This is a genomic window from Mycobacterium asiaticum (genome assembly GCF_001668675.1).
Lineage (GTDB): Bacteria > Actinomycetota > Actinomycetes > Mycobacteriales > Mycobacteriaceae > Mycobacterium > Mycobacterium asiaticum_D.
In genome coordinates this window covers 1-56,952 of record NZ_LZKQ01000324.1, presented here as the reverse complement: position 1 = coordinate 56,952, position 56,952 = coordinate 1, and the positions used below count along the sequence as shown (strand labels likewise).

Sequence of the window (56,952 nt, the reverse complement as noted above, 5' to 3'; positions counted from 1 at the left end):
CCTGGCGGTGCACGGACCACCCGGCACCGGCAAGACGCACACCGCCGCCCGGGTGATCAACCGCCTGGTCACCGCCCATTCCTGGCGCGTCGGTGTGGTCGCACAGTCGCACGCGGTGGTCGAGAACGTTCTGGGCTGCGTGATCGAGGCCGGCCTGGACCCGGCGGTCGTCGCCAAAAAGGGCGGTGATCAGGCCACTGTGCGCTGGCAGCAGATCGACCACACCGCCTATCAGGCCTTCATCGCCGACCATGCTGGCTGCGTAATCGGTGGCACCGCTTGGGATTTCGCCAACGGTGCCCGGGTACCGCCGGGTAGCCTGGACCTGCTGGTGATCGACGAAGCGGGCCAGTTCTGTCTGGCCAACACCATCGCGGTGGCCCCCGCCGCGCGCAACCTGCTGTTGCTGGGTGACCCGCAGCAGTTACCTCAGGTGAGCCAAGGCACCCACCCCGAACCGGTCGACATCTCCGCATTGGCGTGGCTGGTCGACGGTCAACGCACACTGCCCGACGAACGCGGGTACTTCCTGGACCGCTCCTACCGGATGCATCCCGATGTGTGTGCCGCGGTGTCGGCGCTCTCGTATGAGGGCAGGTTGCATTCCCACGCCGCCCAGACCGCGGCCCGCCACCTGGCCGGGTATCAGGCTGGGGTGCAGGTGCTTTCCGTTCGTCACCAGGCGAATTCGATCGAGAGCCCCGAAGAGGCGGTCGCCATCGCGACCGAGATCGAGCGGATTCTCAACCGCCCGTGGACCGACGAGAAGGGCACCCGGCCGCTGAAAACTTCGGACATTATGGTGCTGGCGCCCTACAACGCGCAGGTGAAGCGGATCCGAGACCAACTGTCCTCGGCCAACCTGAACGGCGTCCGCGTCGGCACCGTGGACAAGTTTCAGGGCGGACAGGCGCCAGTGGTGTTCATTTCCATGACGGCTTCGTCAATCGAGGATGTACCGCGCGGAATCTCGTTCCTGCTCAACCGAAACCGGCTCAATGTCGCGATCAGCCGGGCACAGTATGCGGCGGTGATCGTGCGATCGGAGCTGCTGACCCAATACCTGCCCGCTACCCCGGCGGGTCTGGTCGACCTGGGCGCGTTCCTCGCGCTGACCGAGTAAAGGCGAAGTCAGCCCGACCAGTGCCAGCCGTCGGATTCGTCGGGATCCGGCTGCCCGTGGTAGCCCCCGATCCGGCGATACTGCGGCTCGTCATGCAAGGGCGAGCCGTTATGGGCCGGCCTGATCGGATCGGAGAGCGCGGTGCGCCGGGTCGGCACGGCGGCGGCGACGCGCGCGTAGCGGACCCGCGCCACCACCGGGTCGTCGTCCGCGGCTTCGGGCAGCGCAGAACCGGCGGCCGGGTCGCGTTCCAGGATGTATTCGACGTATTCGTCATCGTCGTAGCCGTCATCCGGGTCCGCACCGAGCGCATAACCGGCCAGGTTGTCCGCGGATCCCAGCGCGCCGACCAAGAACAGCGCGGCGACGACCCCGAACAGCGCGATGAACGCCGGCAACAGCATCGACTGCGCCATCGCGGCCGAGAACGGCTCGCGCAGGAACTCCGGCAGTTGCAGGCCCGCGTCCTCACTTGCCGAGGTGGCTGAGGTGGCCGCTCCGGGCGGCATCTCCGCGCTGATGCGCGCCGTCATGAAGGCGGCCATGCCGGCGCTGCCAAGCACCGCGCCCAGCTGCCGGGTGGCGTTGTACACCCCCGACCCCGCGCCGGCCTGCTCCGGTGGCAGGTTGCGGGTCGCGGTGGCGGCCAGCGGCGACCAGACGAAAGCCATGCCCACACCCAGCGTGATGAAGGGCAGGACCAGCCGCCAGACCGGCGTGCCGGGCTCCAATTCGAACGACAGCCAGGTCATCGAGACGGCCAGCGCCGAGAATCCGAAACCCAGCACCGGCACCGGGTGAGTCTTGTCGATGATCAAACCGACCAAGGGCGCGAGCAGACCACTGCTGATCGCCACCGGCGCCAACAGCAGCGCCGAACGGGTGGGCGACAGCCCGCACACCGACTGGGCGTAGAAGGTCAGCGGCAGCATCATCGCCGTCGACGCGAACGAGATGATGCCAACCCCGATGTTGCACAGGCTGAAATCCCGGTCGCGAAACATGTTGAGCGGGACCAGCGGCGCCCGGTGGTTGACCGCCTGCCAGTAGATGAACACCGACATGAAGCCGGCGCCGGCGACGAGCACCGCCCAGATCCACGGCGCCCAGTCGGCCGACTGACCTTCCTGCAGGCCGAACACGAGAAGGAACATGCCCGCCCCCGACAGGGCGACGCCGATCAGATCGAAACGCTGGGCGCGCACCGGCAGTTCCGGGACCAGCCAGATAGCCAAAGCCAACGCGATGACGCCCACCGGCACGTTGACGAAGAAGATCCACTGCCAGCCCAGGCTGTCCACCAGCAAACCACCGGCCAACGGCCCGACCAGGCTGGCGACACCAGCGGTGGCTCCCCACATGCTCATTGCCGACCCGCGGCGTTGCGCCGGGAAGATCCGGGTGATCGTCGACAAAGTCTGCGGGGTAAGGACTCCCGCGCCGATGCCCTGCACGACCCGGGCCGCGATCAGCATGCCTGCGCTGCCCGACAGCCCGCACCACACCGACGCGAGGGTGAAGACCACCAGCCCGATCAGGTACAGGTTCTTCGGACCGAACCGGTCACCCAGCCGCCCTGCGACCAGCAGCACCACGGCATACCCCAGCAAATAGGCGCTGGTCACCCAGACCACGGTGCTGTAATCGATCCGCAGCGCGGTCATGATCGTCGGATTGGCAACGGCGACGATGGTCGAGTCGAGCATGATCATGAAAAAGCCGAGCATCATCGCCCAGAGCGCGGCCCACGGCTTCCCGGCGAGGCCGTCACCGGCCGCCCGACTGCTCATGTACCGCACCGCACGCATTATTCCCGTTTGCTCATCGGCCGCGCTCCTTGGCCGTGAAGAAGCGCCGTCAAGGCCGGGTTGGGTGAAGGCCTTCGGGCTGGCACGAATTTTGCTGGACGCGCGTTAGCCTGAAGAGAAGCCATCCCCAAGAGAGGCACCATGAGCGCTCGACGAAACAAGTCGCTACCCGACTCGCAGGAGGCCGGCGGCAACGGCAAGCCCAAACGGTCGACCCGGGCGTTGGCGCAGGTCATCGAACGCAGTTCGCGCATTCAGGGCCCAGCCGCCGAGGCCTATGTGGCGCGGTTGCGCCGCGCGCACCCCGCGGCCAGCCCGGCCGAGATCGTCGGCAAGCTGGAGAAGCGTTTCCTGCACGTGGTGACCGCCAGCGGCGCCGCGGTCGGCGCCACCGCGACGTTGCCCGGTATCGGCACGGTGGCCGCATTGTCCGCGGCCGCCGGTGAGACCGCGGTGTTCCTGGAAGCCACCGCGCTGTTCGTGCTGGCGCTGGCTTCGGTGTACGGCGTCCCCCTCGATCATCGGGAGCGGCGCCGCGCGCTGATCCTGGCGGTGCTGGTCGGCGACAACAGCAAGACGGCGGTGGCCGAACTGATCGGCGGCGGGCGCACCACTGGCGGCTGGGTGTCGGAAAGCATGGCTTCGCTGCCGCTGCCCGCGGTCTCCAAGCTGAACACCCGGATGTTCAAGTACTTCGTCAAGCGCTTCGCCCTCAAGCGCGGTGCACTGATGTTCGGCAAGCTGATGCCGGCCGGCATCGGAGCGATCATCGGCGCGATCGGAAACCGCATGGTCGGCAAGCGGCTGCTGCGCAACGCCCAATCCGCGTTCGGCCCGGCGCCGGCACGCTGGCCGGTCACCCTCCACCTGCTGCCCAGCGTGCAGGACGCCAGCTAGTTGGTCTTGCTGGCGAACGGCGGTCGAAGCGCTAGCCTTTATGGGTCCGAACTGACGGTGTGAGGCGCGCCCCGGTTTCGGGATTGCAGGACTTGAGACGAACAGAAGAATTGAGGCGAACAGCGGCCGTGGCCAACATAAGTTCACCATTCGGGCAAAACGAGTGGCTGGTCGAGGAGATGTACCGCAAGTTCCGCGACGACCCCTCGTCGGTCGACCCGAGCTGGCACGAGTTCTTGGTCGACTACAACCCCGAACCGGGCGGCGACTCGGGGCAGATCGAATCCAAGCCCGCCCCCAAGGCAGAGCCGGCCCCGAAGCCCGCGGCGGCCGCCGTTGCTGAGAAGCCCGCGCCGCCGGACCCCGTCAAACCGGCCAAGTCGACCGCGGCCGGAAACGGAGCTCCCGAGCCGGCGGCAAAGCCTGCCAAGGCGCCCACTCCCCCGCCCGCCGAGGGCGACGAGGCGCAGGTGTTGCGCGGCGCGGCAGCGGCGGTCGTCAAGAACATGTCGGCCTCGCTGGATGTGCCGACGGCGACCAGTGTGCGAGCCATTCCGGCCAAGCTGCTGATCGACAACCGGATCGTCATCAACAACCAGCTCAAGCGGACTCGTGGCGGCAAGATCTCGTTCACCCACCTGCTTGGCTACGCGCTGGTGCAGGCGGTCAAGAAATTCCCGAACATGAACCGGCACTTCGCCGAGGTGGACGGAAAGCCGAACGCGGTCACCCCGGCGCACACCAATCTGGGCCTGGCGATCGACCTGCAGGGCAAGGACGGCAAGCGCTCGCTGGTGGTGGCCGGCATCAAGCGGTGTGAAGAGCTGCGGTTCGCCGAGTTCGTCTCCGCCTACGAAGACATCGTGCGCCGCGCCCGCGATGGCAAGCTGACCGCTGAAGACTTTGGCGGCGTGACGATTTCGCTGACCAACCCCGGGACCATCGGAACCGTGCACTCGGTGCCGCGGCTGATGGCCGGGCAGGGCGCAATCATCGGTGTCGGCGCCATGGAGTACCCGGCCGAGTTCCAGGGGGCCAGCGAGGAGCGGATCGCCGAACTCGGAATCGGCAAGCTGATCACGCTGACGTCGACCTACGACCACCGGATAATCCAGGGCGCGGAATCGGGTGACTTCCTGCGCACCATCCACGAGATGCTGCTCTCGGACGGGTTCTGGGACGAGATCTTCCGTGAGCTGAGCATCCCGTACCTGCCGGTTCGCTGGAGCACCGACAACCCGGACTCCATCGTCGACAAGAACGCCCGCGTGATGAACCTGATCGCGGCGTACCGCAACCGCGGCCACCTGATGGCCGACACCGACCCGCTGCGCCTGGACAAGACACGCTTCCGCAGCCACCCCGATCTCGAGGTGCTCACCCACGGGCTGACCCTGTGGGATCTGGACCGGGTGTTCAAGGTCAACGGCTTCGCCGGGGCCGAGTACAAAAAGCTGCGCGACGTGCTGGGACTGCTGCGCGACGCCTACTGCCGCCACATCGGTGTGGAGTACACCCACATCCTCGACCCCGAACAGCTGCGCTGGCTGGAGGAGCGGGTCGAGACCAAGCACGTCAAACCGACTGTGGCGCAACAGAAGTACATCCTGAGCCGGCTCAACGCCGCGGAAGCCTTCGAAACCTTTCTGCAGACCAAATACGTTGGGCAGAAGCGGTTCTCGCTGGAAGGCGCGGAGAGCGTCATCCCGATGATGGACGCCGCGATCGACCAGTGCGCCGAGCACGGCCTGGACGAAGTGGTGATCGGCATGCCGCACCGCGGCCGGCTCAACGTGCTGGCCAACATCGTCGGCAAGCCCTACTCACAGATCTTCAGTGAGTTCGAGGGCAACCTGAACCCGTCGCAGGCGCACGGCTCCGGCGACGTGAAGTACCACCTGGGCGCGACCGGCGTGTACCTACAGATGTTCGGCGACAACGACATTCAGGTGTCGCTGACCGCCAACCCGTCGCACCTGGAAGCCGTTGACCCAGTGCTGGAAGGCCTGGTGCGAGCCAAGCAGGACCTGCTCAACCACGGCTCCGACGACACCGACGAGGCGAAGGCCTTCTCGGTCGTGCCGCTGATGCTGCACGGCGACGCCGCGTTCGCCGGCCAGGGTGTGGTCGCCGAGACGCTGAACCTGGCCAACCTGCCCGGCTACCGCGTGGGCGGCACCATCCACATCATCGTCAACAACCAGATCGGCTTCACCACCGCTCCGGAGTACTCCCGGTCCAGCGAGTACTGCACCGACGTGGCCAAGATGATCGGCGCCCCGATCTTCCACGTCAACGGCGACGACCCCGAGGCGTGCGTGTGGGTGGCGAAGCTGGCCGTGGACTTCCGGCAGCGGTTCAAGAAGGACGTCGTCATCGACATGCTGTGCTACCGCCGGCGTGGGCACAACGAGGGCGACGACCCGTCGATGACGAACCCCTACATGTACGACGTCGTCGACAACAAGCGCGGGGTCCGCAAGAGCTACACCGAAGCCCTGATCGGCCGCGGTGACATCTCGCTCAAAGAAGCCGAGGACGCCCTGCGCGACTACCAGGGCCAGCTGGAACAGGTCTTCAACGAGGTCCGGGAGCTGGAGAAGCACGGCGTCGGGCCCAGCACATCGGTGGAAGCCGACCAGATGATCCCCGCGGGCCTGGACACCTCGGTGGACAAGGCGTTGCTGGCCCGGATCGGCGATGCCTTCCAGGCGCTCCCCGAAGGGTTCACCGCGCACTCGCGCGTCCAGCCGGTGCTGGACAAGCGCCGGGAGATGGCCTACGAGGGCAAGATCGACTGGGCGTTCGGCGAGCTGCTGGCACTCGGCTCGCTGGTCGCGGAGGGCAAGCTGGTCCGGTTCTCCGGGCAGGACACCCGCCGCGGCACCTTCTCGCAGCGGCACTCGGTGATCATCGACCGGAACACCGGCGCGGAGTTCACCCCACTGCAGCTGCTGGCGGTCAACAAGGACGGCAGCCCGACCGGCGGCAAGTTCCTGGTCTACGACTCGCCGTTATCGGAATACGCGGCCGTGGGCTTCGAATACGGCTACACGGTGGGCAATCCGGACGCCGTGGTGCTGTGGGAGGCGCAGTTTGGCGACTTCGTCAACGGCGCGCAGTCGATCATCGACGAGTTCATCAGCTCCGGAGAGGCAAAGTGGGGCCAGTTGTCCACCGTCGTGCTGCTGTTGCCGCACGGGCACGAGGGGCAAGGTCCCGACCACACCTCCGGCCGCATCGAGCGGTTTCTGCAGCTGTGGGCCGAGGGCTCAATGACAATCGCGATGCCCTCGACGCCGGCCAACTATTTCCACCTGTTGCGCCGGCATGCCATGGACGGCGTGATGCGGCCGCTGATCGTCTTCACCCCGAAGTCGATGCTGCGCAACAAGGCCGCGGTGAGCGACATCAAGGAGTTCACCGAGATGAAGTTCCGCTCGGTGATCGAGGAGCCCACCTACGACGAGGGCGACGGCGACCGCAGCAAGGTCACCCGGATCCTGTTGACCAGCGGCAAGATCTACTACGAGCTGGCGGCCCGCAAGGCCAAGGAAAAGCGGGACGACATTGCGATCGTGCGCCTGGAACAGCTCGCGCCGCTGCCGCGGCGCCGGCTGGACGAGACGCTGGACCGCTACGACAACGTCAAGCAGTACTTCTGGGTGCAGGAGGAACCGGCCAATCAGGGCGCGTGGCCGACGCTGGGACTCACCCTGCCCGAGGTGCTGCCCGACAAGCTGAGCGGGATCAAGCGGATCTCCCGGCGCGCGATGTCGGCGCCGTCGTCGGGTTCGTCGAAGGTGCACGCGGTCGAGCAGCAGGAGATCCTCGACACCGCTTTCGCTGACCCCGCTTAGCCTCCTAGGGTCCGCGAGCGCGCGTGTCTGCACAGCGACACGCCGCGTTGCGTGGCATTGAGCGCACCCTCGCGAGCTGAAGACGGCCGAGCCCGGCACCGCCGAGGCACCGACTAGCCTCGATCGCGAGACGCGAGACGAGGGAGAGTGCTCATGGAGGGTTTCGCCGGAAAGGTCGCGGTGGTCACCGGCGCCGGATCAGGCATCGGACGGGCGCTGGCCATCGAGCTGGGCCGCTCCGGCGCCAGCCTGGCCATCAGCGACGTCGACACCGAAGGGCTCAAGGAGACCGAGGAGAAGCTCAAGGCAATCGGTGCACCGGTCAAGGCGGACCGGCTCGACGTCACCGAGCGCGAATCCTTCGTCGCCTACGCCGACGCGGTGAACCAGCACTTCGGCAAGGTGAACCAGATCTACAACAACGCCGGCATCGCCCATAGCGGCGACATCGAGCTCTGCCACTTCAAGGACATCGATCGGGTGATGGACGTCGACTGGGGTGGCGTGCTGAACGGGACCAAGGCGTTTCTGCCGTATCTGATCGAGTCCGGCGACGGACACGTCACCAATATCTCGAGCGTCTTCGGCTTGTTCTCGGTGCCGGGACAGGCGGCGTACAACGCCGCCAAGTTCGCCGTACGCGGCTTCACCGAGGCCCTGCGGCAGGAAATGATCGCGGCCGGCCATCCGGTCGGTGTGACCACGGTGCACCCGGGCGGCATCAAAACGGCTATCGCACGCAATGCCACTGCCGTCGAGGGGCTTGATCCGGCGGAGATGGCCAAAGCGTTCGACAAAAAAATGGCCCACACCAGCCCCGAACGGGCGGCCCAAATAATCCTGGGCGCGGTGCGTAAGAACAAGGCCCGGGTGCTGGTCGGAGCCGACGCCAAGGTCTTGGACATCGCGGTTCGGTTGACGGGTTCGGGATACCAACGAGTGCTGGTGCCCGCGCTCGCCCGCTTGCTACCGCCATCCCAGCGCTGAGGCCCCGTAAACGAGACCAGCGGTACCGGTTACCCTCTCTATCGAGCTCTATCGGAGCCAACACGAGGGAGGGTGGTCATGGAGGGGTTCGCCGGCAAGGTAGCCGTCGTCACCGGGGCAGGTTCGGGCATCGGCCAGGCACTCGCGCTTGAGTTGGGCCGCTCCGGCGCCAGCCTGGCGATCTGCGACATCGACCTCGAAGGTCTGGCCGAAACCGAACGGCAGCTCAAGGCGATGGGCGCAGCGGTCAAGGCGGACCGGCTCGATGTGACCGAACGCGAGCGTTTTTTGGCCTACGCCGACGAGGTCGCCGAGCACTTCGGCAAGGTCAACCAGATCTACAACAACGCCGGCATCGGCCACACCGGTGATGTCGAAGTCGAACAGTTCAAAGACATCGAGCGGGTGATGGACGTCGACTTCTGGGGCGTCGTCAACGGCACCAAAGCATTCCTGCCACACCTGATCGCCTCGGGCGACGGGCACGTCATCAACATCTCCAGCATCTTCGGATTGTTCTCTGTCCCAGGCTATTCCGCGTACAACTCGGCCAAGTTCGCGGTGCGCGGTTACACCGAGGCGCTGCGCCAGGAGATGCGGCTGCGCGGCCACCCCGTCGGAGTGACCACGGTGCACCCCGGCGGTATCAAGACCGCGATCGCCCGCAACGCCACGGTGGCCGAAGGCCTGGACCGCGACGAGCTGGCCCAGCTGTTCGACAAGCGGCTGGCCAACACCAGCCCCAAGCGGGCCGCCAAGATCATCCTGCAGGCGGTGCGCAAGAACAACGCCAGAGTGCTGGTAGGCCCGGACGCCAAAGCGCTGGACCTGATGGTTCGGATCGCCGGGTCTGGTTATCAGCGGATCACCGAGCTGTTCATGAGCCAGCTGGTGCGCAAGAACCACTGACCTCAACGCCCCAGCGGGTGCTCCGCCAACCACCCGTCGGCAACCACCTGCGGGTCGGCGCCCTCGCCCACCTTGCGGCGCATGTTCGCCAGCGCGGCGGTGTCGAGCACCCCGGCGACCTCGTTGATCGCCAGCAGCTGACGGGTGCGCAACGCGTTGCGGCGATACAACGGCACCACGTTCTCGGCCTGAATCAGCGCGGACTTGCTGCTGTCGGCCAGCGCGATCAGGTCTGACGGTATGCCCGGGTCAGCGGTGGTGGCCCAGGCCACCGCCACCTCACCGGCCCTCAGTGCCGCGAATAACGTTGCATCATCCGGGAACTCGCGCGGTGCCGGCATCCGGCAGGAACCCACCGCGGCGGGGGGCTGCCAGCCCCGGACGATGCCCACGGTCAATCCGCCGCAATGCCCGGGCAACAGGGTCAGATCGCTGCCGCCCCAAGCCCCCGAGGTCGCCGGCGTCACCACCACCGTCGGTTTGTCCTCGGCGGCGGTGGCATAGTCGCCGGCGGCCACGCCCTCGGGCAGCGCCGCGTTCATCGCCTGGTACACCTCTTTGTCGGACAACGCCGTCGCACCGGGCTGCAAGCTGCGCAGCGTCCGGCCGGTGTAACTCGGGACGACCATGAAAGCGCCCGCGTCCAATTTCACCATCGGGTTCTCGGCGGTGTCGGCCCGCGTCGGAAACCCGTACGAACGCAGCGCCGAAACATACACGGCCGCAAGCAGTCTCGCATCGGCATCCGGGGTGGATCCGACCACCAACTCGGCTTGCCGGTCCGCCGACGAGCAACCGGCCAACACCAGCACCGCGGCGAGCACCGCGGCGACCAGCCTGCCGATGCTCACTCCCAGTCGGAGGATTCCGCGGCCAGCGCCACCGCCCGGGCGACCGCGACGCCGACGCGCCGGTCCAGTGGGCTCGGGACGATCCGGTCGATCGCCAGATCATCACTGGCCACCGAGTAGATCGCCTCGGCGGCGGCCACCATCATCTTCTCGGTGATCCGGCGCGCCCCGACGTCCAGCGCCCCCCGGAAAATCCCCGGGAACGCCAGCACATTGTTGATCTGGTTGGGGAAGTCGCTGCGACCGGTGGCCACCACCGCCGCGTGCCTGGCCGCGACCTCGGGATGGATCTCCGGGTCCGGGTTGGACAGCGCGAACACGATGCCGCCGGGCGCCATGGTGGCGATCAACTCTTCGGGGACCACGCCGCCGGACACACCGAGAAACACCTCAGCACCGTCGAGCGCCTCGACCAGGCCGCCGGTGCGACCATCGGGGTTGGTGCGGCGCGCCAGATCCATCTTGACGCTGTTCATGTCGTCCCGGCCGGTGTGCACGATGCCGCGGGAGTCAAGCACCGTGATGTCCGAAACACCCATCGCCAGAAGCAGTTTGGCGCAGGCGACGCCGGCCGCGCCGGCGCCGGACACCACCACTCGCAGCGAGGACATGTCCCGGCCGATCACCTTGGTGGCGCCCATCAGCGCAGCCAGCGCGACCACGGCCGTACCGTGCTGGTCGTCGTGCATGACCGGGCAGTCCAGCGCCTCGATGACCCGCCGCTCGATCTCGAAGCAGCGCGGCGCGGAGATGTCCTCGAGGTTGACGGCGCCGAACGTCGGACGCAGCCGCACCAGGGTTTCGACGATCTCGTCGGGGTCCTTGGTGTCCAGCACGATCGGAATCGCGTTCAAGCCGCCGTATTCCTTGAACAGCGCGCACTTGCCCTCCATCACCGGCAGCGACGCCGCCGGCCCGATGTCCCCGAGGCCGAGTACGGCGCTGCCGTCGCTGACCACCGCGACCAACTGGTTCGCCCAGGTGTAGCGGGCGGCCAGGGTGCGGTCGGCGGCGATCGCGCGGCTGACCTGCGCGACGCCCGGTGTGTAGGCGATGGACAACGAGTGCTGGGTGTCCAGCGGTGCCGTCGGGCCTACCGACAGCTTGCCGCCTACGTGCGCCTCGAAGATCTCCTCGTCGGTGATCACGACCTGCGCATTCGACTCAGGGTCGCGCTCCGTTGCTTGAAGCATTTGTGACACGGCCCCCAGGGTACTGGCCGGTCCGAACTGCCCCTAATCCGCTAGATCAGGCCCAGTTCGGTGACGGCGTTGCGTTCGTCGACCAATTCGGCGGTGGTGGCATCGATGCGGCCGCGGGAGAACTCGTCGATCTCGAGTCCCTGCACGATCGACCACTTGCCGTCCTTGGTGGTCACCGGGAACGAGGAGACGATGCCCTCGGGCACGCCGTACGAGCCATCGGAGAAGACGGCCATCGACACCCAGTCGCCGTCCGGGCTGCCCAGCAACCAGGAGCGGGCGGCGTCCACGGTGGCCGACGCGGCCGAGGCCGCCGAGGAGGCCCCGCGCGCGTCGATGATGGCGGCGCCGCGCTTGGCGACCGTCGGGATGAAGTCGTTCTCGATCCAGTCCTGGTCGTTGACCACCTCGGCGGCGTTCTTGCCACCGATCTCGGCGTGGAAGATGTCGGGGTACTGGGTGGCCGAGTGGTTGCCCCAGATGGTCACCTTCTTGATGTCGGTGACGGCCGCGCCGGTCTTCTTGGCCAGCTGCGAGATGGCCCGGTTGTGGTCGAGGCGGGTCAGCGCCGAGAACCGCTCCTTGGGGATGTCGGGGGCGTTACTCAGGGCAATCAGCGCGTTGGTGTTCGCGGGGTTGCCGGTGACACCGATCCGGACGTCGTCCGCGGCTACCTCGTTGAGCGCCTTGCCCTGGGCGGTGAAGATGGCTCCGTTGGCTTCCAGCAGGTCAGCGCGCTCCATGCCCTTACTGCGCGGACGGGCGCCGACCAGCAGAGCCAGGTTCACGCCGTCGAAGATCTTGTTGGCGTCCGCGCCGATCTCGACGTTCGACAGCAACGGGAACGCGCAGTCGTCGAGTTCCATCACGACGCCCTCGAGCGCCTTGAGGGCGGGCTCGATTTCGAGCAGACGCAGTTCGATCGGACGGTCCGGGCCCAGCAGTGAGCCGCTGGCCAGGCGGAACAACAGGCTGTAGCCGATCTGGCCGGCCGCACCGGTGACGGCGACCTTGAGAGGACTTGCGCTCACGTCGGTTCTGCTCCTTAAAGATCTTTTGGGTTTCGGGACGAAACTAGCGCACCGCCGACGTTGCGAAATCTTCGGTCCGTTCCCCAGCTGCGAATTACCTGCTGACCGCCGCATTGAGCCCCTCGATGTGCTGGCAGGGCGCGTACCATTGCCACGGCCTGCAGACTTGCGCTGCGATCGGAGGTGGATGTGTTCCCTGGCTTTGACGCACTACCTGAAGCACTCAGACCGGTCGCCCGGCCCCGCCAACAGCACGTGCACCCCGTTGCCAACCCGCCGGCCCAGACGCTGGTCGATTGCGGTGTCTACGTCGACGGCCGGCGGCTGCCCGGGACATACACCCCCGCCGAGGGGCTGGCCGAAGTCCGCGCCAGGGCTCCCGAGGCACCCGAGGCGTTTGTCTGGGTCGGGCTGCACGAGCCCGACGAGGCGCAGATGCAGCAGGTCGCCGACGTCTACGGCCTGCACCCGCTGGCGGTCGAGGACGCCGTGCACGCCCACCAGCGGCCGAAGCTGGAGCGTTACGACGACTCGCTGTTCCTGGTGCTCAAGACGGTCAAATACGTGCCGCACGATTCGGTGACGCTGGCGCGCGAGATCGTCGAGACCGGCGAGATCATGATCTTCGTCGGCCACGACTTCGTCGTCACCGTGCGCCACGGCGAACACGGCGGGCTGCACGAGGTGCGCAAGCGCATGGACTGCAACCCCGACCACCTGCGGCTGGGCCCGTATGCGGTGATGCACGCGATCGCCGACTACGTGGTGGACCACTACCTGGATGTCACCGCGTTGATGGAGGACGACGTCGACACCATCGAGGTGGTCGCTTTCGCCCCCGGCAAGTACATCGACGTCGAACCGATCTACCTGCTCAAGCGCGAAGTCGTCGAACTGCGCCGCTGCGTGGCTCCGCTGTCGGGTGCGTTCCAGCGCATGCAGATCGAGAACAAGGACCTGATCTCCAAGGAAGTGCGCCGGTATCTGCGCGACGTCGCCGACCACCAGACGCAGGCCGCCGAGCAGATCGCCAGCTACGACGACATGCTGAACTCGCTGGTTCAGGCCGCGCTCGCCCGGGTCGGCATGCAGCAGAACATGGACATGCGCAAGATCTCGGCCTGGGCCGGCATAATCGCGGTGCCCACCATGGTCGCCGGGATCTACGGGATGAATTTTCACTTCATGCCGGAATTGGATTCGCGCTGGGGCTACCCCTCGGTGATCACCGTGATGGTGGTGATCTGCGTGGCGCTGTACTTCAGCTTCCGCAAACGCGGTTGGCTTTAGCGGGTCAACGGGGTTGAGCCGCGGGCCGGGTGGGGTCCAGCACGTCGACTCCGTCGGTCTGCCAGGCCTGGCGCATCGCCTCGGCGCCCTTCAACCGCACCCAGGCCGCCTCGGTCGCCGTGATCGGTGTGGCGCGCAGGAATTGCACCGGGTCGCGGGGCGGGTCCAGCGGCAGGTCGGCGATCTCGCTGCGGCCCAGTAACACCGCGGTGAACGGCACCCGGACCGACGGACTCGTCCACAGCGGCGAGCCGAGGTCGATCAGGGCATCGGGGACCAGCACGACACCGTCGACCGCAGGCGTCGCGGCCAGGATCGCGATGCTGCGCGCCAAACCAGTGGCCGGCTCGGGATTGCGCAGCGAGACAACGACTTCGGCTCGCGGACCCCGATCCGGGTCGGCCACCATCTCGGTGGGATCCGTCATCGGGTAGCGCGAGCAGCCCAGCGAGACGTAATGCACCAACCCGTCGGCGGAGAACCTCAGCACCTCGATCGGTTCGGCACCCAGGAATGTCACACTCGCCGAAGCGGGTTCGGTGTCGAAGTGGCCGCGCAGGTGGGCGCGCACCCGGTCCAGAATCTGCCTCACGTCGCGGGCGGCACGGTGAGGTTGACCCCGGAGTCGGCGTCGAAGACCGCGAGCTTGCGGGTGTCGAAAGCCAGCTCGACCGGTTCGCCGATGGCGGCCTTGGACTCGGTGGGAACCCTTGCCACGAACTGGTTTTCATTCACCTCCGACTCCGCGGCGACCTCGTCCAACCGCGCCGAGTGCACCTCGGGACCGCCGGTGGTGAAATACACGTATTTGTCCGAACCCAGTGATTCGACCAGATCGACGTTGACCTGGAAAACCAGCGAACTGATGCGCTGGTACCCGTCGATCAAAGCCGCGTCGTGGATGTGCTCGGGCCGCACGCCCACGATGATGTTGTCCGGCTTGGGGTGCTCGGCGATCACCTGCTGCAACTCCGGCGCCAACGTCAGCTCCCCGAACGGCAGTTCCAGGCCCATCGACGTCAACGTCGCGGGGAAGAAGTTCATCGCGGGCGATCCGATGAAGCCGGCCACGAACAGATTGGCGGGCCGCTCGTAGAGCTCGGTGGGCGTACCGATCTGCTGGGCGATCCCGGCGTGCATGACCACCACCCGGTCACCCAGCGTCATCGCCTCGGTCTGGTCGTGTGTGACGTACACGGTGGTGGTGCCCAACCGCTTCTGCAACCGGGCGATCTCGCCGCGCATCTGCACCCGCAGCTTGGCGTCCAGGTTGGACAGCGGCTCGTCCATCAGAAAGGCCTTGGGGTGACGCACGATTGCCCGCCCCATCGCCACCCGCTGCCGCTGACCGCCCGACAACTGCGCGGGCCGACGATCCAACAGCTCGGTCAGATCGAGGATTCGGGCGGTCTCTTCCACCTTCTGGGCGATGTCGGTTTTCGACATCTTGGCCAGCGTCAGCGGAAACGCGATGTTCTGCCGCACCGTCATGTGCGGGTACAGGGCATAGGATTGGAACACCATCGCGATGTCGCGGTCCTTGGGCGCCTTCTCGTTGACCCGCTCACCGCCGATGCGCAGCTCGCCCGACGAGATGTCCTCCAGTCCGGCAATCATATTCAGCGTCGTCGTCTTGCCGCACCCGGACGGGCCGACCAGAATGACGAACTCGCCGTCGGCGATGGTGACGCTGAGGTCTTGTACCGCCGGGTGACCGTCGGGGTAACTCTTGTTGACGTGTTCGAGCACAATCTCGGCCATCGCGCTATCCCTTCACAGCGCCAGAGGTCAACCCGGCGACGATCCGTCGTTGAAAGACCAGAACAAAGACAATGATCGGGATGGTGATCACCACCGCGCCGGCGGCGATCGATCCGGTCGGTTCCTCGAATTGCGAACTGCCGGTGAAGTTTGCGATCGCCACCGGGGCGGTGATGGCCGCCTTGGTGGCGGTCAGTGACAATGCCAGCAACAGGTCGTTCCAGGCGAAGATGAAGACCAGGATGGCCGCCGTCACCATTCCCGGGGCGGCCAACGGCACGATCACCATCCGGAACGCCTGAGCCGCCGTCGCGCCGTCCATCTTCGCCGCCTTCTCCAGGTCCCACGGGATCTCGCGGAAGAACGCCGAGAGCGTGTAGATGGCCAGCGGCAGCGCGAAGGTGATGTACGGCAGGATCAATCCCGGCCAGGTGTCGAAAAGCCCTAACGCGCGTTCGATGTTGAACAGCGGTGTCACCAGCGAGATCGCGGGGAACATGGTGATCAGCAGCGTCATGCCGACCAGTGCCCGCTTGCCCGGAAAGTTCAGCCGCGCAATCGCATACGCCGCCATCGCGCCGAGTGCCACCGCGACGGCAGTGGTGGTCAGCCCGATCCCGATGGAGTTGATCAGTGCCGAGCTGAAGAATTCGCCGCGGAAGATGCCCCGATAGTTGTCCAGTGTCACCGACGACGGAATCAGCCTGCCGTCCTTGACCTTTGACGTCGGCTTGAGCGAAAGGCTCAGAATCCACAGCACCGGCAGCAGCGCGTACAGGACCACCACGGTATCCACGACGACCCAGAATGTGGCGCGTCGCGTGCCCAGCGATTCACCTGTCACCGGCGTCACCTCCCGGAGCCGCGGCGCCGAACAGCTTGATGAAGACGATCGCGATCAGCCCCACGCACAGGAAGATCAGCACGCTGATCGCCGAACCCAGGCCCACGTTGAAGCCCTTGAACAGGTTGTCATAGCCCAGGATTGACACCGAACCGGTGTTGTTGTCCCCGGCGGTGAGCACGTAGATGTTGTCGAAGATCCGGAACGCGTCCAGCGTTCGGAACAGCAGAGCAACCACGACGGCCGGCTTGATGATCGGCAGGATGATCCTGGTCAGCCGCTGCCACGGGTCCGCGCCGTCGACCTGCGCGGCCTTCAACAGATCCTCGGGCACCAGCGCCAGCCCGGCCAGCAGCAGCAGTGCCATGAACGGCGTCGTCTTCCACACCTCGGCCAGCACCACCACCCCGAGCGACGGAATCTGTTGTGTCAGCGGGGCGCTCCCGTCGGGCAGCAGATTTGCCAGGTAGCCGGTGCCGGGCGTCCAGGCGTAATACCAGCTGTAGGACGCCACCACCGTGACGATGCCGTACGGGATCAGCACCGCGGTGCGCACCAGCCCCTTGCCGAGCATCGTCCGGTGCATCACCAGCGCCAGTGACAATCCCAGCACGAACTCGAGCGCCACCGAGACCACGGTGATCCCCAGCGTCACACCCAGCGCGGTCCACCAGTACCGGTCGGTCAGGATCGTCTGGTAGTTGCCCAGGCCGATGAACGCGGTGTCGTCGGGGGTGGCCAAGTTGTTGCGCTGCAGGCTCAACCACACCGCGTAGCAGATCGGGTAGGCCGTTACCGCCAGCATCAGGGTCACCGCGGGTGCGACCAGCAGGTAGGCCAGGCGCCGCTCGGGGGTCAGCTGCAGACTCACGGCAGCAGCCCCTTGCCGTCGATGGCCTTTCGCACCTCGGCGGCCAGCGCGTCGGCGGTGCGCTCGGGGTCGATCGCGGTGATCGGGCTCAGCGCCGATGCCAGCCGGATCGACACCGCCTGGTAGGCGGGCGTCGCGGGCCGCACCGCGGCGTCGGTGAGTTGCTGACGGATAGTGCCGTACATCGGGTACTTCGCCTGGAACTGCGGGTCGGAATACAGCGAGGTCCGCACCGGCGGCAGCCCGCCCTCGATCGCGACGTACTTCTGGTTCTGCAGGCTGCGCAGGCAGCGGACGGCGTCGAACGCCTCCGCGCGGTGACGGGTGGTGCCGGCCACCGCCAGATTCAGCCCGCCGATGGTCACCTTGGCACGCTGCCCGGGCAGCACCCCGGGGTAGCGGGCGAACCCGAACACCTGCTGGCTCGCGGCGTAGGCGAGCTGGAACTGCTCGTCGCTGGGCGCGAAGGAGCCGAACCGGTTGATGCTGCCGGCCAATTCGGGCAGGCGGTCGAGCGGCAGGAACGGCACCCCGCCCTTCACCGCGTTCTCCAGCATCGACGCCAGCACATACGGCCAATTGACCTCCAGCGCGGCCTTGCCCTGTTCGACCGCCAGGCGTGCGCTGCCCTCGTCGCTGCGGGTGATGGACGGGTCGGCCCCGGGCGCGGTGGCTACCGATTTCATGATCCGCAGCGCCGTCACGGTGGCCGCCCGGTGTGCGGGGGTGTCGGTCAGGGTGACGCTCTTGCCGTCCTCGGACAGCACCTGTCCGCCGGCGCTGGCCAACAGCGTGTTGAACCACACCACCAGGCCCTCGGCCTCGTTGGCCTGCACGGCGATCCAGCTCGGCTGCCCGGCTGCCTGCAGGCGCGTCGCCTCGGCGGCCATGCCGGCCCAGTCACGCGGCGGCATCCGCACCAAATCCGTTCGGTACCAAAGCAGTTGGGTGTTGGTGGTGACCGGCGCCGCGTACAGCCGGTGCTTCCAGGTGGCCGTCGTGAGCGGACCCGACAAGGTATCGACGCTCGCGTCGCTCTCGGCCCGGCCGGCGGGGTCCGCAGCGAGCGGCAGTGCCCACCCGGCCTCGGCGAACTCCGCGGTCCACACCACGTCGATGCCCATCACGTCCAGGGTGCGGTCGTGCCCGGCCAGCCGTCGGGCCAGCTGGAGCCGCTGTTCGTCGGGCGATCTGGCCAGGCTCACGTGCTGGATGCGGTAGCGGCCGTCGGCCTGGTCGGTGCAACGCTGTGCCACCGCGCGGAATGTCGCGCCATCGGTGGCCGGGGTGTAGAGGCTGATGACCACGCCGCGAGGGCCCGAACCGCAGGCGGGGATCGACGCGGCGATCAGCGCCGCCAAGACGGCCGTGCCCCACCGCCGCAACCGCCGGCGAGAACTCACGAGTCAGATCGCCAGACGTGCCAGCAGATCTCGCGCCTTCTCCGCGTTCTGCGGGTCGCAGAGCACGTCGTAGCGGCCAGCCACCAGTTGCATGGTCGAACTGAAGTCCCGGGTGCCGCGCGCCATGGCGTACGGCACCGCTGAGGTGATCAACCCGAAGAAAACCCCTGCGATCAGACCCGTGATCAGCGCGCCCCACGGATTGGGGCTGAAGAAGCCGAGCACCAGCCCGATGAACAGCCCCAGCCACGCCCCGCTGAGCACTCCCCCGCCGAGCACCTTGCCCCAGCTCAAGCGGCCGGTGACGCGTTCCACCTGCATCAGGTCAACCCCGACGATGGTCACCTGCTGGACGGGAAATTGCTGGTCGGAGAGATAATCGACGGCGCGTTGCGCCTCGGCGTAGGTCGGATACGAACCGACGGGCCAGCCTTTGGGCGGCGTCGGCAAGGCCGGCACGTTTCGCCGGCCCCCAGCCCCGCCGGCTGGCGGTTGTCCCGATTGAAATGGGCTAGTCATCGATCCTCATCTTTCTCCTGCCTCGGCCATCGTTTCATCTCGGCAACCGAAATGCACTCTCCGGGCTGCGCATTTGACCTGGGCGGGGGCCCCTGACCGTAGGCTACGTTGATCACTATGACATCGCCCGGCGGCTCCTCCGGCGAGCACGAACACCCCGCTGAGCAGTCGATCTACGACTCGCCGTGGGCAGTGCCGGGAGCCGCGCCAGCGGGCCCGGCGCCGCTGGATTACCCGCCGGACGGCGCGGCCGGGTACCCGCCCCCGTATCCACCTCCCATGCCGCCCCCGTACGGTGGCCATCCGGGCGGCTATTACCCCGGGTGGGAGTACGCCGCCGGGTACGGCACTCCGCGTTCGGGGACGAACAAAATGGCGATCACCGCACTGGTCGCGAGCATCCTCGGCGTCTTCTGCTGCGTCGGTTCGATAGTCGGGGTGGTGTGCGGCAACGTTGCCCTCAGCCAGATCAAGCGGACCCGCGAAGACGGCCACGGCCTGGCCGTCGGCGGCATCGTGATCAGCGTCGTGACCCTGCTGTTCTACTTCTTCGTCGTGGGACTGGGCGTGATCGGCGCCTGACCCCAGCCGCCCGAACCTGCCGACTCGCACCGGGCTGCCTACGCTTTCCTCATGGGTTCGGTCAACAGGGTGTACGTGGCGCGGCTGCCACGAATGATGGTGTTGGGTCCACTCGGCGAATCCTTCGGGCGGGTGCGCGACGTGGTGATCAGCATCAGCATCGTGCGCCAGCAACCCCGTGTCCTGGGGCTGGTCGTCGACCTGGCGACCCGCCGCAGCATCTTCATCCCGATCCTTCGGGTGGCCGCGATCGAGCCCAACGCTGTGACGTTGAGCACCGGAAGCGTTTCGCTGCGTCATTTCGAGCAGCGGCCGGGTGAAGTACTGGCCATGGGTCAGGTGCTGGACACCCAGGTTCGGGTCAACGATCCAGACCTGCCGGAGCTGGCCGGCGTGGACGTGGTGGTCACCGATCTGGGTATCGAGCAGACCCGTACCCGGGATTGGGTGGTGACCAGGGTCGCCGTCCGCACCAACCGAAGGCTGCGGCGACGCGGGCCGGTGCACGTCGTGGAATGGCAGAACGTACACGGCCTGACGCCCTCCGCCCTCGCCATGCCCGGGCAGGGAGTGGCGGAGCTGCTCGAGCAGTTCGAGGGGCGTCGCGCCGTCGACGTCGCCGACGCGATCCGCGGACTGCCCACCAAGCGCCGGTACGAGGTGTTCAAGGCGCTGGGTGACGACCGGCTGGCCGACATCTTGCAGGAACTGCCCGAACTCGATCAGGCCGAGGTGCTTGCCCAGCTGGGTACCGAACGCGCCGCGGATGTGCTGGAAGAGATGGATCCCGACGACGCCGCGGACCTGCTGGGCACGCTGAACCCCACCGACGCCGAAGTGCTGCTGACCCGAATGGATCCCGACGATTCCGACCCGGTGCGGCGCTTGTTGAAGCACTCCCCGGACACCGCCGGTGGTTTGATGACGTCGAACCCGGTCGTGCTCACCCCGGACACCTCGGTAGCCGAGGCGCTGGCCCGGCTCCGCGACCCCGACCTGACCCCGGCGCTGGCTTCCATGGTTTTCGTCGCCCGTCCCCCAACGGCCACCCCGACCGGGCAATACCTGGGGTGCGTGCACCTGCAGCGGCTGTTGCGGGACCCACCGGCCGAACTGGTCGGTGGAATCGTCGACAATGATCTGCTGACCCTGGCCCCTGAGACGCCGCTGGGCGCCGTGACGAGGTATTTCGCGGCCTACAACCTGGTGTGCGGACCGGTGGTCGACGACCAGAACCACCTGCTGGGCGCGGTCACCGTCGACGACCTGCTGGATCACCTCCTCCCGCACGACTGGCGGGTAGACGTGCCGCAGCTGGATCCCGCGGGCCGGCCGCCCCGGGGCGGAGGAGCGCTGTGAGCAACTCAGCTGCGCCGCGACGGCTGTACACCCCGCGGACGTCGCGCCGCTTCACGCCGCGGTTGGATCCCGAGGCCGTCGGGCAGATCACCGAGTCGATTGCCCGCTTCTTCGGCACCGGCCGCTATCTGCTGCTGCAGACGGTGTTTGTGGTGATCTGGATCCTGCTCAACCTGTGGGCCGTGCACTGGCGCTGGGACCCCTACCCGTTCATCCTGCTCAATCTGGCCTTCTCCACCCAGGCGGCGTATGCGGCGCCGCTGATCCTGCTCGCCCAGAACCGGCAGGAGAACCGTGACCGGGTCGCGCTGGAGGAGGACCGCCGTCGCGCGGCCCAGACCAAGGCCGACACCGAATATCTGGCCCGCGAGCTGGCCGCCCTGCGGCTGTCCATCGGCGAAGTGGCGACGCGCGACTACCTGCGCCACGAGCTGGAGAGTCTGCGGACCCTGCTCACCGAGCTGCAGGACGGCGCCGATCGACGGGCTAAGAAATCCAGCTGAGAACCAACTGGACCATTGCGCAACTCCCGTTACGAGAGTTATGTATGGTGATCTAGTTCACGAAGCTAACAAGAGGTCAGTTTCCCGGCGGCTCACTTGAATTGAGGACGGTCGACGTGCGAATAGGGGGACGCTGGGGTGCTAACCCAGTTGTCGCGAAGGTGCGGCAACAGGCACTCGGCGTGACACTGAAGCCGGTCTTCGGACTTGCGGTGATTTCCCCGTTGATCCTGGCGAGTGCGGTCGGCGCTACGGCTCCAACCTTTCACGGCAAGAACCAGCCGCTGCGCACGGCCATCACCCCAGTGGCAGCCGTCGGCCCGGCCCCCAAGGTCGACCTGTCCCGGCCGACCGTCATCTCCGCCCAGCGGGTACCGACCAGCTTCCACGTCGCGGCGGCCACGTCGTCCGCCCCGCCACCCCCGACCATTGTCAATTCACCTGGCGCGCTTGGCATTCCGATAATGGCGCTGTCCGCCTACCGCAACGCCGAACAGAAGATGGGCGCCGCGGCACCCGGCTGTGGCGTGAGCTGGAACCTGCTCGCCGGAATCGGGCGCATCGAGTCGATGCACGCCAACGGCGGCGCCACCGACGCGCGCGGCACCGCGACCAACCCGATCTACGGTCCCGCGCTGGACGGCACATTGCCCGGCAACGAGGTGATCGTCCAGAGCAACCAGGGCAACCGGGTGACCTACGCCCGCGCCATGGGCCCGATGCAGTTCCTGCCGGGCACCTGGGCGCGGTACGCCGTGGACGGCGACGGCGACGGCGTGCCCGACCCGCAGAACCTGTTCGACGCGACCTTGGCCGCGGCGCGCTACCTGTGCAGCGGCGGTCTGAACCTGCGGGATCCGATGCAGGTGATGGCCGCGATCCTGCGCTACAACAACTCGATGTCGTATGCCCAGAACGTGCTGGGCTGGGCGGCGGCGTACGCCACGGGCGTGGTCCCGGTCGACCTGCCACCGATCACCGGGCCGCCCCCGCCGATCGGCGATGCGCACCTCGAACATCCGGAAGGCCTGGGCCCGAACCTGCCGCTGAACGTCAACGGCCTGGGCGGCAACGACCCGATGCTGCAGCACATCCCGCTGATCGACTTCGGGCAGCCGCAGGTCATCTCGCAGTACCCGCAGTTGCCCCAGCAGTCGCCGATGTGGCCGTGGCTGCCGCCCGCGCAGCTGCAGCCGCCCCAGCCGGTGGTGACGCCGGGATGCACCCTGATCTGCCTGAGCTCGCAATCCCCCGAGTCGGCGCCACCGGGGATGGCACCGCCGATACCGAATGGGCCACCGATACCCAACGGCGGCATCGTCCTGGCACCGGCCGCTCCACCGGCGGCACCGCCCTTCCCGGACCCGTTCGCGCCGCCGCCACCGTTGGCACCGCCACCACCGCCGGCTCCGTTCGGTCAGCCGCCGGCCGCACCGGCCCCGGCCGCGCCACCGCCCGCAGCGCCGGCCCCTCCGGGCGCACCGGCACCCGCGGCTCCGGCGGGCCAGCAGCCGCCCAACGGATCACCGGCACCCAAGCCGGCGGGCCCGCAGCAGCCCAGCGCGCCGGCGCCGGGCGAACCGGTGCTCGCCCCGGTCAGCTGAGACCGACCGGCCTGAGCTGGCGCCGGTCCGCGCCGCCTACACTCGGCGGTGATGTCTGAAACCCACCACGACGACCTGACTGCGGCCATCCGCGCCGCCCTGGGCAAAGTCGTCGACCCCGAACTGCGACGCCCCATCACCGAACTGGGGATGGTCAAGAGCATCGACGTCGAACCGGACGGCGGCGTGCACGTCGCGATCTACCTGACCACCGCGGCCTGCCCGAAGAAGTCCGAGATCAGCGAGCGCGTCACCCAGGCGGTCGCCGATGTCCCCGGCACCGGTGCGGTGCGCGTCAGCCTGGATGTGATGAGCGACGAACAGCGCACCGAGTTGCGCAAGCAATTGCGCGGTGACGCAGCCGAACCCGTCATCCCGTTCGCCCAGCCCAGCTCGCTGACCCGCGTCTATGCGGTGGCCTCGGGCAAGGGCGGCGTCGGTAAGTCCACCGTCACGGTCAACCTGGCCGCCGCGATGGCCGCCCGCGGGCTGTCGGTCGGCGTGCTCGACGCCGACATCCACGGCCACTCCATCCCCCGCATGATGGGCACCACGGACCGGCCCACGCAGGTCGAGTCGATGATTCTGCCGCCGATCGCGCACGACGTGAAGGTCATCTCGATCGCTCAGTTCACCCAGGACAACTCCCCGGTGGTGTGGCGTGGGCCGATGCTGCACCGCGCGCTGCAGCAGTTCCTGGCGGACGTCTACTGGGGCGACCTGGACGTGCTGCTGCTCGACCTGCCGCCGGGCACCGGCGACGTCGCGATCTCGCTGGCTCAACTGCTTCCCAACGCCGAGATCCTGGTGGTGACGACGCCGCAGGCGGCCGCTGCCGAGGTCGCCGAACGGGCCGGCAGCATCGCCATCCAGACCCGCCAGCGCGTCGTCGGCGTGGTGGAGAACATGTCCGGCCTCACGCTGCCGGACGGCACCACGCTCCACGTGTTCGGCGAGGGCGGTGGCCAGCAGGTGGCCGAGCGGCTGTCCCGGGCAGTCGGCGCCGACGTGCCGCTGCTGGGTCAGATTCCGCTGGATCCCGCGCTGGTGGCTGCCGGCGACGCCGGCGTACCCGTGGTGCTCAGCACCCCCGACTCGGCGGTCGGCAAGGAACTGGCCCGCATCGCCGACAGCCTGTCGTCGCGGCGGAGGGGCCTGGCGGGCATGTCACTCGGCCTGGACCCGACCCGCCGCTAGGTTGCGCGACGCGGCACCTTTGGCCCAATCGCCGAGCGTGCGCTTTATGCACCGAAAACCCGCGGCAGGGGTACATAAGCCGCACGCTCGGCGCGCCGGCCGCGGAGCTCAGGTGGCGTCGGTATCGAACGGCGTGCGTTCGGGGGCCGGCGGCGGGGCGTTCTCGGCAGCGGGTCATCACTCTGCGATCTGATGTTCGCCAACATCGGCTGGGGAGAAATGCTCGTCCTCGTGGTGGTCGGGCTGGTGGTGCTTGGTCAGTGCGGCGCGTGGCGTCATCCCCCGCAATTTCTGCAGCTCACCGAGCTGGCCACGCAAATCGTCGAATTCCGGGCCCATGTCCTCACGCAGCTGATTGGACACGCCACTGAGGTAGTCGCGCGCCTGCCGCAGCGCACCCGCCGTCCACCGAATGGCCCCGGGCAGCCGCTCTGGCCCAAGCACCACCAGCCCGACCACCACGAGGACGAGCATTTCTCCCCAGCCGATGTTGGCGAACATCAGATCGCAGAGTGATGACCCGCTGCGCCCGGCCGCGCCGCGCTTGCTCTCATCACGGGCTCGTATCGGGGTCGGGTTTGACCGTCAGCGTCACATGCCGACCGTCGCGGACCACCTCGATCGGAGCGTCCTGGCCGATCGTCAGCTGCCGCGTCGCCACGACCGCCTCGTCGGAGTCGGCGACGTTGCGGTTGCCGATCTTGACGATGACGTCGTTCTCCAGGATCCCGCCCTTCTGGGCGGGCCCGCCCGCCTTGACGTTGGCCACCTGCGCACCGGAAGCGATCGCGTTGCTCACCGAACGGGTGGAGATGCCCAGCGTGGGATGCAGGATCTTGCCGTCCTTGATCAGCGTCTGCGCCACCAGCTTCATCTCGTTGACCGGGATCGCGAAGCCCAGCCCGCTGGCGCTGTCGGACAGCGACTTGCCGGCGGTGTTGATGCCGATCACCTGCGAGTCCATGTCGATCAGCGGACCGCCCGAGTTGCCGTGGTTGATCGACGCGTCGGTCTGCAGGGCGTCGATGACGGTGTCGGTGTCCGAGCCTTCACCCGACAACGGGACGGGGCGGTGCAGCGCGCTGATGATGCCGTGCGTGACGGTGCTGCGCAGGCCCAGCGGAGCGCCCGCAGCCAGCACTTCGTCGCCCACCCGCACCTTGTCCGAGTCACCGAGCCGGGCCACGCTCAGGTTGTTCACGTTGTCGACCTTGAGCACCGCCAAGTCGGTCTTCGGGTCGCGACCGACCAGGCTGGCCGGCACTTCCTTGCCGTCGTTGAACACCACCGTGGTCTTGAACTGGCTGGGGTTGTTGGCTGCTTCGGAGATCACGTGATTGTTGGTGACGATGTAGCCGCGGCCGTCGATAATGACGCCCGATCCCTGCATGCCTTCCTGGTCGCTCTTGGACTCGATGGTCACCACCGAGTCGGCGACGGCGGCTGCGACCCGAGTGAACCGGCCGGCCGGCTCCTCGGCGTTGCCCGCGGTCGACAGCGTCACCTTCGAGGTGGTGAACGCTTCCACGACTTCCGCGGTCTTGCGGCCGATCACCCCACCGATCACACCGATGACCAGCGCGATCAGCAGCAGCACCGCCAGGGCCAGGTAAGAGACCTTGCCGCCGAACAGCACGTCGCGCACACCGAGTTTGCCGCTGTGCTTCAGCTCCCCGTGACTGACCTGCGCGGGTAGCGCCGGGGTGCCCAGCGCGGCGGCGGCGCCGGGGTCGCGCCACGGGTCATCGGGTTCGTCGTGCTGGTCGCCGTTCTTCTCGGCCGCCAGCGCGCTGGCGTCGATGGGGTGACGTTGCAGCGTCTCGGTGCCGCCGAACGGGCGGCCGAAGGCCTCTTCCAGCACCGGGTCGGCCGGTTTGTCGTGCGGCCGGAATTCGGACTGTTCCTGAAACTTCTGTGGCCGCACCCGCTCGGCCACGAAGGAGCCTTGCTGGCCGGCCGGACGCCCGAACGCTTGCCGCGAGGCGGGGTCGACCGGCGGACGATAGATGGGCCGCGGCGCCAGCCGTTCGGTGTCCTGGCCGCTGTTCTTGCCTTCGTCGGAGGTCACGGTTCCTCTTCTAGATCCATTTCGAGCCCGATAACGGGCCATGTGCGCAGCGACACACCGGCACGAGGTTGTTCGTCCACCCTAGTATCCACGGATCCTGGACGGTCGACATGAACGCGCGCGCAGGCCGCCGGGGGTCGCAAAAGTCAAGCTAGCGGCGCTTCCGCTGTTCACGAGCGTCGGGCTCGGCAAAGGCATCCGACAGCGAGGGCGCATCTTCGTGCGGGTGATGCGGAATCTCGGACAGCAGCCCGAGCAGCGAGCTGGGGATCCGGATCGGGTGGGAGTCGCGCAGGGCGGCGCGGGCGCGGCTGTGGTCCTCCACCTCGGCAGCGCACTGGGGGCACAAGGACAGGTGGTGCGCGGCGCGCAGGTGCGCATTCATCCGCAGCTCGCCGTCTACAAACGCGGCGATGGCCTCTATTGACAGATGCTCGGTCGACCCGAAGCGGCGCGGCGCACCTATCGGCGCATCACTTTGGGAAGCGAACTGGGCCGGAAGCCAGGAGAACGCGCGGCGAAACACCTGCCCCCGGTCGGCCATCACCAGCTCCCTTCGCGCCTTTTCGAGCCATGGATATCTCGAATGTAGCGCGACGTTGTGCCTGATAACCATGTTCTACCTTCAAACCCGGGTATTTGGGACCAGTTGGCAACCATGCAGTGGCCATTCGATGATTCGGCCACGCAGGTTGCTCAGCTGGCTGACCTCAGCACGCGGTCCTCGGGACGCAGCCCGTGTTCGGGGTGGGCGGCCAGGTAATCCCGCAGAGCCTGACGCCCGCGGTGGATCCGGCTGCGCACGGTGCCGAGCTTGACGCCCAGCGTGGCACCGATCTCCTCGTAGGACAGGCCCTCGATGTCACACAACACGACCGCGGCGCGAAACTCCGGCGGCAGCGAGTCCAGCGCGGCCTGCAGGTCCGGCCCCAGCCGGGAGTCGTGGTAGATCTGCTCAGGGTTCGGCTCGTCGGCCGGCACCCGGTCGTAGTCGTCGGGCAGCGCCTCCATCCGGATACGTGCCCGGCGACGGACCATGTCGAGGAACAGGTTGGTGGTGATGCGGTGTAGCCAGCCTTCGAACGTGCCCGGCTGGTAGTTCTGGACGGACCGGAAAACCCGGATGAACGTCTCCTGTGTCAGGTCCTCCGCGTCGTGCTGGTTGCCGGAGAGCCGGTAGGCCAGCCGGTAGACGCGGTCGGCGTGCTGGCGCACCAATTCGTCCCAGGACGGCATAGCCGCCTTGTCCCCGGTCGCATCGAAAATCGCTGTGCCGAGCAGCTTGTCAGCCGGCTCAGCCCAGTCGTCGTCGCGCACCTGTTGGGGGTGAGACATGGTCGTGGTGCTCACGGTGGTGATGTTCACTTCCTTCTGCTTGTTCCTGACACCCAGGATCGGCATTTCCTCACTTTTCGAAACACGGAGATGCCATTCCGCATTCCCGTCGTCTTCACCCCACAGTGCGCCGCGTTCCATAGGACTCACCGTTGCCTACCCGTGTGTGGGCGAGGTAGGAGCAGTCTGAGCTTTGGCTGAGAAACCATACTGTTACCTGCGTTTTCCAGCGCATATTGGGTGTGCAATCAGGTCGGTTGCGGTGCGCCGGCCGGGCGTGTCGCCCTTGGCTCCACCGGGCGCGCCTGAAGGACGACCACACCCGTTCGGCATACTCTGCGGACATGGACGGCACCCCGACTTCCGGTTCCAACACCCCCGGTGAGGCGACCCGAAGCCGGGCCGAATCACTGGTGTCGCACGCCGAAGACTCGATCTCCGAGGACGAGATCCTCACCGGCGCCCGCGAACGGGCCGTCGACAGTGGCGCGGGCGCCGTCACACCCGCGGTCGGCGCGTTGCTGAGCATGCTCGCCAAACTCAGCGGCGGCAAGGCAGTCGCGGAGGTCGGCACCGGCGTGGGCGTCAGCGGATTGTGGCTGCTATCCGGCATGAGCGACGACGGCGTCCTGACCACCATCGACATCGAACCCGAATTCGTCCGGCAGGCCCGGCAGGTGTTCGCCGAGGCCCACATCGGGCCGTCGCGTACCAGGCTGATCAGCGGCCGGGCCCAGGAAGTGCTGACCCGGCTCGCCGACGAGTCCTACGACCTGGTGTTCATCGACGCCGATCCGATCGACCAGCCCGAGTACGTGGTGCAGGGCGTGCGACTGCTGCGCTCCGGTGGGGTCATCGTGGTACACCGGGCGGCCCTGGGCGGCCGCGCGGGTGACCCCGGCGCCCGCGACGCCGAGGTGGCCGCGGTGCGCGAAGCCGCCCGGCTGATCGCGGAGGACGAGCACCTGACGCCCGCCCTGATCCCGCTGGGTGACGGGCTGCTGGCCGCGGTTCGCGACTGAGGCGCTATCCGCGGTTGAAGAAGCCGGATTGGCCGACGCCCGCGTTGAAGCCGCCGGAATCGGCGGCGGGGCCGGTGTTGCCGACACCCGAACTGTGCTGACCGGAGTTCAAAAAGCCGGTGTTGTAATAGCCCACGTTTCCGAAACCGATGTCGTGATTACCGGCGTTGAAGAAGCCCACCTGCAAGCCGCCGGCTCCGCCGTTGAAGAATCCGGTGTTGGTGCCGCCGTCGCTGGCGTTGAAGAAGCCCACGTTGTCTTCGCCGCCGCCGGCATTGCTCCAACCCGAGCTGTACCCGCCGCTAGCCGAGTTGGACAGGCCCGAGTTGTAGTCGCCGACGTTGAAGAACCCGGAGTTGCCGGTCCCTGAGTTACCGAATCCCGAGTTGCCGCTGTAACTTCCGATCCCGCCGAAGCCGGTGTTGACGTTGCCGGCATTCCACAGACCGGTGTTGGTGTTGCCCGAATTGAACAACCCGGTGTTGGTGAAGCCGGTGTTGAAGAACCCGGTGTTGCCGGCCTCGCCGATGTTGCCCTGTCCGAACACGGGATCACTGCCGTTGCCGCCGGCGTTGAAGCCGCCGGTGTTGCTGATGCCGGTGTTCGACCAGCCCACATTGCCGAACCCGGCGTTGAACGACCCCACATTGTGATTGCCGGCGTTGAAGAACCCGACATTGTGGCCGAACAGCGAGGTGCCACCGGAGTTGAAGGCGCCCAGGTTGCCATTGCCGGCGTTCGCCAGGCCCATGTTGGTGCTGCCCGCGTTGAACGACCCGGTGTTGAAGCCGCCCGCGTTGAACAGACCGGTGTTGGTGGAGCCGCTGTTGCCGATACCGGTATCGGCCACACCCGAATTCAGCAAACCCAGGTTCTGGCTGCCGGTGTTGCCCAGCCCCCAGTTCGCGGTGCCCGAGTTGAACAGTCCGACATTGCCGCTGCCCGAGTTGAACAGTCCGACATTGCCGCTGCCGGAGTTGAAGCCGCCGAACCCGATCTGATGGTCCCCGGTGAGGCCGATCCCGATGTTGCCGTTGCCGGTGTTCGCGAAGCCGAAATTGCCGTCGCCCGTATTGGCCAGCCCGAAGTTGAAACTGCCGTTGTTGCCCAGCCCGACGTTCCAGCCGACGTTGTTGGCGTTGAAACCGCCAATGCCGATCTGATTGTTGCCGTTGAGCCCGATACCGATGTTGTTGTTGCCGACGTTGCCGAGGCCGATGTTGTTCAGGCCGACGTTCCCTACGCCGAAGTTGTTGCTGCCGAGGTTGCTGAGGCCGACGTTGAACGCCCCTGGGATACCGGCGACGGCGGTGGCCAGGTTTCCGTTGCCGAACCCGATGTTTCCGGTGCCGACGTTGCCGACGCCGACATTGAACGAACCGATATTGCCCAGGCCGAAGTTGTAGGACGCCGCGCCCGGATAGGGTTTGCCAACCGCCCCCAGGACGGCGTTCCCGTTGCCGGCGCCGATGTTGAACGAGCCGTAGTTACCCAGGCCGAAATTGCTTCCGCCGCTGTTGCCGCCACCGATGTTGAAGCTGCCGGTGTTGCCGCTGCCGAGGTTGAAGCTGCCGATGTTCCCGATGCCCAGGTTCAGCTGCCCCAGCACCTGCTGAAACGGCACCAGTTGCTCGGCCGCCGCCACGACGCCGCTGTAGTAGCTGGACATGGCCGTCACGTCCTGGGCCCACATCTGCTCGTAAACCGCCTCGACGGCGGCGATCGCCGGGGCATTGAACCCGAACAGGTTCGACCGCACCAACGCCACGAGCTGACTTCGGTTGGCGGAAACAAACTCTGGATGCACAATCGCCGTTCGAGCCGCTTCGAACACCGAAGCCACCGCCTTGGCCTGCCCGGCCGCGAGCTCGGCGTGGGCGGCGGTCGCGCTCAGCCACAGCGAGTACGGCGTCGCCGCCGCCATCATCGCCGACGCCGCGGCACCCTGCCACGATGCCGCGGTCAGCCCCGACGTCACTGCCCCGAAGGACGACGCGGCCGAACCCAACTCGGCCGCCAGCCCGTCCCAGGCCGCAGCGGCCGCGAGCATCGGCCCCGTCCCCGCGCCGGCGAAGAGCTGTGCCGAGGTGATCTCCGGCGGCAGCACGGCAAAGTTCATTACCCCCCCAATTGTCTGTGCGGCTTCCCTTGGCCCGGCACAACTTATCGAAAAGCACGCTGGCGCGGGTGCTTTGCGCCAATCCAGTTAGGCGCGTTGCGTCTGACGGACTTTTCCGGCGCAAAGCGCTTGACGTCGACTGAACATACGTTTAGTGTACTGAACATGCGTTCAGCCGACTTGACTGCGGTCGCCCGGATCCGTGATGCGGCGATCGAGCAGTTCGGCGAGCACGGCTTCGGCGTCGGGCTGCGCACCATCGCGGAGGCGGCCGGGGTGAGCGCCGCACTGGTCATCCACCACTTCGGCTCCAAGGACGGCTTGCGCAAGGCCTGCGACGAATACATCGCCGAAGAAATCCGCAGCGAGAAGTCCGAAACCATTCAGTCGAATGACCCCGCCACCTGGCTGGGCGCCATGGCGGAGATCGAGTCCTACGCACCGCTGATGGCGTATCTGGTCCGCAGTCTGCAATCCGGCGGCGAGCTGGCAAAGATGCTGTGGCACCGGATGATTCAAAACACCGAGGACTACATGGCGGAGGGTGTTGCGGCCGGCACCCTCAAGCCGAGTCGCGATCCGCAGGCCAGGTCCAGGTACCTGGCGATTACCGGCGGCGGCGGTTTCCTGCTCTATCTGCAGATGCACGAAACCCCGACGGATGTGCGCGCGGTCCTGCGCGACTACGCGCGTGACATGGTGCTGCCCGCCCTCGAGATCTATTCCGAGGGCCTGCTGACCGATCACACCATGTACGAGGCGTTTCTCGCTAGAGAAAACCAAGGAGAGGCAGATGTCAGTTAACCGCTCGGCGCCCATCGAGATTCGGGGGCTTACCAAGAACTTCGGATCCGTGCGAGCGCTTGACGGCCTCGACTTGACCGTGGGCGAAGGCGAGGTGCATGGCTTTCTCGGACCCAACGGCGCCGGCAAGTCGACCACTATCCGCATCCTGCTGGGCGTGGTGAAAGGCGACGCCGGTACCGCGCGCCTGCTGGGCGGCGACCCATGGACCGACGCGGTTCGATTACACCGCGAAATCGCCTACGTGCCCGGTGATGTCACGTTATGGCCAGCGCTGACCGGCGGCGAGACCATCGACCTGTTGGCCCGGATGCGCGGCGGTATCGACCCAAAGCTGCGCGCGGAATTGATCGAGCGTTTCGAATTCGATCCGCACAAGAAGGTGCGGACCTACTCCAAGGGCAACCGGCAGAAGGTCTCGCTGATCTCGGCGTTTTCCTCGCGGGCCCGCCTCCTGCTGCTCGACGAGCCGACCAGCGGGCTGGACCCGTTGATGGAGAACGTTTTCCAGCAATGTGTCAGCGAAGCGCGTGACCGCGGTGTGACGGTGCTGCTGTCCAGCCACATCCTCGCCGAGACCGAAGCGCTCTGTGAGCGGGTGACCATCATCGCTGGCGGCCGGACCGTCGAGAGCGGGTCACTGGAGTCCATGCGACACCTCAGCAGGACGTCGATCAAGGCCGAGATGATCGGCGACCCGGGCGATCTCACCCGGATCAGGGGAGTCGAAGACGTCAGCGTCGAGGGCAACACGGTGCGCGCTCAGGTCGACAGCGAAAGCCTGGGCGAATTGATCCGGGTGCTTGGCGACGCCGGCCTGCGCAGCCTCGTCAGCCAACCACCCTCCCTCGAGGAGCTGTTCTTGCGGCACTACAGCACCAACGGGTCGCGCGAGCAGGTGGCGGCGCGATGAGTACCGCCGTCCTGGATCGCCCCACCCAACACCGCGGGCCGCAGCGCAGTTCCAACTTCGCCGGTACGCTCGGTCTGCTCCGGCTCTATCTGCGCCGCGACCGGATTTCATTGCCGCTGTGGGTGTTACTGCTATCGCTCCCGCTGGGCAGCGTCTACATCGGCAGCATCGAGAAGGTTTACCCCACCCAGGCCGACCGGGCCGGATTCGCCACCTCGATCATGGCCAGCCCGGCGCAGCGCGCGCTCTACGGCCAGATCTACAACGACAGCCTTGGCGCCGTGGGCATTTGGAAAGCCGGGATGTTCCACGTGCTCATCGCGGTCGCGGTCATTCTCACCGTCATCCGGCACACCCGTGCCGACGAGGAGAGTGGCCGGGCCGAACTGATCGACTCGACCGCGGTCGGCCGCTATGCCAGCCTCACCGCGACGCTGCTGTTGTCCTTCGGAGCGTCCCTGCTGACCGGCCTCATCGGCACCACCGGGTTGCTCGCCACCTCTGTCCCGGTGAGCGGCTCCGTGGCCTTTTGCGCGGCCCTGGCCGCGTCCGGCTTGGTGTTCACGGCGGTGGCCGCGGTGGCCGCGCAGCTGTCCCCGAGCGCCCGAGTCGCGCGCGGCGTGGCGTTCGCCGTCCTGGGCACCGCATTCACCGTGCGCGCCGTGGGCGACGCGAGTTCTGGTGGACTGTCCTGGTTCTCACCCCTGGGGTGGTCACTGCAGGTTCGCCCGTATGCGGGTGATCACTGGTGGGTGCTGCTGCTGCACGTTCTGACGACGGTGGCGCTGACCGGTGCCGCGTACCGGCTGCTCGCCGGCCGCGATGTCGGGGCCGGCCTGATCGCCGAACGCGCCGGCCGTGGCACCGCCCCCGCCTGGCTCGGCAACGTTTTTGCGCTGGCGTGGCGGCTCGACCGCGGAGCGGTGTTGGTGTGGACGGTCGGCTTGGGCCTGTACGGCTTGTTGATCGGCAGCGTGACGCACGGCATCGGTGACGAGCTGGGCGGCGCGTCGGCGCGGGAGATCGTCGCGCGCCTCGGCGGCACGGGTGCGGTGGAGCAGGGTTTCATCGCGGTGGGGTTCGCCATGCTGGGCATGATCGCCGCCGCGTTCGCGATCTCCCTGTCCCTGCGGTTGCACCAGGAAGAAGCCGAGCACCGTGCCGAAACCCTGCTCGCGGGAACGGTTTCCCGCACCCGGCTGTTGGCAAGTCACTTGGTTATGGCGCTGGGCGGGTCGACGTTCGCGATCCTGCTGTCGGGCCTGGCCGCCGGGCTCGCCTACGGCGCCGCGGCCGGGGACATCGCCGGCAAACTGCCCACCGTCCTCGGCACCGCAGCCGTGCAACTGCCCGCGGTCTGGTTGCTGGCGGCGGTGACCGTCGCACTGTTCGGCCTGATGCCGCGCCTCACCCCCGCGGCGTGGGGTGTGCTGGTCGGCTTCGTCGCGGTATACCTGCTCGGTTCGCTGTCGGGCTCCCCGCAATGGTTGCTCGACCTGGAGCCGTTCGCCCACACCCCGCGGGTGGGGGCGGGCGCGTTCAGCGCCGTACCACTGGTTTGGCTGCTCGCGCTGGATGCGGCACTGATCGCGTTGGGCGCCATAGCTTTCCGCGGCAGGGACATGCGGTCATGAACATTCTTCTGAGAGCAATCGCGTCGGGACTGGTGGGCATTGCCCTTTTCGGTCTGGTCGTGTTCTATCCGGCAGGCACGCTCAACTATTGGCAGGGCTGGGTTTTCGTCGCGATATTCGCTGTCGCCACGATCGTGCCAAGTGCCTACCTGGCTCGGACCAACCCGGCCGCATTGCGGCGGCGCATGCACGCGGGTCCCAAGGCGGAGACCAGGACCGTGCAGAAGTTCATCATCGTCGCCGCTTTCGTGGCGTTCTTCGCCATGATGGCGCTCAGCGGGCTCGATCACCGATTCGACTGGTCCTCGGTGCCAACCGCGGTGACGGTGCTCGGCGACGTGCTGGTCGCGGTCGGCTTGTCCATCGCCATGCTGACGATCGTCCAGAACAGCTACGCGGCAGCGACCGTGACGGTGGAGGCCGACCAGCGGGTGGTCTCGACCGGGTTGTACGGCCGCGTGCGCCACCCGATGTATGTCGGCAACGTGATCCTGATGTTGGGGATTCCGTTGGCGCTCGGGTCCTACTGGGGGCTGGTGCTGTTCATCCCAGCAGTGCTCGTGCTCGTCTTCCGCATTCTTGACGAAGAGCGGGCTCTGGTTGACGGGCTCGACGGCTACCGCGACTACACCCATCGGGTGCGCTATCGGTTGGTGCCGCACGTGTGGTGATCGACACCACGTTCTAAGGTAACGGCGTGGCGCAACACCCGTCACCTGCCCTGGACCGGCCGTGGCGTCGACCCGGCGCCCTACGCTATGCGCGGGAGCGGATCCGCGGCATCGCCAAACCACCCGTCACCGTCACGGATCCACCGGCCGACCTGACCGTCGAGCGGGACGTTGAGGTGCCGACGCGCGACGGAACGGTGTTGCGCGTCAACGTGTTCCGGCCGCACGACCACACCGCGCTGCCGGTGATCCTCAGTATCCATCCCTACGGCAAAGACGAGCTGCCGAAGCGGCACCGCAGGAAATGGGCGTTCTCCCCGCAGTACCGGGCGCTGCGTCAGCCCGCGCCAGTGCGCTTTTCGGCGCTCACCAGCTGGGAGGCGCCCGATCCGGCCTGGTGGACGGCTCGCGGCTTCGTCGTAGTCAACGCCGACTCCCGCGGCTGTGGCCGCTCCGACGGAACCGGGAACCTGCTGTCCCGTCAGGAGGCCGAGGACACCTACGACCTGGTGCAGTGGTTGGCCGAACAGCCGTGGAGCGACGGCCGGGTCGTCATGCTCGGGGTCTCCTATCTGGCCATCAGCCAGTACGCCGTGGCGGCGTTGCAGCCGCCGGCGCTGCGGGCGATCTGCCCGTGGGAAGGCTTCACCGACGCCTACCGGGACCTGACGTTTCCTGGCGGCGTGCGCGAATCCGGGTTCACCAGGATGTGGTCGCGCGGCGTGCGGCGACGCACCCGTCAGCAATACGACCTCGAGCAGATGCAGACCGAACACCCGCTGCGCGACGACTTCTGGCGTTCCATTGCGCCAGATCTGTCGGCGATCGAGGTGCCGATGCTGGTCTGTGGCAGCTTCTCGGACAACAACCTGCACAGCCGCGGCTCGATCCGGGCGTTCACCCACAGCGGCGCGAGCCATGCCCGGCTCTACACCCACCGGGGCGGCAAGTGGGCCACGTTCTACTCGGACGAAGCGCGCGACGAACAGCTGCGCTTCTTCCGCGCCGTGCTGGACGGGGCGCCCGCCGGCCGCAGCGTCCGGCTGGAAGTGCGTGAAGACCGCGACACCGTCGTCGCGGTGCGCGAGGAGAGCGAGTGGCCCCTTGCCCGCACCCAGTGGCGGGCCCTGCACCTGGCCGGGGCCGGCCGGCTCGCCACCGATCCGCCGGCGGCCGCGGGCAGCATCACCTTCGAAACTCATTCTCGCGCTGCGGCATTCAAGTGGACGGTGCCCGAGGATATCGAGCTGACCGGTCCGATGGCGGCGCGACTGTGGGTGCAGCTGGATGGTTGTGAGGACGCGAATCTGTTCGTCGGCGTGGAGAAGTGGCGCAACGGGCGGCACGTCGAGTTCGAAGGGTCCTACGGTTATGGCCGCGACCGGGTGGCCACCGGGTGGCAGCGAGTCCTGCTGCGCGAGTTGGATGCCGAGCAATCCAAGCCCTGGGATCCGGTGCCGGCGCTGAACCGCATCCAGCCCGTCAAGCCGGGTGAGGTGGTCGCGATCGACGTGGCGCTGGGCCCGTCGGCGACGCTGTTTCGCGCCGGCGAACAACTGCGCCTGGTGGTTGCCGGCCGCTGGCTCTGGCCGCGCAACCCGTTGATCGGCCAATACCCCGCGGCCTACCCCGACCCGCCGCGCGGCCTGGTCACCCTGCGCTGGGGCCGGCGCTACAACTCCCACCTGCTGATCCCCCAGATATAGCGCGGGGAACGCAACCTCGCGCGGAGTGCTAGATCCAGACGCCCTTGCCCACGGCGACGACGCCGCCGCTGCTGATCGCGAAGCGCTCCCGGTCCCGCTCCAGGTCGACGCCGACCATCTCCCCCGGGCCGACGACGACGTTCTTGTCCAGGATCGCGTGCCGCACCACAGCGCCGCGGCCGACCCGCGCGCCAGGCATGATCACGCTGCCCTCCACGATCGCGCCGTCATCGACCACCACGTTGGACGACAGCACCGAGTTGCGCACCGAGGCCGCCGAAATGATGCTGCCGGCGCCCACCACGGACTCCTGGGCCGAACCGCCGTTGACGAACTTCGCCGGCGCCAGGTTCTCGGACTCCCCGCGGATCGGCCAGCGCTTGTTGTACAGGTTGAACACCGGGTGCACCGAGACCAGGTCCATGTGGGCGTCGTAGAACGCGTCGAGGGTCCCGACGTCGCGCCAGTAGGCCCGGTCGCGGTCGGTGGCGCCTGGCACCTCGTTGTCGCTGAAGTCGTAGACCGCGGCCATCCCATCGGCGACCAGCCGGGGAATGATGTCCCCGCCCATGTCGTGGTCCGAGTGGTCGTCGTCAGCGTCGGCACGAATCGCGTCGATCAGAACCTTGGTGGTGAAGATGTAGTTGCCCATCGACACGAAGGTGGCGGCCGGGTCATCGGGGGTCCCGGGCGGGTCGAGCGGCTTCTCGACGAAATTGCGGATCCGGCCCGATTCGTCGGCGTCGATGCAGCCGAACGCGGTCGCGTCGGCCCGCGGCACCCGGATTCCGGCTACCGTTGCGCCGGCGCCACTGTCGATGTGGAACCGCACCATCTGCTCGGGGTCCATCCGATACACGTGGTCGGCACCGAAAACGACTATGTAGTCGGGGTCTTCGTCGTAGATCAGGTTCAGTGACTGGTAGATGGCGTCCGCGGAACCGGTGTACCAGCGCGGGCCGAGCCGTTGTTGGGCGGGCACCGGGGTGATGTACTCACCGGCCAGACCCGACAACCGCCAGTTCTGGGAGATGTGGCGGTCCAGCGAGTGCGACTTGTACTGGGTGAGAACACAAATCCGCAGATAGCGGGCGTTGACGAGGTTGGACAGCACGAAGTCGATCAACCGGTAGGCGCCACCGAAGGGAACCGCGGGCTTGGCCCGGTCGGCCGTCAACGGATAGAGCCGCTTGCCCTCACCACCGGCCAGGACAATGCCCAGCACGTGTGGCGCTTCCCTCATGAGGTCAAACCTATCGGCAGCCGCAAACAGCTGCCACCCGCAGCCCCTCATCACCCGCGATGCCGGCTCTACTGCCTGCAAACTAACGTGCGGGTATGCGGGTGGCGATGATGACTCGGGAATACCCTCCGGAGGTCTACGGCGGGGCCGGTGTACACGTCACCGAACTGGTAGCCCAACTACGCAAGCTGTGTGCGGTCGACGTGCATTGCATGGGCGCCGACCGCCCCGGTGCCGTCGCGCATCAGCCCGACCCGCGGCTGCGCAACGCCAATGCTGCGCTGTCGACGCTGTCGGCGGATCTGGTGATGGCCAACGCCGCGAGCGCGGCGACCGTCGTGCATTCCCACACCTGGTACACCGGCCTGGCCGGGCATCTGGCCAAACTGCTCTTCGACATCCCGCATGTGCTGACCGCACACTCGCTGGAGCCGATGCGGCCGTGGAAGGCGGAGCAGCTCGGTGGCGGCTACCAGGTGTCCTCCTGGGTGGAGAACACCGCGGTGCTGGCCGCCGACGCGGTCATCGCCGTCAGCTCCGGCATGCGCGACGACATTCTGCGCGTCTATCCGACGCTGGATCCCAATGTGGTGCACGTGATCCGCAATGGCATCGACACCGACGTCTGGCATCCCGCCGGCCCGGTTCGCACCGGATCGGTGCTGGCCGAGCTCGGCGTCGACCCGCGCCGGCCGGTGGTGGCCTTCGTCGGGCGGATCACCCGGCAGAAGGGCGTCTCCCACCTGGTGGCGGCCGCGCACCACTTCAGCCCGGACATCCAGCTGGTGTTGTGCGCGGGTGCGCCCGACACCCCCGAAATCGCCGAAGAGGTGCGCTCCGCGGTGGCGGGACTGGCCGGCTCCCGCACCGGCGTGTTTTGGGTGCGCGACATGTTGCCGATCGGCAAGCTGCGCGAAATACTCTCGGCCGCAACGGTATTCGTATGCCCATCGGTGTACGAGCCGTTGGGCATCGTCAACCTGGAGGCGATGGCCTGCGCGACGGCGGTGGTGGCCTCCGACGTCGGCGGCATCCCCGAGGTGGTCGCCGACGGCGTCACCGGCTCACTGGTGCACTACGACGCGGACTTCCCCGACGCCTACGAGGCCAGGCTGGCCGAGGCGGTCAACGCCTTGGTGGCCGATCCCGCACGGGCACAGCAATACGGCCACGCCGGACGTCAGCGTTGTATCGAGGAGTTCTCCTGGACGCACATCGCCGAGCAGACGCTGGACATCTACCGGAAGGTGTGCGCGTAGCGCCGTCCGATGGCCGGGTGGGCTAGCTGGTGACGCCTTTGAGCTCGTCGCCCAGCGCGGCGGCTTCGTCGGGCGTCAGCTCGACGACGAGGCGGCCACCACCTTCGAGTGGTACCCGCATTACGATGCCGCGCCCCTCCTTGGTTGCTTCTAGTGGACCGTCGCCAGTCCGGGGCTTCATCGCCGCCATCGAGTGCTCCCTCCAGATTCGAGCTGGCCCGCGCCTGCGGACCTGGTCGGCGCCGAGCATGCCCCGCCAGCGGATTCCCAGCCATACCCGACATTGAACTGCCAAATCACGCCTCTATTGTTCCCTATCCGGGTTAGCAGGTGCACAAAGACCCGCTTCTGGGGCGATTTGGGCCACTCAACGAACGGCCTGCTGCACCCAGCAGCCGCTGATGTGGTCGTCGACCATGCCGGTGGCCTGCATCAACGCGTAGGCGGTGGTCGGCCCCACGAACCGGAATCCGCGCCGTTTGAGCTCACGTGCCATGGCTTTCGATTCGGCACTTGTCGAGGGGATTTCGGACAGGTCAGCGAACCTGGGCCGAGGCGACGGCGCAAAAGACCACAACAGGTCGGACAGGTCTTGCGGCGACCCGAGCTCCGCGGCCGCGCGGGCGTTGGCGATCGTCGCCTCGATCTTGGCCCGGTTGCGCACGATGCCGGGATCGGCCAGCAGTCGTTGCACGTCGGCGTCGGTGAAGCCGGCGACCGTCTCGATGTCGAACTGGTGGAAAGCCTGCCGGAAGTTCTCTCGTTTGCGCAGGATGATCAGCCACGACAGGCCGCTCTGGAACGCCTCCAGACTCATCCGCTCGAACAGCGCGGTTCCATCGCGGAGCGGTTGGCCCCATTCGGTGTCGTGATAGGTGCGGTACAGGTCCGCATCGGGACCCGGCCGGACCACCGCCCAGCCGCAGCGCACCAGGCCGTCGTCACTCATGTGGGGCCGGACCGCTCTTGCACGACGCTCTCCTCGTCGGGCACCGGCGTGCTGTCGCTCTCCAGGTCAGGCCCGTTTTGGTGCGTCGCCGCCAGCTCCTCGCGCAACCGCTCCAGCTCGGCGCCGAGGCGGGCCAGCACCCAGTCCACCTCAGTGGTGTTGTAACCCCGGAAGACTTGGGTGAACTTGACGGCCTCGACGTCGGCGCCGGTGATGCCGGACGCGGGCAGCACCGTCGCCGTCGTGGCCCGCGGCAGGGGCGGCAGCTGCTCGCCGCGACCGAACAGCAAACTCGCCGCGCCGAACAGCACGATCGCGACCAGGATCAGAACCACCAGGTAAAGCAACACCAACGCCACGGGGACGATCTTGCCCTACGGCACTGACACGGGTTCTCAAGCAGGCCGGAGCACGCTCATCGGCGGCCGGTCGGCCAACGACACCGGCAAGGTGTGCTGGGTGTAGCCATCCGGGACCGGGAAGAACTGGGTGAGTCCGACGCCGGAGTCGGGAATGCCGCACCGCGACAGCAGGGTGGCGATCACCTGCCGGCTCATGGCGCCCAATTCTTCCAGCGGACGGTTGCGGTGCGCTCGGACGCCCAGGTTGACCTGGGCGATCGCGTCCAGGCCCAATCGGTCGAAGGTGTCGACGAGCAGGCCGATCTCGACGCCGTAGCCTGGCGCGAACGGCAGCGACGTGAGCAGCTCGCGGGTTGCGGCGTACTCCCCGCCCAGTGGCTGCAGTACGCAGCCCAGCTCGGGCCGAAGCGCCGCGAGCAGGGGCCGTGCGACCAGCTCGGTCACCCGGCCACCCCCGGTCGCGCCGGCGCTGCCGCTGGCGTCGGCGACGTTCAGCGGGCGGCGGTAGAAGCCCTTCACCAGGTGAATGCCCTCGCCGGTGAGCAGCGGACCAACCAGGTACGGCACGAACATCGGGTGCGGGTTGATCAGGTCGGAGTCGATGAACACCACGATGTCACCGCTGGTGGCGGCCAGCGAGCGCCACAGCGCCTCGCCCTTGCCCGGCCGGGTCGGGACTTCGGGAACGGCCTGCTCCCGGCTGACGACGCGTGCGCCGGCGGCGATCGCGCGGATCTCGGTGTCGTCGGTGGAGCCCGAGTCGAGCACGATCAACTCGTCAACCAGCCCGTCCACCAGCGGTGAGACGCTGTCGATGACGGACGCGACGGTCTCTTCCTCGTTGAGCGCGGGCAACACCACCGAGATCGTGCGGCCGGCCTTGGCCGCGACCAGTTCGCTGATCGTCCAGCGCGGCCGATTCCAGCTGCGTTCGGCCAGCCAGGTGTCATTGATCAGATCACCGGTGAACAGTTCCGATGCCGTCATGCGAGCCCCCTCACCGTGCGCTTCGGCGGACGCATCCCCTGGATCGAGGCCACCATCTCCAGCACCCGGCGGGTCGCCGCCACCTGATGCACCCGGAACATGCGCGCGCCGGCGGCCGCCGCCAGCGCGGTCGCTGCCAGCGTTCCCTCGAGCCGTTCGGTCACGTCCACGCCAAGAGTCTCCCCGACGAAGTCCTTGTTGCTCAAAGCCATGAGCAAAGGCCACCCGGTCTTAACAAGATCGTCCACGTGCCGCAACAGCAGCAGCCCGTGGAAGCTGTTCTTTCCGAAATCGTGGGCCGGATCGATCAACACCCGGTCGCGGGCCACTCCGACCGCGACGGCCCGCTCGGCGGCGGCTGTGACCTGGCGAATCACGTCGTCCACCACCCCGCGGGTAGTCGTACCGTAACTCACCCGGAACGGCCGCGTACGCGGTAAGGCTCCCCCGGTGTGCGCGCACACCAGGCCCGCGCCGAACTCGGCGGCCACTTCCTGCAGTCGGGGGTCGACCCCGCCCCAGGTGTCGTTGATGATGTCGGCGCCCGCCGCGCAGGCCAGTTCGGCCACCTCGGAGCGCCAGGTGTCGACGCTGATCAGTTGCTGGGGGTAGGTGTCGCGCAGCCATTCGACGAACGGCACCAGGCGGGCGACCTCGGTATCGGTGTCGACGTGCTCGCCGGGGCCGGCCTTGACGCCACCGATGTCGATCACGTCGGCGCCGTCGGCGACGGCTTGGTGGACCGCCTCGCGGGCGGCGCCGTCGGCGAACGTCGCACCCCGGTCGAAGAACGAGTCCGGGGTGCGGTTGACGATCGCCATGATCAGCGCGCGATCGCTCGCGACTGGGCGACCGCACAGGGTTGACTGCACGCCTCCATAGTGCCTGGATGTGCGCGGGCCCTCGAAACCGCGGTGCCCGCGGTTATTCAGCCCTGCGGGCGCTTGCCGGAGGAAACTTCCTCGGGGTACTCGTCGTAGAACGGCACGTAGCCTTCTTTCCGTCCGGCCAGCACGTACAGCGGGTCTTTGACGTCCGAGCCGTACGCCTGCTTGCGCAGCTCCACCTTGCGGCTCTTGAACGTCGTCGTGTGTTCGAGCGACTCCACCAGCCGCACGAACAGCGGCAGCGCGTAGGAGGGCAGCTGGTCATAGACCGCCCGCGCCAGGGACTGGCCGTCGAACTCCTTGCCTTCGCGCAGCTTGATCGCGGCCATACCGGCGCGCCCGCCGGTATCTGGCACCTCGACCCCGAACACCGTGCACTCCTCGACATTGGGATCCGTGGCCACCGCGGCCTCCACCTGCGTGGTGGCCACGTTCTCGCCCTTCCAGCGGAAGGTGTCGCCGAGCCGGTCGACGAACGCGGCGTGGAACATGCCCTGCGGGCTCATCACGTCACCGGTGTTGAACCAGGTGTCGCCCTCCTTGAAAGCGTTGCGCACCAGCTTCTTCTCGGTCGCCGATTTGTCGGTGTAACCGTCGAACGGCTGCAGTCGATTGACCGGGCTGAGCAACAAGCCCGGCTCGCCGGCGGGCACCCGCCGGACCCGCCCGTCCTCGTCGCGGACCGGCTCGCCGGTGTCCGGGTCGTACTCGACGTAGGCCAGCGGCATCGGTGAAATCCCGGTGCTGCGAGGCACGTTGAAGATGTTGATGAATGCCGTGGTGCCCTCGCTGGCGGCGTAGAACTCACAAACCCGGGCGATGCCGAACCGTTTGGTGAATTCCTCCCAGATGTCCGGCCGCAGCCCGTTGCCGGCGATGACGCGGACCTTGTGTTTGCGGTCGGTCGGCTTGGGCGGCTGGTTGAGCAGATACCGGCAGACCTCGCCGATGTAGATGAACGCCGTCGCGTCGGCGGCGATCACCTCGTCCCAGAACCGCGACGCCGAGAACGACTTGCCCAGCGCCAGGGTCGCGCCGGAGTTGATCACCGACGACACGGCGACCGTCAGCGCATTGTTGTGGTAGAGCGGCAGGCAGCTGTACAGCGTGTCAGAGGATTTCAGCCGCAGTCCCATCCCGCCGAACGCCCCGAGGGCCTTGAGCCACCGGTAGTGCGTCATCACGCTGGCCTTGGGATATCCGGTGGTGCCCGAGGTGAAGATGTAGAAGGCGGTGTCCTTGGCGCGCACCGCCGAAGCCGACGACGGGTTGGTGGCCGGCGCGGTGGTGGCGAATCGCTCCAGGTCTTCGACGGTCAGCACCTCGCCCGCCGACCCGCCGGACTCGCTTACCGCGCTGACCAAGTCGGATTCGGCGATCAGCACCTTGGCGTCCAGCAGTCCCAGGCTGTGCTTGAGGACGTCGCCGCGCTGGTGGTAGTTGAGCATCCCGGCGATCGCGCCGCACTTGACCACGGCCAGCATGGTCAGCACCGCATTGGGTGAGTTGCGCAGCATCACGCCGACGACATCGCCCGGGCCGACGCCGCGCGCGGCCAGCACGGCGGCGTATCGGTTGGCGGTTGCGTTGGCGTCGCGGTAGGTGAGCTGCTGGTCGCCGAACTTCAGAAAGATCCGGTCGGCGTAGCGCGCGGCCCGGTCCTGGAACACCGACGCGATCGACACCTTGGACCCCGGCCGGGCCAGCAAGCCGGTCACGCCCCGCAGGATCGACGGCGCGTCGGCGATGAGGCCGGGCACCTGCGCGGCGATGTGGGTGAGCTTGACTTGGGTCCGCGCGCCGCCCTCGTGATCAGACACCTGATTCCTCGATTCTCTGCAGACTTGTCAGCCCGGGCGCGCACGCCTGCAGCGCCTCGCCGACCTTATCCACCACAACTAGCCGATCGACCGCCGCCTGGGAGATGTAGCCGCTGTCGGTCAATCCGTATACCCAGGCCAGAAACCCGTCGTAATGCCCCCAGGGATCCAGCAGCACGATCGGCTTGTCGTGCACGTCCAGATAGCCCTGGGTCCAGGCACTCAACAACTCGTCGAGGGTGCCGACACCGCCGGGCAACGCGATGAACGCGTCCGCGCGCTCCTCCATCACCCGTTTACGCTCGCTCATCGTGTCGGTGACGATCAGCTCGTCGGCATCCCGGTCGGCAAGTTCGCGGTTCTGCAACATCGTGGGTATCACCCCAACGGTCCAGCCCCCGGCCGCCCGCGCCGCCGGGGCCACCGCGCCCATCGCCGAGACGTGTCCGCCGCCCCACACCAGCTTCCAGCCACGCGAGGCGATGCTCGCCCCGAGCGACGCGGCGAGCTCGAGTAATTCCGGGTGCGTTGGCGAGGCGGCGCAGTACACCGCCACCGTCCACTGACCGTTGGTCTCTGCGGGCATACACCGAAACGTAGACCAACCGCCCAAGCCCTGCGCACAGCCGGGGTGAAGGTCACCATAAACTCACAACGGTGCCGATTCGTTGGAACGTCCCGCAGCACGCGGCCGCGCTGGAACGGCTGGACGCCGCGCTGGGGGACGCGGGCGGCGGCGTCGTCCTGGGGCCCGACGGCGTCGGCAAATCCACCCTCGCCCGGTTGGCCGCCGAACGATTCTGCGAACGCAATCCCGGCACGCTGACCCGTTGGGTCATCGGCACTCCCGCCGAGCGCGTGGTGCCGTTCGGCGCCTTCGGCCATCTCGTCGACATTGCCGAGATCGGTAAGCCGGCGGCGTTATTGCGGGCCGCGCGTACCTCACTGATGAGGGCCGCCGAGCAAGGCGATCTGCTGCTCGTCGTCGACGAGGCGAACGACCTCGACATCCTGTCGGCCACGCTGGTGTACCAGCTGGCCCTGACCCGCACCGCCCGGATGGTCGTCACCGCCCGCGCGGACGCCGCCCCGGCCGCGATCGCGGCGTTGTGGACCGACGGACTGTTGGAGCGGATCGACGTCGAGCCGCCGGACACGGCGCGCACCGCTGCCGACGTCGACGAATTCCTGGCCCATTTGCCGCCACCGGCCCGGGCGGTGTTGGACTACCTGGCCATCCTGGAACCCCTGACGCTGGCCGATCTGACCGTGCTGGCCGGGGAGGGCGCCGTCGGCCAGGCCGAGGACCTCGGCGCCGCCGAGACCCGGGTACGGGGCGGCAGCGCCACCGACCCGGTGGTCTACACCGCGCACCCGCTGTTCGGCGAACGCGCGAGGACGGCCCTGGGTAAGGACGGCGCGCGGCAACGTCGCACCGATCTGGTCAACCTGCTCTCCCAGCACCCGTGCGAGCGATTGAGCGACCGGTTGCGGCTGGCCTCGCTGGCGTTGGAATGCGATGTGCCCCAACCGATCACGGAAGTCACCGAGGCAGCCCAGCAGGCGCTGCGACTGGGTGACTTGCGGCTGGCCGAACGGCTGGCGCGGGCGGCGGTGGATCGGTCGGGCGGCCTTGTGGCCCGGTTGGTCCTCGGTCAGGCGCTGGCCTGGCAGGGACGCGGCCGCGAGGCGGGCGCGGTGCTGTCGGCGGTGGATCCGGCCGGCCTGTCGGAACCCGAGCTGATGTCGTGGGCGGTACCGACTGCCGCCAACCAGTTCTGGATGCTCGGTGAGCCCGAACGGGCCACCGCCTTCCTGCAAACCACCCGCAATCGGGTCACCCAGCCCGCGGCCCGCGCGGTGCTGGACGGGCTGACCGCCACGTTCGCGATGAACTCCGGGAACGTGGCGCGCGCCATCACATTGGCGACCTCAGTGCTGGACGGTCCGGCCGACAGTGACATGGCGGTGGCGTGGGCGGCCAGTGCCGCAGCGTTGTCGTCGGCGCGGATGGGCCGGCTGGGCGATGTGCAGCGGTTCGCCGAAACTGCCGCGGCGGCAGAGCATCCGGGGCTGTTGCGGTTCACCGTCGGCCTGAGCCAGATCATCGCGCTGCTGATGGCCGGTGAAGTCGGACAAGCCCACACGCTGGCTCAACAGTTCACCGACTTCGCCGAGCTGCAGCAGCCGGGACGCTCCATCGGCGAGTCGCTGCTGGCCTACGTGCTGCTGGTCAAGGGCGAATTCGCCGCCGCCGCAGCGTTGTTGGAGCCGGCCGCGGCAGAACTCGAACGCAGCGGCTACTCCTGGGGACCGTTCTCCCTGATGTTGCTGACGACGGCCGTCGCACGGCAGGGCGACATCCCCGGCTCGGCAAAAGCCCTGCGCCGAGCCGAAAACCGGCACGGGACGAAATCGGCGTTGTTCGCACCCGAGCTCGGCATGGCCCGTGCCTGGACCAGGGCGACGGCCCGGGACAACACCGGCGCGATCAGCGCCGCACGCGAGGCCGCCAGAACCGCCGAACGCGCCAAGCAGTCCACCCTGGCGCTACTGGCCTACTACGACGCCGTCCGGCTCGGTGATCTGCGCGCTGTCGACCCGCTGGCCCGGCTGGCCGACGAAATCGATTGCCAGGTCGGCCATCTGGTGGTTCGTCATGCCCGCGCCCTGGCCGGCCGTGATGCGGCCGCCCTGACCGCCGTTGCCGAGGAGTTGGCCGCGATCGGGATGGGCGCGGCCGCAGCCGACGCGGCCGCGCAGGCCTCGCGCTTCTAGCGGCTCAAGTAGGCGCGCAACATCTCCACCGCGGCGGTGATGTTGGCCACCGGCACTCGCTCGTCGCGCTTGTGCGCCAGGTTCGGGTCACCGGGGCCATAGTTGAGCGCCGGAATCCCCAGCGCGGCAAAGCGAGACACATCCGTCCAGCCGTACTTCGCCCGCACCTGTCCGTCCGCGGCCTCGACCAGCGCCTTCGCGGGCGGCGCCGTGAGCCCGGGCAGCGCACCGGCGGCCGAGTCGGTCAACTCGATCCGCACGTCGAGTCCGTCGAGCACCTCGTGGACATGCTGCAGCGCGGCCTCCGGCGACCGGTCCGGGGCGAAGCGGAAGTTGATGGTCACCGAGGCGGCGTCGGGAATGACGTTTCCCGCGACCCCACCGTCCACGCGGACGGCCGACAAGCCCTCGCGATAAACGCAGCCGTCGATGTCCACGCTGCGCGCGGTGTACGAGGACAGCCGGTCCAGCACGGCGCCGAGTTTGTGAATGGCGTTGTCGCCCAACCAGGATCGAGCCGAATGCGCGCGAGTCCCGGTGGCGCTGACGACGACGCGCAGCGTGCCCTGGCAGCCCGCCTCGATGAACCCGGCGGTGGGCTCGCCCAGGATCGCCACGTCGGCGGCCAGCCACTCCGGAAGTTCACGCTCCAGGCGTCCCAAACCATTTGCGGCCGAATCGATTTCCTCGCAGTCGTAGAACACCAGCGTCAGGTCGTGCACCGGTTCGCCCACCGTGGCGGCCAGGTGCAGAAAGACCGCGTCACCGGATTTCATGTCCGCGGTGCCGCAGCCGTACAGCTGATCGCCCTCGATCCGGCTGGGCAGATTGTCGGCCACCGGGACGGTGTCCAGGTGCCCGGCGAGCAGCACCCGCGACGGCAGGCCCAGCGCCGTACGCGCCAGCACGGCGTTGCCGTTGCGGACGATTTCGAAGCCGGACGTCTGTGCCCGCAGCGCCGCCTCCACCTCGTCGGCGATGCGCCCTTCGTCGCGTGACTCGCTGGGGATGTCCACCAACGCCGCGGTCAGCGCAACGGGATCTCCGGATAGGTCCAGCACGAGGTTAAGCCTAACCACCGCGAGCAGACGCAGAATCGCACTGCCGCGGGCAGTGGGATGCGATTCTGCGTCTGCTCGGCGGCCAAAGTAACCTGACCGCCGTGACTGGAGCTGCAGGTATTGGCCTGGCGACCCTCGCCTCCGACGGGTCTGTCCTCGACACATGGTTTCCCGAGCCCGAACTGACCGACTCGGGGACCACCGCCACCACTCGGCTGGCGCTGTCCGATCTCCCCGCGGAACTGGCCGCGCTGGTCGGCCGTGACGACGACCGCAGCACCGAGACCATCGCGGTGCGCACGGTCATCGGCGACCTGGCCGATCAGGCCACCGACGCCCACGACGCCTACCTGCGACTGCACCTGCTCTCCCACCGGCTGGTGGCGCCGCACGGGCTCAACGCCGGCGGCTTCTTCGGGGTGCTGACCAACGTGGTCTGGACAAACCGCGGCCCGTGCGCCATCGAGGGCTTCGAGGCGGTGCGGGCGCGGATGCGCCGACACGGCCCGGTGACGGTGTACGGCATCGACAAATTCCCGCGGATGGTCGACTATGTGCTGCCCTCAGGTGTGCGCATCGCCGACGCGGACCGGGTACGTCTGGGCGCGCATCTGGCGCCGGGCACCACCGTGATGCATGAGGGCTTCGTCAACTACAACGCCGGCACTCTCGGCGCTTCCATGGTGGAGGGCCGCATCTCGGCGGGCGTAGTAGTCGGCGACGGATCCGACGTCGGCGGCGGCGCGTCCATCATGGGCACGCTGTCCGGCGGCGGCGAGGAGGTCATTTCGATCGGCAAGCGCTGTCTGCTGGGCGCCAACGCCGGGCTGGGCATCTCCCTCGGCGACGACTGCGTCGTGGAGGCCGGTCTGTACGTCACGGCCGGCACCAAGGTCGCGCTGCCCGACGGCACCTCGGTCAAGGCGCGCGAGCTGTCCAACAGCAACAACCTGCTGTTTCGGCGCAACTCACTGTCGGGGGCGGTCGAGGTGGTCTCCCGCGACGGTCAGGGCATCGCGCTCAACGAGGAACTGCACGCCAACTAGAGAGCGCCGATCGCGGCCGCCCCGGTCTCGGGCAGCAGATAGGTGCACACCAGGCTGGTTCCGACCAGCCCGGCCAGCAGCAGCCCCACCGACCAGCTGCCGTAGGCGGCCAGCAGCGTCCCGGCGATCAGCGGCGGGACCGCGCCCCCGGCGATGCCTCCGAAGTTCACCGCCAGCGCCGAGGCGGTGTAGCGGTAGCGGGTGGCGAACAACTCCGGAATGAAGGACGCGGTGGGCCCCGAGCTGATCCCGACGATGGCGTAGACGCCGATTATCGCCACCGCATAGCCGGTCGGGCTGCCGGTCCCGATCAGCGGCATCACCACCAGCGACCACGGCAGGCACGCCCCGAACCCGATCAGCATGATGCGGCGCCGGCCATAGCGGTCGGACAGGATGGCCGAGACCGCGACGGAAGCCATGCTGGCGAACCCGCCCAGCACGCCGATGGACAGGATCAGGCAGCGCGAATAGCCGAGGTGGTGCAGGGCGTAGCTGGGCAGGAAAGTGCTGGCCATGTACACCATCCCGAACGCCGTCAGGACGGTGCCTGCGGCCAGGGCGACCTGGTGGCGCTGCAGCCGCAGCACCTCCGACACCGGTGCGTCGGGGACCAGGTTGCGGGCTTTCTCCGCCGCGAACACCGGGGTCTCTTCGATGTTGAGCCGCACATACAGCGCGATGACGATCATCGCCGCGCTGATCAGGAAAGGAACCCGCCAGCCCCATTGCACGAACGCCGGGCTGTTCTCGCCGATGGTGTAGTTCACCGCGAGGAAGGTGAGACTGGCCAGCACGGTCGCGCTGCCGCCGCCGATCAGGGTGAACATGCCGTAACGGCCCCGCTTGTCCGGCGGCGCGTACTCGGCGCTGAGCAACGCCGATCCCGCCCACTCGCCGCCGACGGCGAACCCCTGCAACAGCCGCAGGGTGGTCAGGATCAACGGCGCGGCGACGCCGATCGCGGCCGTGCTGGGCACCAGACCCACCGCCACCGTCGAGCAGGCCATGATCAGCAGGGTGGCGATCAGGGTCTTCTTACGGCCCAGCCGGTCCCCGTAGTAGCCGAACACCGCCGCGCCCAGCGGCCGGGACAGAAAGGCCGCGGCGAACGTCCCCATCGAGGCGATGGTGCCCACCGTCGCGCTCAGATGCGGGAAGAACACGACCGGGAAGACCAGCGCCGCGGCGGTTCCGTAGATCAGGAAGTCGTAGTACTCGATCGCCGATCCGACATAACAGGCCACCGCGACCCGTCTCATCGATGTGCCACTGGGAGCGGCCGCGACCGTCACCACGGTGACTCCCAGACAGCGTTCCCCCGTCGATCCACCCTGACGACGTTAAGTGACGCAGCGCCATCTGGCCCGCTGGAGAACCTGCTAACATCCTGCGAGTCCGGTAACGAATGTGCTACGCCCGGTTCGGGTCTCAGCCTTCGGCCAGTAGTTGCTTCTTGAGCACCTTGCCCAACGCGTTGCGCGGCAGCGAGTCCACGATCCGCACCTCGCGTGGACGTTTGTGCACCGAAAGTTGTTCGGCGACATACTGGATGAGGTCCTCGGGCCTGATCCCGGGCGAGCCGACGACATACGCGACGATCCGCTGGCCGAGATCGTCGTCGGGCACCCCGACCACCGCCGCCTCGGTGACGTCCGGATGACCGAGCAACACGGTCTCGATTTCGCCTGCGCCGATGCGGTAGCCGCCCGATTTGATCAGATCGACGGACTCGCGTCCCACGATGCGGTGCATGCCGCCGCTGTCGATGACGGCGACGTCTCCGGTGCGGTACCAGCCGTCCGGGGTGAATGCCTCCGCGGTGGCCTCGGGCCGGTTCAGATAGCCGTCGAACAATGTCGGTCCCCGAACATGAAGGCGCCCAACGGTTTCCCCATCATGGGCAGCCAGTTCCCCGTGGTCGTCGACCAGTCGGGTCTGCACGCCCGCCAACGGCAGGCCGACCCAGCCCGGACGGCGTTCACCGTCGGCGCGGGTGGACACGGTGATCAGCGACTCCGAGGCACCGTAGCGCTCGATGGGCCGGTGCCCGGTCAGTTGCTCCAGCCCCTCGAACACCGGCACCGGCAGCGCCGCACTGCCCGAAACCAACAGTCGCGCCGGTTTGAGCGCCTCGGCGGCGGCCCGGTCGGCCACCACCCGCGACCACACCGTCGGCACGCCGAAATACAGGGTGCCCTTCGCGGCCGCGTATCCGGCCGGCGTCGGTTTCCCGGTGTGCACGAAGCGATTTCCCACTCGCAGCGACCCCAGTAGACCGAGCACCAGCCCATGGATGTGGTACAGCGGCAGGCCGTGCACCAGCACGTCGTCGGGTGTCCATTGCCAGGCATCCGCCAACGCATCGAGGTCTGCGGCGATGGCCCGCCGGCTGACCTGCACACCCTTGGGCAATCCCGTTGTGCCCGAGGTGTATACGACCATGGCCGGGGAGTCCGGCGCCGGCTCGGGATAACGGTGCCAGGACCGGGCGTGCAGCCGCACCGGGATGTGCGGCAGGCCTTCCGGGTCGTCGGGCTGCGGCCCGAGCCAGGCCTGGGCACCCGAGTCGGTGAGCATGTGGCGGCGCTCGGCCACGCCGACGTCGGCGGGAACCGGTACGACGGGGACGCCGGCGATCAGGCATCCGGTGATCGCCAGCACGGTCGATGCGGTGGGCGTCGCCAGCACCGCGACCCGCTGTGCGCCGGCCACCCGCTCTGCCACCGAGGTGGCCGCGCCCACCAGATCGCTGCGGCTCAACGTGAAGCCGTCGATCCTGACCGCGTCGGGAATGTCGGTCTGGGTGACGACCGCGGGGTTGAGCGAGGTCAGCAGCACGTCAGCGAGGGTATTACGCCAAGCGGACCGGACTGGCGACGGGCCTGGGAAACAGCGGCCGCAGCGCCGCCGGCGGCCGGAACGGCGTCCAGGTACCCGCCGGCTGGGCCAGCCGGTCCGCGATGGCCCAGATGGTCGCCGGGTGGTGGCCGTAGCCGATGTGACTGCTCAACACCGCGATGTTCTCCGCGCGCTCGGACGACGCGTCGATGCAGGTCTGCCAGGCCACCATGCCGTCGTAGCGCGAGTAGATCGAGGTCGACGGCACGGGTAGGGGTTCGTTCTCGCTTGCCAGCGGCAGCTCGTGCCGCTCGGCGTGCAGCCGCGCGAACAGGTTGAAGCTTGCGGTGGCGCGCGACTGGCCGGCGTGCTGCATCCGGTACGGGCTGCCCAAGGTGATCACCTGGCGGACCGCCGCCGGATTACGGCGGGCCAACCGGCGCGCGAAGATGCCACCCAGGCTCCAGCCGATCAGGCTGACGGGCGCGTCGTATCGGGTGTGCAGCTCGTCGAGCAGGTCGTAGATGCGCGCCACCACCTTGGGAGTCGGGCCGATATTGACGCCCAGGCCCCACCCGTGGGCCCGATATCCGAGCCGGGTCAACACCCGGCGCAGCGTGCACGTCGTGCCGTCGCCGGCGAGCAGACCCGGCAGCACCAGCACGGGGTGCCGATCGCCGACCGGCAGCTTGTGCTGCAGCGGCAGCACGCTGAGCAGCTGGCCGTACTCGACCACCGCACGCGGAATGTCGGTGAGGTAGAGCCCCAGCGGGGGTGCGGAATCGGTTGTCCCGGCTGTCACCATCGTCACGCCTCCTCGTCCCAGATCTTCATCAGGGTGGCCAGGATCTCCTCACCACGGCCGAGCCCGGCGAGGTGGCTTTCCTCGGGCAGATGGAACAACTCGGCGTTGGGCAGCCGCGACACCGCATGCTCCCCGTGCGCGAACGGGATGATGTGGTCGTGGTCGCCGTGCCACCAGCGCACCGGCACTTTCACCTCTTCGAGCCGGAAGCCCCAGTCCCGGGCGAACAGGATGACGTCGTTGAACGGCGCGGCCAGCTGTTTGCGGCTGCCGTTGAGCAGGTCGTCAAGGAACATCGCCTTGAACTCGGGCCGGTTCAGCAGGTGCCGGTCGGCCTGCGGGGACAGCAGGGCGTAGACATCGAGCGCCGGGGAGGCGATCGGCCGCACCGCTTGGATCAGCAGGCTTGCGCCGACGCGCAGCGGGCTGCCGCCGAATTTCAGCAACGGCGCGACGCGCAGACCCAGGTCCATGGCTCCGCCCCTGATCGCGTCGGGCCCCTGCGTCGGCGCGACACCGCCGAGCACGCCGACGGCCACGACGCGCTCAGGCAGTCCGGCGGCACAGGCCAGCGTGTAGGGCCCGCCACCGGACAGGCCGACCACCGCCATCTTGTCGATGCCCAGCGTGTCCGCGATGACGCGCAGGTCGTCGGCGAATGCCGAGAGGGTCTCGTAGCGATACGGGGTCGACGAGCCGATGCCCGGGCGATCGACGCCGATCAGGCGGACGTTGTGGTGCTCGGCGTAGACCCGCGCCTCGGTCGGGATCTGCCGGCGGGCACCCGGGGTGCCGTGCAGCCAGAAGACCGCGCGCCCCTGCGGCGCACCGAACTCCGCGAAACCAATTTGCCGGCCTTCGCCTACGGCGATGTTTCCTTCGAGCTTGGGTCGGTCGATCGCGACGGCCATGCCAAGCAACCTTTCGTCATCGGATACATCGTTGCATCCGAATCATAACAGTGCCGGGCCGACGTTCAGGAGCTAATCCGCGACCGCGTATTTGGGATCGAGCTGCGCCTCTCAGAGCGGCACCCCAATCGCCATCGGCTCCATGTACTGATGCAGCCCGCCGATGCCGCCACCCTCGCGGCCCAGTCCGCTCAGCTTGAACCCGCCGAACGGCGCGGCGCCGGGGCCGACGCCGTTGACCGCGATCTGGCCGGTACGGATGCGGCGGGCGACACCGACGGCCCGGTCCACGTCCCCGCCGTACACCGAGCCGGACAGGCCATAGCGTGAGTTGTTCGCGATGGCGACCGCGTCGTCGTCGTCGCGGTACCGGATGACGCTCAGCACCGGACCGAACACTTCTTCCTGTGCGATCACGGAATCGGGCTGCACCGCGTCCAGGATTGTCGGCTCGACGTAGTAGCCGACGTCCAGGCCCGCCGGCCGGCCGCCGCCGGTGACCAGCCGAGCGCCGTCGTCGAGCGCCCCGGCGATGTGCGCCTCGACCCGCCCGCGCTGCGCGTCGCTGATCAGCGGGCCCATTTGCACGTCGGGATCGGTCGGATCCCCGACCTTGACCGCCCGGGCCAGCGCGGCGAGCCGGTCGACCACGTCGTCGTGCAACGAATCCGGCAGCAGCAGCCGGCTGTGCAGAATGCAGGCCTGCCCGGCGTGCAGCGAACAACAGTCGAACAGCATCTGTTGCAGCATCTCGTCGGTGACCTGCGCGTCGTCCAGGATGATGCACGCCGACTTGCCGCCCAACTCCAGCAAGAGGCGCTTGAGCGTGTCGCCCGCGGCCGACATGACCTGACGTCCGACCACCGTGCTGCCGGTGAAGCTGACCATGTCGACGCGGGGATCGGTGGTCAGCAGCCTGGCCGCGTCGACTCCCGACGGGGTGACGACGTTGACCACACCCGGCGGGAAATCGGTGTGCTCGTCGATGATCCGGGCCAGCGCCAGGCCGGCGAGCGGGGTGAGCGGCGACGGCTTGAGTACGACGGTATTCCCGGCCGCCAGCGCGTGATTGAGCTTCATGACGTTCAGGCAGTGCGGGAAATTCCACGGCGTCAGCACCGACACGACACCGAGCGGTGCGTGGCGCAGCAATGTGGTGCCGGCGCCGATGCCGGTGACTTCCTCGTCAGCCAGTTGGGTGGCGAGTTGAGCGGCGTGCATGGACATGAACGCCGCGCCGTCGACTTGCATGATCCGTTCGTTGGCGATGCAGCCCCACTCCAATTGCGACAGCGCGAAGAATTCGTCGGCGTGTTTGAGCAGCGCGTCGCCGAGTTGACTCAGGCAGTTGCCGCGGTCCGCTGCGGTCATGTCCGCCCACGGCCCTTCGTCGAAGGCGCGGCGCGCGGCGCCGATCGCCGCACCGACCTGTTCGGCGCTTGCGTCCGGGGCGGTGGCGATGACCTGCTCGGTGGCCGGCGAAATGTCTTCGTAGCGACCGTTTTCCGGTTCGACCCACCTCCCGTCGATGTAGAGCTGGTAGGTGTCGATCAGTCCCGGGAGTTCCGTAGCTTGTGGCGCAGTCATCTGCTTCCTCACCCCAACGTCGGTCATCTATCCCCTTGGTGTACACCCGCGGGACTCGGGCGTCAATCGTCCATCTGCTGAAATACGGACCAAATCAACGACAGTGTGTCCTTGTTGACACGGACATCCGGCGCAGAGTAGACACGATGCGCAGGACACTTTTCATTAATGTGTCGGATCGGAGGACCGCTCGCCGTGCACACCGACACCCCCCTGCACTCCCCTGACTTCTACGCCGGCGACCCGTACCCGGCCTACCGCGAGCTGCGGGCGAGCTCGCCGGTGCACTGGAACGACGTCACCCATTTCTGGGCGTTGCTGAAATACGAGGACATCCGCTACGTGTCCAGCAACCCCGCGCTGTTCACCTCGACAAAGGGCATCTCGATACCCGACCCGCAGATGCCCAACCCGGTGCAGGAGGGCGCGCTGATCTTCACCGATCCGCCACGGCACCGGCAGATGCGCAAACTGATCAACTCGGGCTTCACCCGGCGGCGGGTTGCGGTGCTGGAGCCCAAGATCCGCGAGATCGTCCGCGGCATCCTCGATGGGGTCGAGGCCGGCTCCGTGCACGAATTCGCCGAGGAGATCGCCGCCCCGCTGCCGACCCGCATGATCGCCGAACTGATCGGCGCGCCCGCGGAGGACTGGGAACAGTTCCGGGCCTGGTCCGATGCGGCCACCGGTACCGCCGACCCGGAGATCGAACTGGACTCGTTCGTGGCGATCGGCCAGCTCTTCGAGTATTTCCAGAAGCTGATCGCCGCCCGGCGCCAGGAACCTCGCGACGACCTGTTGTCGGTGCTCGCCGAGTCGGAGATCGATGAACATCGTCTGACCGACGAGGACCTGCTGAACTTCTCCTTCCTGTTGTTGGTGGCCGGCAACGAAACCACCCGCAACCTGATCGCACTCGGCACGCTGGCGTTGATCAACCACCCCGACCAGTGCCGTCTGCTGGTGGAAGACCCGACGCTGATTCCCAGCGCGGTGGAGGAGATGCTGCGCTGGAACAGCCCCGTCGTCAGCATGTCGCGCGTCGCGACCACCGATGTCGAGATCCGCGGCCAGCTGATCCGGGAGGGTGATGTGGTGACCATGCTGTACGGGTCGGCCAACCGCGACGAGGACGTATTCGGCTCCAACAGCGAGGAATTCGTCGTACGACGCCATCCCAACCCACACATCGCTTTCGGCTGCGGTGAACATTCCTGCATCGGAGCGCAATTGGCGCGGCTGGAGGCGACCGTGTTCTTCGACGAATTCCTGCGCCGGTTCCCCAGGCTGGAACTGGTCGGCGAGGTCGACCGGATGAAGGCCACCATGGTGCCTGGGGTGAAGCGCATGCCGGTGCGACTGGGGGTCTGAGCCGATGGATCTCGAGTACACCCCGGAACAGGAAGAGCTGCGGGCCGAGATGCGTGCCACGCTGCAACAGGTCATGACCCCCGAACGCGTCGCGGCGATCGCCGAGAACCCGCGCCCGCCATATTCTTTGGGCCATCCGACGCCGAGCAGGTTGGCTGCCGCCAATGCGCGC

General features: G+C 67.7%; 49 protein-coding genes and 2 pseudogenes. 22 read left to right on the top strand and 29 right to left on the bottom strand.

Annotated elements, in window-relative coordinates:
• Positions 1-1,123, top strand: a 1,123-nt coding sequence (locus tag A9X01_RS26725; protein ID WP_155772307.1) for an AAA domain-containing protein, incomplete at its 5' end; no start/stop codon positions are given.
• An 8-nt stretch (positions 1,124-1,131) separates the two neighbouring features.
• Here A9X01_RS26725 and A9X01_RS26720 read toward each other — a convergent pair.
• On the bottom strand, positions 1,132-2,913 hold the full coding sequence (locus tag A9X01_RS26720; RefSeq protein ID WP_253849409.1) for a DHA2 family efflux MFS transporter permease subunit: 1,782 nt from the start codon (positions 2,911-2,913) through the stop codon (positions 1,132-1,134).
• Positions 2,914-3,072: 159 nt separating this feature from the next.
• Between A9X01_RS26720 and A9X01_RS26715 the strand changes: the two genes are divergently transcribed.
• From A9X01_RS26715 to A9X01_RS26700, 4 genes are all read left to right on the top strand, one after another.
• Positions 3,073-3,828, top strand: a complete 756-nt coding sequence (locus tag A9X01_RS26715; RefSeq protein WP_065123587.1) for a hypothetical protein — start codon at positions 3,073-3,075, stop codon at positions 3,826-3,828.
• Between the two features lie 128 nt (positions 3,829-3,956).
• Positions 3,957-7,688 (top strand): multifunctional oxoglutarate decarboxylase/oxoglutarate dehydrogenase thiamine pyrophosphate-binding subunit/dihydrolipoyllysine-residue succinyltransferase subunit, encoded by a 3,732-nt coding sequence (locus A9X01_RS26710; RefSeq protein ID WP_065123586.1) that lies wholly within the window; start codon positions 3,957-3,959, stop codon positions 7,686-7,688.
• A 153-nt stretch (positions 7,689-7,841) separates the two neighbouring features.
• Positions 7,842-8,675: an SDR family NAD(P)-dependent oxidoreductase gene (locus tag A9X01_RS26705; protein ID WP_065123585.1), complete on the top strand. Its 834-nt coding sequence runs from the start codon at positions 7,842-7,844 to the stop codon at positions 8,673-8,675.
• Positions 8,676-8,753: 78 nt separating this feature from the next.
• Entirely contained in the window at positions 8,754-9,584 is an 831-nt protein-coding gene (locus tag A9X01_RS26700) for an SDR family NAD(P)-dependent oxidoreductase (protein WP_065123584.1), read from the top strand.
• Positions 9,585-9,586: 2 nt separating this feature from the next.
• Here the strand turns inward: A9X01_RS26700 and A9X01_RS26695 are convergent, their stop codons facing one another.
• Genes A9X01_RS26695 through A9X01_RS26685 form a run of 3 tightly spaced genes read right to left on the bottom strand, consistent with a single transcriptional unit; the run spans position 9,587 to position 12,668 of the window.
• On the bottom strand, positions 9,587-10,435 hold the full coding sequence (locus tag A9X01_RS26695; RefSeq protein WP_065123583.1) for a glycine betaine ABC transporter substrate-binding protein: 849 nt from the start codon (positions 10,433-10,435) through the stop codon (positions 9,587-9,589).
• Positions 10,432-11,628 (bottom strand): NAD(P)-dependent malic enzyme, encoded by a 1,197-nt coding sequence (locus A9X01_RS26690; RefSeq protein WP_081282651.1) that lies wholly within the window; start codon positions 11,626-11,628, stop codon positions 10,432-10,434. Before A9X01_RS26690 ends, A9X01_RS26695 begins: the two co-directional genes overlap by 4 nt.
• Positions 11,629-11,678: 50 nt before the next feature.
• Positions 11,679-12,668, bottom strand: a complete 990-nt coding sequence (locus A9X01_RS26685) for a malate dehydrogenase (RefSeq protein ID WP_065037754.1) — start codon at positions 12,666-12,668, stop codon at positions 11,679-11,681.
• A 189-nt stretch (positions 12,669-12,857) separates the two neighbouring features.
• On the opposite strand from A9X01_RS26685, the gene corA reads away from it, so the two are divergent.
• Entirely contained in the window at positions 12,858-13,958 is a 1,101-nt protein-coding gene (corA, locus tag A9X01_RS26680; RefSeq protein WP_065123594.1) for a magnesium/cobalt transporter CorA, read from the top strand.
• Positions 13,959-13,962: 4 nt separating this feature from the next.
• Here corA and A9X01_RS26675 read toward each other — a convergent pair whose 3' ends face one another.
• Genes A9X01_RS26675 through A9X01_RS26650 form a run of 6 tightly spaced genes read right to left on the bottom strand, consistent with a single transcriptional unit; the run spans position 13,963 to position 19,356 of the window.
• On the bottom strand, positions 13,963-14,550 hold the full coding sequence (locus A9X01_RS26675; RefSeq protein ID WP_065123581.1) for a suppressor of fused domain protein: 588 nt from the start codon (positions 14,548-14,550) through the stop codon (positions 13,963-13,965).
• Positions 14,547-15,719 carry an ABC transporter ATP-binding protein gene (locus A9X01_RS26670; RefSeq protein ID WP_065123580.1) on the bottom strand — a complete coding sequence of 391 codons (1,173 nt, stop codon included), beginning with the start codon at positions 15,717-15,719 and terminating at the stop codon, positions 14,547-14,549. Before A9X01_RS26670 ends, A9X01_RS26675 begins: the two co-directional genes overlap by 4 nt.
• A 4-nt stretch (positions 15,720-15,723) precedes the next feature.
• On the bottom strand, positions 15,724-16,548 hold the full coding sequence (locus A9X01_RS26665; protein ID WP_065123593.1) for a carbohydrate ABC transporter permease: 825 nt from the start codon (positions 16,546-16,548) through the stop codon (positions 15,724-15,726).
• Positions 16,549-16,552: 4 nt separating this feature from the next.
• Positions 16,553-17,434 carry a carbohydrate ABC transporter permease gene (locus A9X01_RS26660; protein WP_065123579.1) on the bottom strand — a complete coding sequence of 294 codons (882 nt, stop codon included), beginning with the start codon at positions 17,432-17,434 and terminating at the stop codon, positions 16,553-16,555.
• Positions 17,431-18,837 carry an extracellular solute-binding protein gene (locus A9X01_RS26655; protein ID WP_065123578.1) on the bottom strand — a complete coding sequence of 469 codons (1,407 nt, stop codon included), beginning with the start codon at positions 18,835-18,837 and terminating at the stop codon, positions 17,431-17,433. Before A9X01_RS26655 ends, A9X01_RS26660 begins: the two co-directional genes overlap by 4 nt.
• Positions 18,838-18,840: 3 nt before the next feature.
• Complete coding sequence (locus A9X01_RS26650; RefSeq protein ID WP_036357647.1) at positions 18,841-19,356, bottom strand: YflT domain-containing protein; 516 nt, start codon at positions 19,354-19,356, stop codon at positions 18,841-18,843.
• A gap of 117 nt (positions 19,357-19,473) precedes the next feature.
• On the opposite strand from A9X01_RS26650, the gene A9X01_RS26645 reads away from it, so the two are divergent.
• From A9X01_RS26645 to A9X01_RS30230, 6 genes and pseudogenes are all read left to right on the top strand, one after another.
• Positions 19,474-19,938 carry a DUF4190 domain-containing protein gene (locus tag A9X01_RS26645; protein WP_065123577.1) on the top strand — a complete coding sequence of 155 codons (465 nt, stop codon included), beginning with the start codon at positions 19,474-19,476 and terminating at the stop codon, positions 19,936-19,938.
• Positions 19,939-19,989: 51 nt separating this feature from the next.
• Positions 19,990-21,297 carry a magnesium transporter MgtE N-terminal domain-containing protein gene (locus A9X01_RS26640; RefSeq protein ID WP_065123576.1) on the top strand — a complete coding sequence of 436 codons (1,308 nt, stop codon included), beginning with the start codon at positions 19,990-19,992 and terminating at the stop codon, positions 21,295-21,297.
• The gene (locus A9X01_RS26635; RefSeq protein WP_065123575.1) at positions 21,294-21,800 is read left to right on the top strand and encodes a DUF1003 domain-containing protein; all 507 of its coding nucleotides are present in this window, start codon (positions 21,294-21,296) and stop codon (positions 21,798-21,800) included. The genes A9X01_RS26640 and A9X01_RS26635 overlap by 4 nt, the downstream gene beginning before the upstream one ends.
• Before the next feature lie 116 nt (positions 21,801-21,916).
• Positions 21,917-23,404, top strand: a complete 1,488-nt coding sequence (locus A9X01_RS30955; protein WP_065123574.1) for a lytic transglycosylase domain-containing protein — start codon at positions 21,917-21,919, stop codon at positions 23,402-23,404.
• 51 nt (positions 23,405-23,455) lie between these two features.
• The gene (locus A9X01_RS26625) at positions 23,456-24,601 is read left to right on the top strand and encodes an Mrp/NBP35 family ATP-binding protein (RefSeq protein WP_065123573.1); all 1,146 of its coding nucleotides are present in this window, start codon (positions 23,456-23,458) and stop codon (positions 24,599-24,601) included.
• Between the two features lie 192 nt (positions 24,602-24,793).
• Positions 24,794-24,859 (top strand): annotated as a pseudogene (locus tag A9X01_RS30230) (twin-arginine translocase TatA/TatE family subunit); the annotation flags it as partial.
• On the opposite strand, the pseudogene tatB reads toward A9X01_RS30230, so the two are convergent.
• The 4 genes and pseudogenes from tatB to sigE all read right to left on the bottom strand — a co-directional run.
• Positions 24,851-25,102: pseudogene (gene tatB / locus A9X01_RS30225) on the bottom strand (Sec-independent protein translocase protein TatB); the annotation flags it as partial. The pseudogenes A9X01_RS30230 and tatB sit on opposite strands and share 9 nt — an antisense overlap.
• A gap of 52 nt (positions 25,103-25,154) precedes the next feature.
• The gene (htrA, locus tag A9X01_RS26615) at positions 25,155-26,669 is read right to left on the bottom strand and encodes a serine protease HtrA (RefSeq protein WP_065123572.1); all 1,515 of its coding nucleotides are present in this window, start codon (positions 26,667-26,669) and stop codon (positions 25,155-25,157) included.
• 151 nt (positions 26,670-26,820) lie between these two features.
• Positions 26,821-27,213: an anti-sigma E factor RseA gene (gene rseA, locus A9X01_RS26610; protein WP_065123592.1), complete on the bottom strand. Its 393-nt coding sequence runs from the start codon at positions 27,211-27,213 to the stop codon at positions 26,821-26,823.
• A gap of 152 nt (positions 27,214-27,365) precedes the next feature.
• Positions 27,366-28,145 (bottom strand): RNA polymerase sigma factor SigE, encoded by a 780-nt coding sequence (gene sigE, locus A9X01_RS26605; RefSeq protein WP_065123571.1) that lies wholly within the window; start codon positions 28,143-28,145, stop codon positions 27,366-27,368.
• A 203-nt stretch (positions 28,146-28,348) separates the two neighbouring features.
• On the opposite strand from sigE, the gene A9X01_RS26600 reads away from it, so the two are divergent.
• Positions 28,349-29,026 carry an O-methyltransferase gene (locus A9X01_RS26600; RefSeq protein ID WP_065123570.1) on the top strand — a complete coding sequence of 226 codons (678 nt, stop codon included), beginning with the start codon at positions 28,349-28,351 and terminating at the stop codon, positions 29,024-29,026.
• Between the two features lie 4 nt (positions 29,027-29,030).
• On the opposite strand, the gene A9X01_RS26595 is transcribed toward A9X01_RS26600, so the two are convergent.
• Positions 29,031-31,145, bottom strand: coding sequence for a PPE family protein (locus A9X01_RS26595; RefSeq protein ID WP_065123569.1), 2,115 nt, complete (start codon positions 31,143-31,145; stop codon positions 29,031-29,033).
• Positions 31,146-31,310: 165 nt separating this feature from the next.
• Between A9X01_RS26595 and A9X01_RS26590 the strand changes: the two genes are divergently transcribed.
• Genes A9X01_RS26590 through A9X01_RS26570 form a run of 5 tightly spaced genes read left to right on the top strand, consistent with a single transcriptional unit; the run spans position 31,311 to position 36,873 of the window.
• Entirely contained in the window at positions 31,311-31,949 is a 639-nt protein-coding gene (locus tag A9X01_RS26590) for a TetR/AcrR family transcriptional regulator (protein ID WP_065123568.1), read from the top strand.
• The gene (locus tag A9X01_RS26585) at positions 31,939-32,862 is read left to right on the top strand and encodes an ABC transporter ATP-binding protein (RefSeq protein WP_065123567.1); all 924 of its coding nucleotides are present in this window, start codon (positions 31,939-31,941) and stop codon (positions 32,860-32,862) included. The genes A9X01_RS26590 and A9X01_RS26585 overlap by 11 nt, the downstream gene beginning before the upstream one ends.
• Positions 32,859-34,496 carry an ABC transporter permease gene (locus A9X01_RS26580; protein WP_172832615.1) on the top strand — a complete coding sequence of 546 codons (1,638 nt, stop codon included), beginning with the start codon at positions 32,859-32,861 and terminating at the stop codon, positions 34,494-34,496. The genes A9X01_RS26585 and A9X01_RS26580 overlap by 4 nt, the downstream gene beginning before the upstream one ends.
• Entirely contained in the window at positions 34,493-35,167 is a 675-nt protein-coding gene (locus tag A9X01_RS26575; RefSeq protein ID WP_065123566.1) for a methyltransferase family protein, read from the top strand. The genes A9X01_RS26580 and A9X01_RS26575 overlap by 4 nt, the downstream gene beginning before the upstream one ends.
• Positions 35,168-35,193: 26 nt before the next feature.
• On the top strand, positions 35,194-36,873 hold the full coding sequence (locus A9X01_RS26570; protein WP_065123565.1) for a CocE/NonD family hydrolase: 1,680 nt from the start codon (positions 35,194-35,196) through the stop codon (positions 36,871-36,873).
• A gap of 28 nt (positions 36,874-36,901) precedes the next feature.
• Here A9X01_RS26570 and glgC read toward each other — a convergent pair whose 3' ends face one another.
• Positions 36,902-38,116, bottom strand: a complete 1,215-nt coding sequence (gene glgC, locus A9X01_RS26565; protein WP_065036575.1) for a glucose-1-phosphate adenylyltransferase — start codon at positions 38,114-38,116, stop codon at positions 36,902-36,904.
• A 95-nt stretch (positions 38,117-38,211) separates the two neighbouring features.
• Here glgC and glgA point away from each other — a divergent pair, with 95 nt between their 5' ends.
• Positions 38,212-39,375, top strand: coding sequence for a glycogen synthase (gene glgA, locus A9X01_RS26560; RefSeq protein WP_065123563.1), 1,164 nt, complete (start codon positions 38,212-38,214; stop codon positions 39,373-39,375).
• Between the two features lie 22 nt (positions 39,376-39,397).
• Here glgA and A9X01_RS26555 read toward each other — a convergent pair whose 3' ends face one another.
• From A9X01_RS26555 to log, 7 genes are all read right to left on the bottom strand, one after another.
• Positions 39,398-39,565: a DUF3117 domain-containing protein gene (locus A9X01_RS26555; RefSeq protein ID WP_003406247.1), complete on the bottom strand. Its 168-nt coding sequence runs from the start codon at positions 39,563-39,565 to the stop codon at positions 39,398-39,400.
• Between the two features lie 177 nt (positions 39,566-39,742).
• A complete protein-coding gene (locus tag A9X01_RS26550; protein WP_065123562.1) occupies positions 39,743-40,324 on the bottom strand; it encodes a DNA-3-methyladenine glycosylase I in 582 nt (193 codons plus the stop codon).
• Positions 40,321-40,683, bottom strand: a complete 363-nt coding sequence (locus A9X01_RS26545) for a DivIVA domain-containing protein (protein ID WP_065123560.1) — start codon at positions 40,681-40,683, stop codon at positions 40,321-40,323. The genes A9X01_RS26550 and A9X01_RS26545 overlap by 4 nt, the downstream gene beginning before the upstream one ends.
• Positions 40,684-40,719: 36 nt before the next feature.
• Entirely contained in the window at positions 40,720-41,673 is a 954-nt protein-coding gene (locus tag A9X01_RS26540; RefSeq protein WP_065123559.1) for a glucosyl-3-phosphoglycerate synthase, read from the bottom strand.
• Positions 41,670-42,545 carry a dihydropteroate synthase gene (gene folP, locus A9X01_RS26535; RefSeq protein ID WP_065123558.1) on the bottom strand — a complete coding sequence of 292 codons (876 nt, stop codon included), beginning with the start codon at positions 42,543-42,545 and terminating at the stop codon, positions 41,670-41,672. Before folP ends, A9X01_RS26540 begins: the two co-directional genes overlap by 4 nt.
• A 56-nt stretch (positions 42,546-42,601) precedes the next feature.
• On the bottom strand, positions 42,602-44,380 hold the full coding sequence (gene fadD6, locus A9X01_RS26530; protein WP_065123556.1) for a long-chain-acyl-CoA synthetase FadD6: 1,779 nt from the start codon (positions 44,378-44,380) through the stop codon (positions 42,602-42,604).
• Positions 44,373-44,966: a cytokinin riboside 5'-monophosphate phosphoribohydrolase gene (log, locus tag A9X01_RS26525; RefSeq protein WP_065123555.1), complete on the bottom strand. Its 594-nt coding sequence runs from the start codon at positions 44,964-44,966 to the stop codon at positions 44,373-44,375. The genes fadD6 and log overlap by 8 nt, the downstream gene beginning before the upstream one ends.
• Before the next feature lie 71 nt (positions 44,967-45,037).
• On the opposite strand from log, the gene A9X01_RS26520 reads away from it, so the two are divergent.
• Complete coding sequence (locus A9X01_RS26520; RefSeq protein ID WP_065123553.1) at positions 45,038-47,158, top strand: AAA family ATPase; 2,121 nt, start codon at positions 45,038-45,040, stop codon at positions 47,156-47,158.
• Here A9X01_RS26520 and dapE read toward each other — a convergent pair.
• Positions 47,155-48,219 carry a succinyl-diaminopimelate desuccinylase gene (gene dapE / locus A9X01_RS26515; RefSeq protein WP_065123551.1) on the bottom strand — a complete coding sequence of 355 codons (1,065 nt, stop codon included), beginning with the start codon at positions 48,217-48,219 and terminating at the stop codon, positions 47,155-47,157. The genes A9X01_RS26520 and dapE overlap by 4 nt on opposite strands.
• Before the next feature lie 92 nt (positions 48,220-48,311).
• Between dapE and dapD the strand changes: the two genes are divergently transcribed.
• A complete protein-coding gene (gene dapD, locus A9X01_RS26510; RefSeq protein ID WP_155772305.1) occupies positions 48,312-49,265 on the top strand; it encodes a 2,3,4,5-tetrahydropyridine-2,6-dicarboxylate N-succinyltransferase in 954 nt (317 codons plus the stop codon).
• Here the strand turns inward: dapD and A9X01_RS26505 are convergent.
• The 5 genes from A9X01_RS26505 to A9X01_RS26485 form a co-directional block, all read right to left on the bottom strand.
• Positions 49,262-50,527 carry an MFS transporter gene (locus A9X01_RS26505; RefSeq protein ID WP_065123590.1) on the bottom strand — a complete coding sequence of 422 codons (1,266 nt, stop codon included), beginning with the start codon at positions 50,525-50,527 and terminating at the stop codon, positions 49,262-49,264. The two genes, dapD and A9X01_RS26505, sit on opposite strands and share 4 nt — an antisense overlap.
• Before the next feature lie 169 nt (positions 50,528-50,696).
• Positions 50,697-52,106, bottom strand: coding sequence for an acyl-CoA synthetase (locus tag A9X01_RS26500; RefSeq protein WP_065123549.1), 1,410 nt, complete (start codon positions 52,104-52,106; stop codon positions 50,697-50,699).
• Between the two features lie 13 nt (positions 52,107-52,119).
• Positions 52,120-52,911 (bottom strand): esterase/lipase family protein, encoded by a 792-nt coding sequence (locus A9X01_RS26495; RefSeq protein ID WP_065123548.1) that lies wholly within the window; start codon positions 52,909-52,911, stop codon positions 52,120-52,122.
• A 2-nt stretch (positions 52,912-52,913) separates the two neighbouring features.
• Positions 52,914-53,822 (bottom strand): alpha/beta fold hydrolase, encoded by a 909-nt coding sequence (locus tag A9X01_RS26490; RefSeq protein WP_065123546.1) that lies wholly within the window; start codon positions 53,820-53,822, stop codon positions 52,914-52,916.
• A gap of 111 nt (positions 53,823-53,933) precedes the next feature.
• Positions 53,934-55,409, bottom strand: coding sequence for an aldehyde dehydrogenase family protein (locus A9X01_RS26485; RefSeq protein WP_065123589.1), 1,476 nt, complete (start codon positions 55,407-55,409; stop codon positions 53,934-53,936).
• 168 nt (positions 55,410-55,577) lie between these two features.
• Here A9X01_RS26485 and A9X01_RS26480 point away from each other — a divergent pair, with 168 nt between their 5' ends.
• A complete protein-coding gene (locus A9X01_RS26480) occupies positions 55,578-56,780 on the top strand; it encodes a cytochrome P450 (protein WP_065123545.1) in 1,203 nt (400 codons plus the stop codon).
• The last annotated feature ends 172 nt before the right edge of the window (positions 56,781-56,952 follow it).

Excerpts from the sequence above, each read along its gene's own strand:
- A9X01_RS26580 (WP_172832615.1), top strand. The coding sequence starts at position 32,859 with ATGAGTACCGCCGTCCTGGATCGCCCCACCCAACACCGCGGGCCGCAG.
- A9X01_RS26625 (WP_065123573.1), top strand. The coding sequence starts at position 23,456 with ATGTCTGAAACCCACCACGACGACCTGACTGCGGCCATCCGCGCCGCC.
- A9X01_RS26540 (WP_065123559.1), bottom strand. The coding sequence starts at position 41,673 with ATGACGGCATCGGAACTGTTCACCGGTGATCTGATCAATGACACCTGG.
- A9X01_RS26640 (WP_065123576.1), top strand. The coding sequence starts at position 19,990 with ATGGGTTCGGTCAACAGGGTGTACGTGGCGCGGCTGCCACGAATGATG.
- A9X01_RS26715 (WP_065123587.1), top strand. The coding sequence starts at position 3,073 with ATGAGCGCTCGACGAAACAAGTCGCTACCCGACTCGCAGGAGGCCGGC.
- A9X01_RS26505 (WP_065123590.1), bottom strand. The coding sequence starts at position 50,527 with ATGAGACGGGTCGCGGTGGCCTGTTATGTCGGATCGGCGATCGAGTAC.
- rseA (WP_065123592.1), bottom strand. The coding sequence starts at position 27,213 with ATGGCCGACCGGGGGCAGGTGTTTCGCCGCGCGTTCTCCTGGCTTCCG.
- glgC (WP_065036575.1), bottom strand. The coding sequence starts at position 38,116 with ATGAGGGAAGCGCCACACGTGCTGGGCATTGTCCTGGCCGGTGGTGAG.
- A9X01_RS26700 (WP_065123584.1), top strand. The coding sequence starts at position 8,754 with ATGGAGGGGTTCGCCGGCAAGGTAGCCGTCGTCACCGGGGCAGGTTCG.
- A9X01_RS26585 (WP_065123567.1), top strand. The coding sequence starts at position 31,939 with ATGTCAGTTAACCGCTCGGCGCCCATCGAGATTCGGGGGCTTACCAAG.
- A9X01_RS26550 (WP_065123562.1), bottom strand. The coding sequence starts at position 40,324 with ATGAGTGACGACGGCCTGGTGCGCTGCGGCTGGGCGGTGGTCCGGCCG.
- A9X01_RS26670 (WP_065123580.1), bottom strand. The coding sequence starts at position 15,719 with ATGGCCGAGATTGTGCTCGAACACGTCAACAAGAGTTACCCCGACGGT.
- A9X01_RS26485 (WP_065123589.1), bottom strand. The coding sequence starts at position 55,409 with ATGACTGCGCCACAAGCTACGGAACTCCCGGGACTGATCGACACCTAC.
- log (WP_065123555.1), bottom strand. The coding sequence starts at position 44,966 with ATGCCCGCAGAGACCAACGGTCAGTGGACGGTGGCGGTGTACTGCGCC.
- A9X01_RS26720 (WP_253849409.1), bottom strand. The coding sequence starts at position 2,913 with ATGAGCAGTCGGGCGGCCGGTGACGGCCTCGCCGGGAAGCCGTGGGCC.
- A9X01_RS26555 (WP_003406247.1), bottom strand. The coding sequence starts at position 39,565 with ATGGCGGCGATGAAGCCCCGGACTGGCGACGGTCCACTAGAAGCAACC.
- A9X01_RS26480 (WP_065123545.1), top strand. The coding sequence starts at position 55,578 with ATGTGTCGGATCGGAGGACCGCTCGCCGTGCACACCGACACCCCCCTG.
- A9X01_RS26650 (WP_036357647.1), bottom strand. The coding sequence starts at position 19,356 with ATGACTAGCCCATTTCAATCGGGACAACCGCCAGCCGGCGGGGCTGGG.
- A9X01_RS26600 (WP_065123570.1), top strand. The coding sequence starts at position 28,349 with ATGGACGGCACCCCGACTTCCGGTTCCAACACCCCCGGTGAGGCGACC.
- glgA (WP_065123563.1), top strand. The coding sequence starts at position 38,212 with ATGCGGGTGGCGATGATGACTCGGGAATACCCTCCGGAGGTCTACGGC.
- A9X01_RS26490 (WP_065123546.1), bottom strand. The coding sequence starts at position 53,822 with ATGGCCGTCGCGATCGACCGACCCAAGCTCGAAGGAAACATCGCCGTA.
- A9X01_RS26595 (WP_065123569.1), bottom strand. The coding sequence starts at position 31,145 with ATGAACTTTGCCGTGCTGCCGCCGGAGATCACCTCGGCACAGCTCTTC.
- A9X01_RS26590 (WP_065123568.1), top strand. The coding sequence starts at position 31,311 with ATGCGTTCAGCCGACTTGACTGCGGTCGCCCGGATCCGTGATGCGGCG.
- A9X01_RS26495 (WP_065123548.1), bottom strand. The coding sequence starts at position 52,911 with ATGGTGACAGCCGGGACAACCGATTCCGCACCCCCGCTGGGGCTCTAC.
- A9X01_RS26705 (WP_065123585.1), top strand. The coding sequence starts at position 7,842 with ATGGAGGGTTTCGCCGGAAAGGTCGCGGTGGTCACCGGCGCCGGATCA.
- sigE (WP_065123571.1), bottom strand. The coding sequence starts at position 28,145 with ATGGAACGCGGCGCACTGTGGGGTGAAGACGACGGGAATGCGGAATGG.
- A9X01_RS26645 (WP_065123577.1), top strand. The coding sequence starts at position 19,474 with ATGACATCGCCCGGCGGCTCCTCCGGCGAGCACGAACACCCCGCTGAG.
- A9X01_RS26575 (WP_065123566.1), top strand. The coding sequence starts at position 34,493 with ATGAACATTCTTCTGAGAGCAATCGCGTCGGGACTGGTGGGCATTGCC.
- A9X01_RS26690 (WP_081282651.1), bottom strand. The coding sequence starts at position 11,628 with ATGCTTCAAGCAACGGAGCGCGACCCTGAGTCGAATGCGCAGGTCGTG.